The sequence below is a fragment of the Streptomyces galbus genome (assembly GCF_005280195.1).
GTDB classification, from domain to species: domain Bacteria; phylum Actinomycetota; class Actinomycetes; order Streptomycetales; family Streptomycetaceae; genus Streptomyces; species Streptomyces galbus.
On sequence record NZ_SZPR01000039.1, the window covers coordinates 1 to 47,266 of the forward strand.

At 73.3% G+C, this 47,266-nt stretch carries 45 protein-coding genes; 24 read left to right on the forward strand and 21 right to left on the reverse strand.

Annotation, left to right across the window (positions count from 1 at the left end; translation table 11 throughout):
• Window positions 1-111: 111 nt before the first annotated feature.
• From E4U92_RS34085 to E4U92_RS34095, 3 genes are all read right to left on the reverse strand, one after another.
• Entirely contained in the window at window positions 112-399 is a 288-nt protein-coding gene (locus E4U92_RS34085) for a DUF4190 domain-containing protein (protein WP_137304325.1), read from the reverse strand.
• A 173-nt stretch (window positions 400-572) separates the two neighbouring features.
• On the reverse strand, window positions 573-863 hold the full coding sequence (locus E4U92_RS34090) for an STAS domain-containing protein (RefSeq protein WP_137304326.1): 291 nt from the start codon (window positions 861-863) through the stop codon (window positions 573-575).
• Window positions 863-5,059, reverse strand: coding sequence for a SpoIIE family protein phosphatase (locus tag E4U92_RS34095; RefSeq protein ID WP_373311751.1), 4,197 nt, complete (start codon window positions 5,057-5,059; stop codon window positions 863-865). Before E4U92_RS34095 ends, E4U92_RS34090 begins: the two co-directional genes overlap by 1 nt.
• Window positions 5,060-5,377: 318 nt before the next feature.
• On the opposite strand from E4U92_RS34095, the gene E4U92_RS34100 reads away from it, so the two are divergent.
• From E4U92_RS34100 to E4U92_RS34110, 3 genes are all read left to right on the forward strand, one after another.
• Window positions 5,378-5,740, forward strand: coding sequence for an STAS domain-containing protein (locus E4U92_RS34100; protein WP_137304327.1), 363 nt, complete (start codon window positions 5,378-5,380; stop codon window positions 5,738-5,740).
• 108 nt (window positions 5,741-5,848) lie between these two features.
• Window positions 5,849-6,742 carry an MEDS domain-containing protein gene (locus E4U92_RS34105; protein ID WP_137304328.1) on the forward strand — a complete coding sequence of 298 codons (894 nt, stop codon included), beginning with the start codon at window positions 5,849-5,851 and terminating at the stop codon, window positions 6,740-6,742.
• Window positions 6,739-7,701, forward strand: a complete 963-nt coding sequence (locus E4U92_RS34110; protein WP_137304329.1) for a sensor histidine kinase — start codon at window positions 6,739-6,741, stop codon at window positions 7,699-7,701. Before E4U92_RS34105 ends, E4U92_RS34110 begins: the two co-directional genes overlap by 4 nt.
• Before the next feature lie 7 nt (window positions 7,702-7,708).
• Here E4U92_RS34110 and E4U92_RS34115 read toward each other — a convergent pair whose 3' ends face one another.
• The 3 genes from E4U92_RS34115 to E4U92_RS34125 form a co-directional block, all read right to left on the reverse strand.
• Window positions 7,709-9,178: a PP2C family protein-serine/threonine phosphatase gene (locus tag E4U92_RS34115; protein ID WP_137304330.1), complete on the reverse strand. Its 1,470-nt coding sequence runs from the start codon at window positions 9,176-9,178 to the stop codon at window positions 7,709-7,711.
• Between the two features lie 180 nt (window positions 9,179-9,358).
• Complete coding sequence (locus E4U92_RS34120; protein WP_137304331.1) at window positions 9,359-9,955, reverse strand: TetR/AcrR family transcriptional regulator; 597 nt, start codon at window positions 9,953-9,955, stop codon at window positions 9,359-9,361.
• 10 nt (window positions 9,956-9,965) lie between these two features.
• A complete protein-coding gene (locus E4U92_RS34125; protein ID WP_137304332.1) occupies window positions 9,966-10,547 on the reverse strand; it encodes a sugar O-acetyltransferase in 582 nt (193 codons plus the stop codon).
• A gap of 154 nt (window positions 10,548-10,701) precedes the next feature.
• Between E4U92_RS34125 and E4U92_RS34130 the strand changes: the two genes are divergently transcribed.
• Entirely contained in the window at window positions 10,702-10,983 is a 282-nt protein-coding gene (locus tag E4U92_RS34130; protein WP_137304333.1) for a hypothetical protein, read from the forward strand.
• An 89-nt stretch (window positions 10,984-11,072) separates the two neighbouring features.
• Here the strand turns inward: E4U92_RS34130 and E4U92_RS34135 are convergent, their stop codons facing one another.
• The 4 genes from E4U92_RS34135 to E4U92_RS34150 form a co-directional block, all read right to left on the reverse strand.
• Window positions 11,073-12,071, reverse strand: coding sequence for an aldo/keto reductase family protein (locus E4U92_RS34135; RefSeq protein ID WP_137304334.1), 999 nt, complete (start codon window positions 12,069-12,071; stop codon window positions 11,073-11,075).
• Window positions 12,072-12,131: 60 nt separating this feature from the next.
• A complete protein-coding gene (locus tag E4U92_RS34140; protein ID WP_137304335.1) occupies window positions 12,132-13,076 on the reverse strand; it encodes an alpha/beta hydrolase family protein in 945 nt (314 codons plus the stop codon).
• An 87-nt stretch (window positions 13,077-13,163) separates the two neighbouring features.
• Window positions 13,164-15,527: an AbfB domain-containing protein gene (locus E4U92_RS34145; protein WP_137304336.1), complete on the reverse strand. Its 2,364-nt coding sequence runs from the start codon at window positions 15,525-15,527 to the stop codon at window positions 13,164-13,166.
• Between the two features lie 237 nt (window positions 15,528-15,764).
• Window positions 15,765-16,778: a LacI family DNA-binding transcriptional regulator gene (locus tag E4U92_RS34150; protein WP_137304337.1), complete on the reverse strand. Its 1,014-nt coding sequence runs from the start codon at window positions 16,776-16,778 to the stop codon at window positions 15,765-15,767.
• A 153-nt stretch (window positions 16,779-16,931) separates the two neighbouring features.
• On the opposite strand from E4U92_RS34150, the gene E4U92_RS34155 reads away from it, so the two are divergent.
• The 5 genes from E4U92_RS34155 (at window position 16,932) to E4U92_RS34175 (ending at window position 22,557) form a co-directional block, all read left to right on the forward strand.
• The gene (locus tag E4U92_RS34155) at window positions 16,932-18,755 is read left to right on the forward strand and encodes a glycoside hydrolase family 2 protein (RefSeq protein WP_137304338.1); all 1,824 of its coding nucleotides are present in this window, start codon (window positions 16,932-16,934) and stop codon (window positions 18,753-18,755) included.
• A gap of 162 nt (window positions 18,756-18,917) precedes the next feature.
• A complete protein-coding gene (locus E4U92_RS34160; protein WP_137304339.1) occupies window positions 18,918-20,261 on the forward strand; it encodes an ABC transporter substrate-binding protein in 1,344 nt (447 codons plus the stop codon).
• Window positions 20,262-20,295: 34 nt separating this feature from the next.
• Window positions 20,296-21,201: a carbohydrate ABC transporter permease gene (locus E4U92_RS34165; protein ID WP_137304340.1), complete on the forward strand. Its 906-nt coding sequence runs from the start codon at window positions 20,296-20,298 to the stop codon at window positions 21,199-21,201.
• A gap of 1 nt (window position 21,202) precedes the next feature.
• Window positions 21,203-22,138: a carbohydrate ABC transporter permease gene (locus tag E4U92_RS34170; protein WP_137304341.1), complete on the forward strand. Its 936-nt coding sequence runs from the start codon at window positions 21,203-21,205 to the stop codon at window positions 22,136-22,138.
• 41 nt (window positions 22,139-22,179) lie between these two features.
• The gene (locus E4U92_RS34175; protein ID WP_229863613.1) at window positions 22,180-22,557 is read left to right on the forward strand and encodes a hypothetical protein; all 378 of its coding nucleotides are present in this window, start codon (window positions 22,180-22,182) and stop codon (window positions 22,555-22,557) included.
• 29 nt (window positions 22,558-22,586) lie between these two features.
• On the opposite strand, the gene E4U92_RS34180 is transcribed toward E4U92_RS34175, so the two are convergent.
• Window positions 22,587-23,519 carry a LysR family transcriptional regulator gene (locus tag E4U92_RS34180; protein WP_137304343.1) on the reverse strand — a complete coding sequence of 311 codons (933 nt, stop codon included), beginning with the start codon at window positions 23,517-23,519 and terminating at the stop codon, window positions 22,587-22,589.
• A gap of 71 nt (window positions 23,520-23,590) precedes the next feature.
• On the opposite strand from E4U92_RS34180, the gene E4U92_RS34185 reads away from it, so the two are divergent.
• Both E4U92_RS34185 and E4U92_RS34190 read left to right on the forward strand, forming a co-directional pair.
• Window positions 23,591-24,478 carry an SDR family NAD(P)-dependent oxidoreductase gene (locus E4U92_RS34185; protein ID WP_137304344.1) on the forward strand — a complete coding sequence of 296 codons (888 nt, stop codon included), beginning with the start codon at window positions 23,591-23,593 and terminating at the stop codon, window positions 24,476-24,478.
• Between the two features lie 137 nt (window positions 24,479-24,615).
• Window positions 24,616-25,038 (forward strand): PPOX class F420-dependent oxidoreductase, encoded by a 423-nt coding sequence (locus E4U92_RS34190; protein ID WP_137304345.1) that lies wholly within the window; start codon window positions 24,616-24,618, stop codon window positions 25,036-25,038.
• 39 nt (window positions 25,039-25,077) lie between these two features.
• Here E4U92_RS34190 and E4U92_RS34195 read toward each other — a convergent pair whose 3' ends face one another.
• The gene (locus E4U92_RS34195) at window positions 25,078-26,046 is read right to left on the reverse strand and encodes a pyridoxal-phosphate dependent enzyme (RefSeq protein ID WP_137304346.1); all 969 of its coding nucleotides are present in this window, start codon (window positions 26,044-26,046) and stop codon (window positions 25,078-25,080) included.
• Window positions 26,047-26,205: 159 nt separating this feature from the next.
• On the opposite strand from E4U92_RS34195, the gene E4U92_RS34200 reads away from it, so the two are divergent.
• On the forward strand, window positions 26,206-26,760 hold the full coding sequence (locus E4U92_RS34200) for a dihydrofolate reductase family protein (protein WP_137304347.1): 555 nt from the start codon (window positions 26,206-26,208) through the stop codon (window positions 26,758-26,760).
• Between the two features lie 11 nt (window positions 26,761-26,771).
• Here the strand turns inward: E4U92_RS34200 and E4U92_RS34205 are convergent, their stop codons facing one another.
• Together E4U92_RS34205 and E4U92_RS34210 are read right to left on the reverse strand one after the other, a co-directional pair.
• Window positions 26,772-28,178 carry an MFS transporter gene (locus E4U92_RS34205; protein WP_137304348.1) on the reverse strand — a complete coding sequence of 469 codons (1,407 nt, stop codon included), beginning with the start codon at window positions 28,176-28,178 and terminating at the stop codon, window positions 26,772-26,774.
• Window positions 28,171-30,087, reverse strand: coding sequence for a glycoside hydrolase family 15 protein (locus tag E4U92_RS34210; RefSeq protein ID WP_137304349.1), 1,917 nt, complete (start codon window positions 30,085-30,087; stop codon window positions 28,171-28,173). The genes E4U92_RS34205 and E4U92_RS34210 overlap by 8 nt, the downstream gene beginning before the upstream one ends.
• A 305-nt stretch (window positions 30,088-30,392) precedes the next feature.
• Here E4U92_RS34210 and E4U92_RS34215 point away from each other — a divergent pair, with 305 nt between their 5' ends.
• From E4U92_RS34215 to E4U92_RS34245, 7 genes are all read left to right on the forward strand, one after another.
• A complete protein-coding gene (locus tag E4U92_RS34215; protein ID WP_229863618.1) occupies window positions 30,393-32,984 on the forward strand; it encodes a winged helix-turn-helix domain-containing protein in 2,592 nt (863 codons plus the stop codon).
• A 135-nt stretch (window positions 32,985-33,119) separates the two neighbouring features.
• Window positions 33,120-33,638, forward strand: a complete 519-nt coding sequence (locus tag E4U92_RS34220) for a hypothetical protein (RefSeq protein ID WP_137304351.1) — start codon at window positions 33,120-33,122, stop codon at window positions 33,636-33,638.
• Between the two features lie 155 nt (window positions 33,639-33,793).
• Window positions 33,794-33,991, forward strand: a complete 198-nt coding sequence (locus tag E4U92_RS34225; RefSeq protein WP_067238403.1) for a hypothetical protein — start codon at window positions 33,794-33,796, stop codon at window positions 33,989-33,991.
• Window positions 33,992-34,013: 22 nt separating this feature from the next.
• A complete protein-coding gene (locus E4U92_RS34230) occupies window positions 34,014-34,625 on the forward strand; it encodes an HdeD family acid-resistance protein (RefSeq protein ID WP_137304352.1) in 612 nt (203 codons plus the stop codon).
• Between the two features lie 121 nt (window positions 34,626-34,746).
• Window positions 34,747-35,211: an SHOCT domain-containing protein gene (locus E4U92_RS34235; protein WP_137304353.1), complete on the forward strand. Its 465-nt coding sequence runs from the start codon at window positions 34,747-34,749 to the stop codon at window positions 35,209-35,211.
• A gap of 27 nt (window positions 35,212-35,238) precedes the next feature.
• Window positions 35,239-35,691, forward strand: coding sequence for a DUF7144 family membrane protein (locus E4U92_RS34240; protein ID WP_137304354.1), 453 nt, complete (start codon window positions 35,239-35,241; stop codon window positions 35,689-35,691).
• 25 nt (window positions 35,692-35,716) lie between these two features.
• Window positions 35,717-36,679, forward strand: coding sequence for a YhjD/YihY/BrkB family envelope integrity protein (locus E4U92_RS34245; protein WP_137304355.1), 963 nt, complete (start codon window positions 35,717-35,719; stop codon window positions 36,677-36,679).
• Here the strand turns inward: E4U92_RS34245 and E4U92_RS34250 are convergent.
• Window positions 36,645-37,853 (reverse strand): MFS transporter, encoded by a 1,209-nt coding sequence (locus E4U92_RS34250; protein ID WP_229863605.1) that lies wholly within the window; start codon window positions 37,851-37,853, stop codon window positions 36,645-36,647. The genes E4U92_RS34245 and E4U92_RS34250 overlap by 35 nt on opposite strands.
• Before the next feature lie 135 nt (window positions 37,854-37,988).
• On the opposite strand from E4U92_RS34250, the gene E4U92_RS34255 reads away from it, so the two are divergent.
• Window positions 37,989-38,585 carry a CGNR zinc finger domain-containing protein gene (locus E4U92_RS34255; protein ID WP_229863601.1) on the forward strand — a complete coding sequence of 199 codons (597 nt, stop codon included), beginning with the start codon at window positions 37,989-37,991 and terminating at the stop codon, window positions 38,583-38,585.
• 18 nt (window positions 38,586-38,603) lie between these two features.
• Here the strand turns inward: E4U92_RS34255 and E4U92_RS34260 are convergent, their stop codons facing one another.
• Window positions 38,604-40,010, reverse strand: a complete 1,407-nt coding sequence (locus E4U92_RS34260; protein ID WP_229863615.1) for a DHA2 family efflux MFS transporter permease subunit — start codon at window positions 40,008-40,010, stop codon at window positions 38,604-38,606.
• A gap of 153 nt (window positions 40,011-40,163) precedes the next feature.
• Here E4U92_RS34260 and E4U92_RS34265 point away from each other — a divergent pair, with 153 nt between their 5' ends.
• From E4U92_RS34265 to E4U92_RS34275, 3 genes are all read left to right on the forward strand, one after another.
• Window positions 40,164-40,595 (forward strand): MarR family winged helix-turn-helix transcriptional regulator, encoded by a 432-nt coding sequence (locus E4U92_RS34265; RefSeq protein WP_137304356.1) that lies wholly within the window; start codon window positions 40,164-40,166, stop codon window positions 40,593-40,595.
• A gap of 135 nt (window positions 40,596-40,730) precedes the next feature.
• A complete protein-coding gene (locus E4U92_RS34270) occupies window positions 40,731-41,876 on the forward strand; it encodes a molybdopterin-dependent oxidoreductase (protein WP_137304357.1) in 1,146 nt (381 codons plus the stop codon).
• Window positions 41,873-42,259, forward strand: a complete 387-nt coding sequence (locus E4U92_RS34275) for a hypothetical protein (protein ID WP_137304358.1) — start codon at window positions 41,873-41,875, stop codon at window positions 42,257-42,259. The genes E4U92_RS34270 and E4U92_RS34275 overlap by 4 nt, the downstream gene beginning before the upstream one ends.
• Window positions 42,260-42,391: 132 nt before the next feature.
• Here the strand turns inward: E4U92_RS34275 and E4U92_RS34280 are convergent, their stop codons facing one another.
• The 5 genes from E4U92_RS34280 to E4U92_RS34300 are packed head-to-tail and all read right to left on the reverse strand — an operon-like array spanning window position 42,392 to window position 45,479.
• Window positions 42,392-43,027, reverse strand: a complete 636-nt coding sequence (locus E4U92_RS34280; protein ID WP_137304359.1) for a DUF6875 domain-containing protein — start codon at window positions 43,025-43,027, stop codon at window positions 42,392-42,394.
• A complete protein-coding gene (locus tag E4U92_RS34285) occupies window positions 43,024-43,587 on the reverse strand; it encodes a hypothetical protein (RefSeq protein ID WP_137304360.1) in 564 nt (187 codons plus the stop codon). Before E4U92_RS34285 ends, E4U92_RS34280 begins: the two co-directional genes overlap by 4 nt.
• Before the next feature lie 8 nt (window positions 43,588-43,595).
• Complete coding sequence (locus E4U92_RS34290; RefSeq protein WP_137304367.1) at window positions 43,596-43,796, reverse strand: MbtH family protein; 201 nt, start codon at window positions 43,794-43,796, stop codon at window positions 43,596-43,598.
• A 46-nt stretch (window positions 43,797-43,842) separates the two neighbouring features.
• Window positions 43,843-44,079 carry a phosphopantetheine-binding protein gene (locus E4U92_RS34295; protein ID WP_137304361.1) on the reverse strand — a complete coding sequence of 79 codons (237 nt, stop codon included), beginning with the start codon at window positions 44,077-44,079 and terminating at the stop codon, window positions 43,843-43,845.
• Window positions 44,076-45,479, reverse strand: coding sequence for a class I adenylate-forming enzyme family protein (locus E4U92_RS34300; RefSeq protein ID WP_137304362.1), 1,404 nt, complete (start codon window positions 45,477-45,479; stop codon window positions 44,076-44,078). Before E4U92_RS34300 ends, E4U92_RS34295 begins: the two co-directional genes overlap by 4 nt.
• Before the next feature lie 499 nt (window positions 45,480-45,978).
• Here E4U92_RS34300 and E4U92_RS34305 point away from each other — a divergent pair.
• The coding region (locus E4U92_RS34305) for a condensation domain-containing protein (RefSeq protein WP_241681794.1) at window positions 45,979-47,266 on the forward strand (1,288 nt) is incomplete at its 3' end.

Consider the following 47,266-nt stretch of genomic DNA (forward strand, 5'->3'; position numbering starts at 1 on the left):
TGCCCCAGAGCTGACCCCACCGGGAGCCCGACCGGCCCCCGCAACGACACGTGCGGGTGTGCACCCGGTGGTCCGGGGTGCACACCCGCACGTGTCGTGGGGCGGGAGGCGTCAGCCGCCCACGTACCAGCTGATGCCGCCGTTGCTGGCCGCGACAGCCAGGAGGACGAGCCACAGGACGACGTCGATGACACCGAGGACGATGCCGGCCGTCGCCATGCCGGCGCCGTTCTTCACGTTCGCCTGGCGCCGGGCGATCACACCGAAGACGATCGCCAGGGGGCCGAGGACGATGTTCAGGAAGAACAGGCCGATGATGCCGCAGCACAGGCTTGCGATCGCCAGACCGTTCGTGCGCGATCCGGAGGACGCGGCAGGAGAGCTGCCGTAACTCGTCATGTCATACTCCCGGTTGCCGATGGCACGGACCGAACGGGCCGCACGCTCCTTGCTCTTGACTTGACAACCGAATGCCCCTTCGGGGCCGTCTCATGTCAAGCAATCGTCAAGTCCGGTACCCCGCAGGCCCGTACGGGGTGCGCCAGGAGGTCGCCGGAAGAGCGGACGGGCCGTCAGTCGAGACCGTGCACGGTGGCCAGGTCGCTCAGGCCCGACACCTTCAGCACCGGCGCCAGCAGGGGAGTGGCGATCAGCTCCAGCCGGTCGGCGTGGGCGAACAGCACGCTCAGGCCCGCGCTGTCGAGGTACTCCACGTCCGTCAGGTCCAGGACGACCGGACCCGCGGTGGTGGACAGGGCGTCGGCGAGCGCGCCGATGTTGCTCATGTCGATCTCTCCCGAGACGGCCAGGTGGTGCGTGCCGTCCGGTCGCCGGCCGGGGACGAGCGTGAGCGGGGTGGTCATCAGGCGATCCTCGTGTGCAGGTGGACGGTGGTGCCGGCGGCGCCGGGAGTGACGGTGACCTGCTGCATCAGAGAACGCATCAGGGTGAGACCCCGGCCGCGGTGGGCGTTGAGTTCCGGCTGCGGGGCCTTCCAGCGGCCGGAGTCGGTGACGGTCACGCGCAGGTCCTGCACGAAGGCCTCGGCGCGCAGCCGCACCGTCTCCCCGGGGGCGTCCCGGTGGCCGTGCTCGATCGCGTTGGCACAGGCCTCCCCGGCCGCGACCAGCACGTTCTGCACGGTGTGCGGCGGTAGCTGGCACTGGGCCAGCCAGCTTCGCAACGCCTTGCGCACCGGGGCCAGTTGGGCCGACTCGGCGGGGAAGGACATGTCCAGGGGCGCGGGGTGCCGGTACAGCAGCAGGGCCACGTCGTCGTCGTAGCCCCCCGCCGGGGCCAGCCGCGTCATGATCCGGGTCGCCAGGTCGTCCACGGCCGTGTCCCGGCCGTCCTGGACCGCCTCGCTGGCCTGGTCGATGCCCGCGGTCAGCGGACGGCGCCGGCGCTCGACCAGACCGTCCGTGTACAGCAGCAGCGTGCCGCGGGCCGGCATGACGTACTCGGCCTCGGGACGCTCCCTGCCCGGGCGCACCGCCAGGGGCAGCGAACGCCCGTCCTCCAGCAGGTGGGTGGTGCCGTCCGCGTGGGCGAGGATGCCCGGGGGATGCCCGGCGCTGGAGTAGGTCAGCCGGCCGGACTCCGGGTCCAGGACGCCGCAGAACACGGTGGTGCACAGCGCCCCGGGCACCGTGGCCGCGAAGTAGTCGAGCGCCATCAGCGTCTGCGCGGGGCTGGCGTCCTGCAGCAGCAGCGCCCGGCAGGCACTGCGCAACTGCCCCATCACCGTGGCCGCCTGCAGACCGCGTCCGACGCAGTCACCGACGACGATGCCGATCCGGCCGTCGGGCAGCGAGATGGTGTCGTACCAGTCGCCGCCGACCTCCAGCGGCTGGGTGGCCGGCTCGTAGCGGACGGCGAAGCCCTCGGGCAGGCTCGACGGGCCGAGGATGGCCCGCTGCAGCGCGATGGCGGTCTCGCGCTGCTGGTCGATCTGGTGCGCCCGGGTCAGCCCCTGCGCCAGGTGCCCCGCCAGCAGCGTCAGCAGGAGCTGGTCCTCCTCGGTGAACGGCCGGTGCTCGCCCAGGTCGATCCACACCACCATGGGCCCCGTGGGGTGCTCGACGGTGATGCCGGCCCCGGTGGGCTGCGGCACGGAGGTGAGCGCCGGATGCTGCCGCACCTCCGTGATCGCCGTGCGCTGCTCGGCCGGGAGGTCCCGCCAATCCGAACCGTCGGTCGCCGTGAGGGACGGCTCCGCCCCGCCGTCGAACACGGCGGCCAGGACGCACCGGGCCCGCCACAGCGTCTGCAGCTCCTCCAGCGCGCCGGAGAGCGCCTCGGGCAGACTGGTGGCCCGCGACAGCCGGGTGCTCAGCGACGCCAGGGCGCTCTCGCGCTGGATCGCGTAGTGCTCGGCGGTGACGTCACGGAAGGTGCCGACGGTGACCTGGCGCCCCGAGTCGGGGTCCTGGGCGTGCGCGAAGCTGGCGGTCACCCAGACGCGGTGGCCGTCGCGGTGCGTGACGGGGATGGTGTACGAGCCGCTGGGATCGCCCAGAAGCTGGTCGAACGCCTCGCTGACCGCCCGGTGCGCCTCCGGGTCGGTCCGCTCGTCCGGCCACCAGGGGTGGACCGGCGCGTACGGCAGGCCCTGCGGCCCGTACCCGAGGATGTCGGTGAACGCCGCGTTGATCTCGATGACGGCACCCTTGTCGTCGCAGACGAAGAACGCCTCCTGCAGGGAGTCCACGAGGGCGTTGCGCCACCGGGCGTGGTGGGTGCGCAGCCGGGCGAGCTTCACGTTGGCCTCGACGCGGGCCAGCAGCTCGGCGGCGGCGAACGGCTTGACGAGGTAGTCGTCGGCGCCCGCCTGCAACCCCTCGATGGACGCCTCCTGCCCGGCGCGGGCGGACAGCAGCAGCACCGGCAGGGAGGCCGTACGGCTGTCGCCGCGCAGCGCGGCCACGAGCTGCAGGCCGTCCATGCGGGGCATCATGACGTCGCTGACCAGCAGGTCGGGGGCGTTGCGCCGGACGGCCTCCAGGGCCTCCTGGCCGTCGGTGACCGCGTCGACGTGGTAGCCGGCGCCGGCCAGCAGGCGGCCCAGGTACTCGCGCATGTCGGCGTTGTCGTCGGCGATCAGCACCCGGGCCGGCAGACCGACGTCGGCGGGACGGCCGGCCGTGACACCGTCCGGGAGGATCTGCTCCTGCGGTGCGTCGGCCGGCCGGTCCGCCGTGCCCTGGGGCAGCCAGCGCAGGGCCTCCTGGAGGTAGGGGTCCGCGCTGCTCACCCCGGCCGGCACGGTGGCCGCTTGCGCGGGGGCGACGGCGTCCGCCGGCAGGTGGGCGGTGCCGAACGGCAGGTGGATGGTGAAGGAGGTGCCCCGGCCCTCGGCGGACCGGGCGGTGATGGTGCCCCCGTGCAGCGTGACCAGTTCCTGCACCAGCGCCAGGCCGATCCCGCTGCCCTCGTTGGACCGGGACCGGGCGTTCTCGATGCGGTGGAACCGCTCGAACAGCCTCGGCACCTCCGCGGCCGGCACGCCGACGCCGGTGTCCTCGACGGTGACCACCGCCCGGCCGTCCTCCTCGCGCACCGTGACGCTCACGGAGCCGTCGAAGGTGAACTTCAGGGCGTTGCTGAGGAGGTTCAGGATCACCTTCTCCCACATGTCGCGGTCCAGGTGGACCGGACGGCCCAGCGGGCGGCAGTCCACGTGGAACGCGAGGCCCGCCTTGTCCATGGCGGAGCGGAAGACGCTGGCCAGTTCGGCGGTCACGGCGGCCAGGTCGACGGGCTCGTAGCGGGCCTGCATCCGCCCGGCCTCGATGCGGGAGAAGTCCAGCAGCGTGTTCACGAGCTTGCTCAGCCGCAGCCCGTTGCGGTGGATGATGTCCAGCTCGCTGCGGGCCCACGGGTCGTCCGCCAGCCGCCCGCGCAGCTCCGCCAGGGGACCCATGATCAGCGTCAGGGGGGTGCGGAACTCGTGGCTGATGTTGGAGAAGAACGTCGTCTTGGCGCGGTCCAGCTCGGCGAGTTCCTCGGCGCGCTGCTGCTGCGTCTCGTAGCTGCGGGCGGAGCCGACGCCGGACGCGAGGTGCCCGGCCGTCAGCTCGACGAAGCCGCGGTAGCCGTCGTCCAGGGCCCGGTAGCGGTTGAGGCCGGCCACCAGGAAGCCGTAGGGGGCGTTGCCCTGCTGCAGCAGCGGCACGACCAGCGCCTGCCGCGGCGCCTGCGGCCAGTCCCCGCCCGGCAGGTCGGGGAAGCGCCCGTCCTCCAGGTCCACGAGGGCCGTTGCGCCCCGGGAGAGTTCCGCGGCCGGCCACAGGGCGTCCGTGTCCTCGGCGCGCAGCACCGGGACGGCGAGGGGGTGGCCCCCGGGCAGGCCCGTGGAGCCGGCCAGCCGGGACGAGCCGTCCTCGCGGAACAGGTAGGTGAGCGTGAAGGGCAGGTCCCTGCCGTTGCGGGCGAGCTGCCGGCCGGCGAACTCCAGCACCTCCTGCTCGGTGCGGATCACGCTGGGGTCGGAGCCGAGGTCGCGCAGGGTGGCCATGCGCCGCTCGCCGATGACGCGCTCGGTGTCCTCGCTGACCACGCAGAGCATGCCGACCACGGTGTCGTCGTCGTCGCGCAGCGGGCTGTAGGAGAAGGTGTGGTAGCTCTCCTCGGTGTACCCGGAGCGCTCCAGGAACAGCAGCAGGGCCTCGTCCCAGGTCGCCTCGCCGGTGGCCAGCACCCGGTCGATGCGGGGGCCGATGTCGCCCCAGATCTCCGCCCACACCTCACTGGCGGGCCGGCCGAGCGCCCAGGGGTACTTGCGGCCCAGCGTGTCGCGCCGGTAGGCGGCGTTGCAGAAGAAGGTCAGCTCCGGGCCCCAGGCCATCCACATCGGGAACCGCGACGACAGCAGGATGCTCACCGCGGTGCGCAGGCTCTGCGGCCAGTCCGCGGGCGGTCCCAGCGGAGTGGACGACCAGTCCACGGCGGCCAGGCCGCGCCCGATCTCCCGGTCGGCGGCGAACACCTCGGTCCCGTCGGTGGACACCCCGGTCCTGGCTGCCGGCACGCCGTGCTCAGCTTTCCCCGAGTGCGTCACGCCTCGTCCTCCCGTCCACGCGGGTCACTGTGCTCTCCTGCCGCTCGTACTGGTCGGGGTCGGCTGCGACGGTCCCGGCCCGCAGCGCCGGCTGCTCCTGCGAGGCCGTACGACTCCGTAGGATAATCCAGCTCATCCGGGTACCCGACCTGCGTGGGCGTGGGACCGGTGCAGCCCGGCCGCCGTGCAGCGGGCAGCGGCAGGGCAGGGCAGGGCGCGTGGTCCGGCCTCGTCGACGAAGAGCAGCAGCCGCGGCGCAGGGGTACGTACCGTACGGACGTGCCCAGGCCCGCAACCGCCCCCACAGGAGAACGATCGGTGACCGAGATAGAGCGCACTCTGACCATCACGCAGCAGTCCGATCCCCGGGGAGCGCTCGTGGTGCGCGTGGACGGGGAGCTGGACCACCACACCGCGCCGGAGCTCCGTCACGCGCTGGCGGAGATGTCCTTCACCGCGGACACCCCGGTGATCATGGACCTGACGGGGCTGGAGTACTGCGACTCCACCGGCCTGACGGTGCTGATCACGAGCTACCACCTGGCCACGTCGGCGGGCACCACCCTGAGCATCGTGGGCCTGAACCCCGATCTCACCCGGGTCTTCAAGATCGCGGGCATCGACCTGGTCATTCCCCTGCACGCCACCGCCGACGAGGTGCTGGACCGGACGCAGGCGTGAGGGGGCGGCCTGGTGGGGCACGCCGGGCCGCCGGTACGATCGGGTCTCCGGGCGTGGGCGCAGGTCGGCCGTCCCACGTCCACGACGTCGGGGAGCGTTGGGGCTGAGGTGGCCGCGGACACGGGCAGGGACCTGCTGGTGCAGGACGTCGGGCAGGGCGACCACGTCTGCCTGGCCTTCGCCGACGACGCCGAACAGCGGCACGTCCTGTCGCACTACCTGGCCGACGGCCTGCGGCGGGGCGAGCGGGTGCTCTACTTCGCCGACCGCAACACGCCCGACGAGGTGCTGGGCTGGCTCCCGGCGGCCGGGGTCGACCCCGGCCCCCTGGTCTCCCGCGGGCAACTGACCGTCACCACCGCCGACGACAGCTACCTGGCGTCCGGCACCTTCGACCCCGACACCATGGTGGCGGTGCTGCGCCAGGAGGTCGCCGCGTCCCTCGCGGCGGGCTACACCGGCTTCCGGGTGAGCGGGGAGATGGGCTGGGCACTGCGCGAGGTGCCCGGCGCCGACCGGCTCGCCGAGTACGAGACCAAGGTCAACGCCGTGTTCGCGGAGGGACGGGCCTCGGCGGTCTGCCAGTACGACGCCCGCCTCTTCGGCGCCGAACAGCTGCACGGATTCGACCGGTGCCACCCCTCGACGGCGGAACTGCGCCCCCTGTACCAGGACGCCCGGCTGCGCCTGGTGCCCGCCTTCCGCTCCGGCCACCACGCCCTGCGGGTCGTCGGCACGGTCGACCACACCAGCACCGCCACCCTGGCGGCCGCGCTGGAGACACTCCTGGACCGGCCCGGCGACGTGTACGTGGACATGAGGGAGCTGGAGTTCATCGACCTGGCCGGGGTCCGCGCCCTCGCGCACGCCGCCGACCGCATGGCCGCCGGCCGGCGTCTGCACGTCGTCGACCTGGCTCCCCTGATGGCCCAGGTGGTGCGCCTGGTCGGCTTCGACGACATCCCCTCGCTCAGCGTCGACACCGCGGAGGACCCCGCGTGACGGCTCCCGCCCCGCACCGTCCCCCCGAGGGGCTGACGCACCAGGGCCTGGTCTACGGCAGCGACGAGGAGTTCCTCGCCGCCACGGTCCCCTTCTGCCGTGAGGGGCTGGCGCGCGGCGAGGCGGTCCTGGCGGTGACCACCGGCACCAACATCGGGCTGCTGCGCCGGGCGCTGGACGACGTGAGCGGCCAGGTGGAGTACGCCGACGCGCAGGACTGGTACCAGCGCCCCGGAGCCACGCTGGGCGCCTACCACCGCTGGGTCGACCGGCGTACGGCCGGCGGCGCCCACCGGCGGGTCCGGGTGATCGGCGAGCCGGTGTGGCGCGGCCGGGACGCGCTGGAGACCGCCGAGTGGACCCGCTACGAGTCCGCCGTCAACGTCGCCTTCGCCGACTGCGCCGCCTGGATCATCTGCCCCTACGACACCCGGGTGCTGCCGCCCGCCGTGGTCGCGGACGCCCACCGCACCCACCCCGAGCTGGCGACGGACGGAGCCGCCCTCGTCAGTGACCACTACGCGGACCCGGCGGACGCCGACAGCGTCTGGAGCCGGCCGCTCGCGCCCGTACGGGCAGAGGGGGAGGACGCCGTGCTGTCCTTCGGAGCCGACCTCACCGACGTGCGGAGCTTCGTCGCGGACACCGCGACGGCCCTGGGCCTGACGCCCCACAAGACGCCGACGCTGGTCTTCGCGGTGAACGAGGTCGCCACCAACGCCGTCCAGCACGGCGGCGGCGCCGGCCGGCTGGTCCTGCGGCGGTGCGGCCCGCGCATCGTCGCCGACGTCGTCAGCGCCGGCCCGTCGCACGCCGCCTGGTACCTCGGCTACCTCCCTCCCGACCCCCGGCAGCCGCGGGGCCACGGCATGTGGGCCGTCCGCCACCTCTGCGACCTGCTGGAAGTGCACACCGACGACGGGGCGACGACGGTCCGCCTGCACGTGGGCCTGGACTGACCCCCCGTCAGAGGTCCGCCGCAGCACTCCTCGTCGAGGTCGTGGCCCCCGCCCGGAGCGGGGAACCGGCCCGACCCGCCGGCACGGACATCGCCAGCAGCGCGACGTCGTCCTCGGCCCCTTCCAGCGTCTGGGTCCGCAGCAGTTCGACGGTGTCGTCCACCAGGTCCGCCGCTCCGCCGGCCGTCGGACGTCCCGCGAGGAACGCCTCCAGCCCCTCCCAGCCGAGCCACCGGTCGGTGCCCGTACGGACCTCGGGCAGCCCGTCGGTGTACAGCAGCAGGGTGTCGCCGGGATCCAGGCGCAGCGTGGTCGCGGCGAACCGGGCCTGGGGGAACGCGCCGACGAGCATGCCGCCGGCCGGCCGCACGGCCTCGACGACGGTGGGCGTGCCGGTGCCCCCGCCGGTGTCGGCGGGGCGCAGCCGGTAGGCCGGGGGGTGCCCGCCGGTGGCGAGCCGCACGTCGAAGCCGCCGTCGCCGCGCGCGGTCAGCGTGCCGACGACGGCGGTGCAGAAGCGGCTGCCGGCCGTGACGTCCTCCAGGATCGCCTTGTTGAGGACGTCCAGGACCGCGACGGGGTCGGCGGTGTGCTGGGCGGCGGCCCGCAGGGTGTGCCGCACCAGTGAGGTGAGGGCGGCGGCCTCGGGGCCCTTGCCGCACACGTCGCCGAGGAAGAACGCCCACTCTCCGTCCCGCAGCGCGAAGACGTCGTAGAAGTCGCCGCCGACCTCGTGGGCGGACGCGGTGTGGTAGTGGCAGGCCAGCTCCAGTCCGGGCACCGTCGGCAGGGCGGGCGGCAGCAGGGTGCGCTGCAGGGCGGAGGCGAACGCGGCGATGGACGAGGCGTCCTTCTCCGCGCGGATCCGTGCCGCGCGTTCCACCTCGGCCAGCTTCGCCTGGGCGGCGGCGCGTTCGCGCTCGTCCCGCACGGCCTGCAGGGCGGACAGCCGCAGTTCGAGCTCGTCCATGACGATGTCGGCGAGCTCGGTCAGCAGCGCGGTGTCCCGCGGGCTGATCGAACGCGGTGCGGTGTCCAGGATGTTGAGCGTGCCGAGCCGGTGTCCGTCGCGCGTCACCAGGGGAGCCGCCGCGTAGAAGCGGATTCCCAGCGACCCCGTGACGAGGGGGTTCCCCCGCGCCACGTCGTCCAGGAGGGTGTCGGGTATGACCAGGGCGCCGTCCTGCAGCACCGCCGACGAGCACAGCCCCAGGTCGCGGCCGACCTCGCGGACGCCTTCCAGACCGTGCGCGGCCTTGAACCAGATGCGGTCCACGTCCACGATCGTCACCGTCGCGAGCGGCACGTCGAACAGGCGTGCCGCGAGTGCGGCTATGCGGTCGAAGGCCCCGTCGGGCGGGGTGTCGAGGATGTCGTAGCGGCGCACCGCCTCGATCCGTGCCGCCTCCGCGTCGGCCGCCGCCGGCGGTGGTCCGAGGCGCGAGGGCGCCTCGCTCTCCCACGCCCCCTCAGTCATGCGTCACCCGCCTCGTCAGCGAGCGGGCAGCCGTGCTCGTGCGCGCGGGGCGGTGCGCCGGGGCGCCCCGTCTCGCCGCCGAGGGGAACTCGAGCGCGAGCAGCGCCACTTGCCTCTCCCACGTCGTCGCCTGACGGCCGGTCGGACGTCAAATAGTTGTCGCCGGACAAATATATCGCTTCATGACGAGGAGTCACCCGGGGCGGGGCCCGCGCCGCCCCGGATCGCGTGCCGGCCGGCCGTGGTGATGCGGGTGACGGCCTCCAGGGTCAGGGCGTGGTCGTGCGGCTCGGTGTCCAGGGCCCGGTGGAGGGTCAGGCCCTCCACGAGCGCGTCGAGCTGGCGGGCCGTGTCCGGGTCGAAGTGCCGTTCGAGGTGGACGCGGCTGCGGCGCATCCACGCGTGGGTCAGCTCCCGGTAGGCGGGCCGGCGGGCGGCGAGGGTGTACAGCTCCTGGGCGAGGACGAGGTCGCGCCGGCTGCCCTCGGACAGGGCGTGCACGAGGTCGGCCACGGCCCGGCGGGCCTGGTCGGGATCGGCCGGACCCGCGAGGTGGGCGTCGAACACGGCGGCGATGTGGTCGGTGAAGCGGCCGAACGCCTCGCGCAGCAGGTCGTCGATGCCGTCGAAGTGGTACGTCATCGACCCCAGCGGAACGCCGGCCCGCGCGGCGATCCTGCGGTGGGAGACGCGGGCGATGCCCTCGTCGGCGATGAGGTCGAGGGTGGCGTCGAGGATGCGCTCACGGCGCCGTGGGTCGGTGTGTCCGGTGGCCATGGCGGCGGGGCTACAGGTTCCGCACCGGCCGGGCCGGGTTGCCGACGGCGACGACGTTCGGGGGGACGTCCTTGGTGACGACGGAGCCCGCGCCGATGACGGAGTCGTGCCCGATGGTGACCCCGGGCAGCACGATGGCTCCGCCGCCGAGCCACACGTTGTCGCCGATCGTGATCGGCCGGGCGGCCTCCAGCTTGTCGCGCCGCGGTCCGGGCTCCAGCGGGTGCGTGGGGGTGAGTAGTTGGACGTTCGGGCCGATCTGGCAGTCGGCGCCGATGAGGATGTCCGCGACGTCCAGCGCGGTCAGGTTGTAGTTGACGAAGGTACGGGCGCCGATGCGGATGTTGCTGCCGTAGTCGACGTACAGCGGGGGCCGGACGTGCGCCTCCTCGCCGAGGGCGCCGAGCAGTCGGGCCAGGAGGGGCCGGGCGGCGTCCGCGTCCTCGGCGTAGGCCGCCTGGTAGTGCGCGGCCAGCCGGACGGCCCGCTGCTGCCTGCGGGCGATCTCGGGGTCGTCGGCGATGTAGAGGTCGCCCGCCCGCATGCGTTCCAGGTTGCTGCGCGGGTCACCCGCGAAGTGGTCGGTCACCATGCGTACGATCGTACACTCGGAGCGTACGATCGTACGCTCCGAGCGGCGGCGTGGGCGTTCACCGGGGCGGACCGCCGTTACCCGGGCCGGGCCGTGGACGTTCTCCCAGCGGCGCCACCTGCGGCGCCGTCACGAGACGAACGGAGCGATCTTGATGCGTGGGACGAAGCTGGGAGCGGTCACGTTGCTGGCCGGTGCCGCGATGCTCGGCGGCGGTACGACGGCCACGGCGGCCCCGCAGCCGGCGGACGCCGCGACGAGCGGCCTCGCCGGCCTCGCCGCGCCGGTCGTCGGCGAGCCCGTCGCCGAGGCGGTCGGGGCGGTCGGCGAACCGCTGGTCGAGGCACTGGTGCCGTGCCCCGCGCCGTGGGCCGGGCCGGGCCTGAACATCAGTGAGCAGTACCTGACCTGTGTGGGCGGTGCGCTCGCCGACTGACCGCGTCGACCGGCGATCGCGCGGAGCCCGCGCCGGCCTCCCGGCGCGGGCTCCGCGCTGCTCGTGCCCGTGCGCCCCGGCGCGCCGGGTCAGCGGTGCTTGACGCCCGGACGGGCGCCCGAGGCCAGGGTGGGCCCGGTGACGGGGACGTCGCCCAGGGCCCGGTCCACGGCGGCCAGCAGGTCGTCGGACAGCTCCACCCCGGAGGCCGCGGCGTTGGCGTGGACCTGCTCGGGCCGCGAGGCGCCGGTGATGGCGGAGGCGACCTCGCTGCGGCGCAGCACCCAGGCCAGTGCCAGGGTCGGCATGCTCATCCCCGCCTCCTCGGCGAGCGGCACCAGGCGCTGGACGGCTTCCAGGGTGGCGTCGCTGTACACGAGGTCCTGCGACACCGCCATGTCCGCACTGGCGAACCGGCTGCCCTCCGGCACGGGCTGCCCGGGCTTGTACTTGCCGGTGAGCACGCCCTGGGCGAGCGGCGACCAGACGATCTGCGAGATGCCGTGGGACGCGCACAGCCCGAAGACCTCGGCCTCCGGCGCCTGCCACAGCATCGAGTACTGCGGCTGAGAGGAGACGAACAGGTCGGGTCCGGCGACGTCGAGGGCGGCCCGGATCTGCTCGGGCGTCCACTCGCTGAACCCGATGTAGCGGGCCTTGCCCTGGTCGACGACCTTCTGGAACGCCTCGACGACGTCCTCGACCGGAACTCCGGGGTCGAAGCGGTGCGCCTGGTAGAGGTCGACGTGGTCGGTCCTGAGCCGGGTCAGGGAGGCGTCGATCTGTTTGGCTATCTGGTCCGGGGCCAGACCCTGGTCGGCCGGGTCGTCCGACATCGGGAAGTAGACCTTGGTGGCGAGGACGTAGGAGTCGCGGGGGTGGGCCGAGAGGATCTCGCCCCACGCGGTCTCGGCGGCGCCCTGCCCGTAGACGTTGGCGGTGTCGAAGAAGGTGATGCCCGCGTCGAACGCCGCTTCGGTGCAGGCGCGGGTCCGGTCCGCCTCGATGCCGCCGGAGTAGGTGAGCCAGGACCCCAGCGAGATCTCCGAGACCTCGAGGTCCGAGCTGCCCAGTGTGCGGTAACGCATGTGGCTCCCATGGGTCGCGGTCGACTGTGGTCCGGCCCCGGGTTCCCGCCGAGCCGCGCCCTACGTCGACTCGACCCGTCCTACCGCGCCGTCCCCGGTCGTCAGCGCCTCGCACGCGGCCGGCCAGCCGGGGTCGCCGGGCCGGAAGCGGCTGTGCAGCCAGGCCGCGGTGAGGCGGCCGAGGGCGGCGACCCGCCCGGGGTTCTCGTCGGTGGTCTCGGCGGCGTCGTACCCGGAGATCCCGCCGAGCAGGTGCCCGGCGCCGAAGAGGGTGAGCAGCGTCTTGGGGGCGGGGGCGAGCCGGTAGGGGTCGGCGTGCCAGTCCGGGCCGACGTCGGTGAAGTGCCGGGAGTCGTCCTCGTCCCCGGCGACGACCAGGGCGGGCGTGGTCATGGTGGAGAAGTCCGTGGACCGGAAGAACGGCACCCACCCGGCCCTCGGCCCGTTGAGGGCGTCCCCGCCCCTGCCCGGCGCGGCGAGCAGGACGCCCGCGCTGATGCGGGGCTCGGTCAGGTCGACCACCTCGCCGGTGTCCGGGTCGGTGGCCCGGGCGCCCAGCAGCAGGCTCGCGGTGTGGCCGCCCAGCGAGTGCCCGGCGACCGCGATCCGGTCGTGGTCGACCCGCCCGGCGAGCTGCGGCACGGTCTTCTCGATCGCGTCGAGCCGGTCGACGAGGTCGCTCATGTCCCGCGCGCGGGAGCGCCAGAAGAACGGCGCCCCGGGGGCGTCGGCGAGCCGGTGGCTCAGGGTGCGGGAGCTGAGGTGGGTGGGCTGCAGGACGACGAACCCGGCCGCCGCCCAGAGCTGGGCGAGGGGCGCGTACCCGTTCAGCGAGGAGAGGTGGTGCGAGCCGCCGTGTCCGTGCGAGAGCAGGACGACGGGCAGGGCGGTCCCGGTCACCGGAGCGGTGACCCGGACCTCGAGGTCCACGGGCCGCCCGGGCACGGACAGGACCACCGGGCTGTACGACAGCACGGCGGGGGTGTGGTCGGTGGGTGCGTTCACGGCAAGGAGATCCCTTCAAAGCGGAACGTCGTTCCGGAAGTATCCGGAGCGACGTTCCGCTTTGTCAAGGGTTCCCGCTGCCCGGGGTCACGGGGCCCAGGGGTTCTCCACGGCCCAGGTGGTGTCCTCCGTGAAGGACGCCGGGTTGTCCCAGGCGTGGGCGCCGCCCGGGGTGGCCAGCCACAGTTCGGCGTTGATGTGGCGCAGGTACTGGCCGGGGAAGTTCGACGCCATCAGCCGTACGCCGCCGCTGCCGGGCACCGCGCACCAGGTGGCGTCGGCCCGGAACAGGTCCGTGCCGTCGCCCGGGTCCTTGCGGACGCGGAAGTCGCGGTGGCGCAGGTACTCGCCGGGGTAGTTGCGCGACTCGAAGGAGTAGCAGGAGGAGTCGGCGAGGCCGGGCACGATCCGCCAGGTGGCGTCCTGCTTCAGCAGGTCGGTGCTGGAGTCGTTCACCACCTCGGTGTAGCCGAGGCCGTCCCGGTGGCGGGCGTAGCGGTCGGTGAAGCCGGGGGTGGTGACCCGCAGCGACCTGTACGCGCCGGTGGGCAGGGTGACCCGGGGCGCGGGGGAGCGCGAGGCGTCGATCAGGGCCTGGTTGGCCGCCCTGACCCGGGCCCGGTCGACCTTGACCACCTGGCGGTCGTACGTGAGCAGGCCGTTGGCCTCGTTCTCGACGTCCGTGATCTCCGTGTAGACGGACGCCGACAGGCCGGCCGGCATCTGCTGGAGCCGCAGGGCGTCCAGGAGGCCGGTCAGGCGGTCGTTCAGCCGGGCGGTGGTGGCCTGGTCCTCGTAGCTGAAGCCGCCGCCGGGGTACCACTCGTGGCCGGCCACCCGGTAGCCGAGGCCGCCGTACTCGCCGAGGACGGCCGCGCGGGTCGCGGTCGGCGCGGTCACCCCCGGGCCGACGTACACGTGGTGGTCGACGACGTCCCCGTTGCCGCCGTCCACCGCGCCGCAGCAGTTGACGCCGCTCATGTTGTCCACCAGCCGCGAGGGGTCGTACGCCTTGATGTCGGAGGCGATGCGGGCCTGGTCGTACTGGCCCCAGCCCTCGTTCTGGTCCACCCACATCACCAGCGCGGGGGAGCTGCGGTGCTGGTCGACGACCCGGTGGAACTCGCTCTCCCACTGGGTGCGGGCGGCGGCGCCCGGGGTGCGCAGGTCCATGGCGGGCATGTCCTGCCAGACCAGCAGTCCCAGCCGGTCGGCCCAGTAGAACCAGCGCTGCGGTTCGACCTTGATGTGCTTGCGGACCATGTTGAACCCGAGGTCCTTGTGCGCCTGCAGGTCGTACCTCAGGGCGTCGTCGGTGGGCGCGGTGTAGATGCCGTCGGGCCAGTAGCCCTGGTCGAGGGTGCCCGTCTGGAAGACGAACCTGCCGTTCAGGACGGGGCGCAGCACGCCGTCGACCTTCGCGAGGGCGATGGAGCGCATGCCGGTGTAGCTGCCCACGGAGTCCACGGTCGCGGCGCCGGCGAGCAGGTCGGCCCGGACGTCGTAGAGGTAGGGGTCGTCGGGCGTCCACAGGTGCGGGCTCGGCACCGGCACGGTGAAGGTGCTGCCGACCGGTCCGGTGGCGGTGCCCACCGCGGTGCCGCCCGCCGAGACCGTCACCCGTGCGGTGTGCCCGTTCACCCCTGCGCCCAGGACGGTGACCCGGAGCGTGCCGTTCGTCAGGTCGGGCACCAGGTCCAGGCGCGTGATGCGCGCCGCCGGGGTGGGCTCCAGCCACACGGTCTGCCAGATGCCCGAGGCAGCGGTGTAGAAGATGCCGCCACCGGAGTGGGGCGTGACGTCGTTGACGCGCTGCTTGCCGATGGCTTGATCGCCGTTCTGGGTCGGGTCCCAGACGGAGACGACCAGGGTGTTGGTGCCGGAGGTCAAGAGGTCGGTGATGTCGTAGGAGAAGGCGTCGTAGCCGCCGCTGTGGGGCGTGCCGGCCTGCTGTCCGTTCACCCAGACCGTCGTGCGCCAGTCGCTCGCGCCGAAGTTGAGCTGGACGCGGCGGCCGCTCCAGCCGGCCGGGACGGTGACGGTGCGCCGGTACCAGAGCCTGTCGTCCTGGGTGATCTTGCGCTGGATGCCCGAGAGGGCGGACTCGGCGACGAACGGCACCCGGATCTGCTGCGGCCAGGCCGTCGGCGGGCCCGCGTCCACCGGGGTCACCGCGAAGTCCCAGAGGCCGTTGAGGTTCAGCCAGTCGGAGCGGGTGAGCTGGGGACGCGGGTACTCGGGCAGCGGGTGGTCGACGGGGACCTGGGCGGTCCAGGGCGTCGTCATGGGGGAGGGCTTCGGGGTCCAGGCGGCCGCCTGCGCCGCCGCGCCGCCGGCCGAGGTCAGCGCGGCCAGGCACAGCAGGGCCAGGGCGGCGAACAGGGCGGCGGCGGTGGAGCGCCGGGGGCGGGGGCGGGCGGTGTGCGGGTCCGGTTGCGGTGACGAGCCCATGGTCTGCTCCTCGAGGGCGTGGGGGCGGAGCGCTGACGGGAGTACTGGCAGGTGCATGACACGACCGGTGACGGACGGGCGGGCGCGCGGGGGAGAAGGGGCGGTGCGACGACTGGAAGAGTCGGGTCCGACCCTGGTTTTACATCGTTGCAAGGAGGCTGTAAAGGGTCGCCGCGAGAGCTGTGGGAGCGGGACGGGCGGCCCGACCCGCCTGCCGCTGCCGCCCGTCGGCCCCCGTCATCCCCCGCTGCTCTCCCGCACGACGAGCCGGTGCTCCACGACGTGGTCGGTGGCCTCCTCCGCGCCGCGCCGCTCGATGCGGTCCAGCAGGAGGGACACCGCGGAGTCGGCGATGGCCGTCTTGTCGGGGGCGACCGTCGTCAGGCTCGGCACGCTGAAGCGGCCCGCCTCGATGTCGTCGAACCCCACCACGTCCAGGTCGCGCGGGGCGGCGAGCCCCGCCTCGTGCAGGGCGCGCAGGGCGCCCAGGGCCAGGTGGTCGTTGAGGCACAGCAGCGCGTCGGGGCGCGCGTCCCTGCGCAGCACCGCGCCCACCGCCCGGGCGCCGTCCTGCCAGTGGAACGCGTCGACCGGCACCACCAGGTCCGCGTCGAAGGGGACGCGGGCCGCGCGCAGCGCCTCGCGGTAGCCGCGCGTGCGCAGCCGGTCGGTGCCCTGCCGGCCGGTCAGCGCGCCGCCGACGACGGCGATGGAGCGCCGGCCGCGGGCCAGCAGGTGCTCGGTGGCCTCCCGTGCGGCCGCCACGTTGTCGATGCCCACGTGGTCGGCCGAGCCGGGCTGCGAGCGCTCGCCCAGCAGGACGACCGGCAGGCGCGTGTCCCGCGTGGCGAGGTCGCGCGGCAGCAGGGACAGCGGGCTGAGGATCGTCCCGTCGGTGAACTGCGCGTCGAACCCGTGCAGTGCGGCCAGCTCCCGTTCGCGCGCCCCGCCGGTCTGGTGCAGGAGCACGGTCAGGCCGCGCCGGTCCGCCGCCGCCATCACGTGCTTGGCCAGCTCCGCGAAGTACGCCACGTCCAGCTCGGGCACCGCGAGCGTGATCATCCCGGTGCGGCCCTTGCGGAGTTGGCGCCCGGCGATGTTGACGCGGTAGCCGAGGGCCTCGATGGCCTCGCGCACAGCGCTCCTGGTCTTCTCCGAGACGTGCTCGTAGTCGTTGATGACGTTCGAGACGGTCTTCGGTGAGACGCCCGCGTACTCGGCGACGTCCTTGATCCGGGGTCGGGGGGCCACGCTCCTCCTCGTTCTCGCAGCTGGCGTGATCCTATCGACTGTCACGAAAAGGTTGCGGCCGGATCCTCTCCCTCGCCGACATATTTACATCGATGTAATCGGCGTGGTGCCATAGGCCCGCACCGCAACGCACCAGGCAACACGAGGAGCCCCATGCCCGTCCCGCACCCGTCGGACCTGCCGCGCCCCGAGTACCCCCGCCCCCAGTTCGTCCGCGACGCGTGGCTCAATCTGAACGGCACCTGGCAGTTCGAGACCGACCGCTCCGACAGCGGTCTGGAGCGCGGGCTGACCGGGCGCGCGCTCGCGGACACCATCACCGTGCCCTTCTGCCCCGAGTCGGCCCTGTCGGGGGTCGGGGACACGGACTTCCTGGAGGCGGTCTGGTACCGGCGCACCGTGACAGTGCCCGCCGACTGGGCCGGCTCCCGGGTCCTGCTGCACTTCGGGGCCGTGGACCACGACACCACGGTCTGGGTGAACGGCGTCGAGGTGGCCCGGCACCGCGGGGGCTTCACCCCCTTCACCGCCGACCTCGACGGCGTCGCCGAACCCGGCTCCGAGGCGACGGTCGTCGTCCGCGCCCGCGACAGCCGGCACGGCCCGCAGGCACGCGGCAAGCAGGCCACCTGGTACGCCAACTCCCACTGCCACTACACCCGGACCACCGGCATCTGGCAGACGGTGTGGATGGAGCCCGTGCCCCGCTCGGTCGCCCTCAAGCGCCCCCGCATCACCCCCGACCTCGCCTCGGGCAGCTTCTTCCTGGAACTCCCCCTCACCGCCAACCTGCCCGGCCACCGGGTGCGGGCCGTGCTCAGCGACGCGTCGGGGGAGGTCACCGCCGCCGAGACGCGCGCCGACCTCGACCTGGCGCCCCGGCTCGTCCTCACCGTGCCCGAGGACCGCCTGCGCCCCTGGGCGCCCGAGGACCCGCACCTGTACGGGCTGCGCCTGGAGGTCCTGGACGCCGGTGGCGCGGTCGTCGACGCGGCCGACTCCTACGCCGGCCTGCGCTCGGTGGCGGTCCGGGGCAAGCGCGTGCTGATCAACGGGCGCCCGGTCTTCCAGCGCCTCGTGCTCGACCAGGGCTACTGGCCCGAGAGCCTGATGACCGCCCCGAGCGACGAGGCCCTGGTGCGGGACATCGAACTCGGGCTGGCCGCCGGGTTCAACGGCGCCCGCCTGCACCAGAAGGTGTTCGAGGAGCGCTACCTGTACCACGCCGACCGCCTGGGCTACCTGGTCTGGGGCGAGTTCGGGGACTGGGGCTGCGAGACCGGCGAGCGGGACGACAACCAGCGCCCGGACGCCAGTTACGTCGCCGAGTGGCTGGAAGCCGTCGAGCGCGACCACGCGCACCCCTCGATCGTCGGCTGGTGCCCGCTGAACGAGACCTACCAGCACCTGCACGACCGCATCACCCAACTCGACGACGTCACCCGGGCGATGTTCCTGGCCACCAAGCAGGCCGACCCCACCCGGCCCGTCATCGACGCCTCCGGCTACGCGCACCGGGTCCCGGAGACGGACGTCTACGACTCCCACTGCTACGAGCAGGACCCCGTCGCCTTCGCCAAGATCATGTCCGGGCTCGCCGAGGGAAGGCCCTACGTCAACGCGGCCCCCGACGGGCGCCCCTGGTCGGTGCCGTACCGCGGACAGCCCTACTTCTGCAGTGAGTTCGGCGGTATCTGGTGGGACCCGCAGGAGGCCGCCCGGGCGTCCGGCAACGAGGCGGACGCCTCCTGGGGCTACGGCGAACGGCCGCGCACCGAGGAGGAGTTCCTCACCCGCTTCGAAGGTCTCACCGGCGTGCTCCTCGACGACCCGGACATGTTCGGGTACTGCTACACCCAGCTCACCGACGTCTTCCAGGAGCAGAACGGGCTCTACCGCTTCGACCGCTCCGTGAAGCTCGACATCGAGCGGATCCGGCGCGCCCAGACCCGCCCGGCGGCCTACGAGCGGGAGTGACACCCGCGGGCCCCGCCGCACCCGTCCGGCCCCCTCCTCGGGACCGCACGATCCAGACACTTCCAGGCACGCTTTACAACGATGTAGATGAGAGGGTGATCCGGTCACGGGCGGCGCGGGAACGCGCCCGGACCGCACCACCCGGGTCAGGGAAGGAGCCGTATGACCGACCGGCCGGACACCAGGGAGAACCGGGGCCCGACACGCCGCAGGCTGCTCGCCGCCGGACTCGCCTCCGGGGCGGTGGCCCTCGGCGGCGGAGCACTCAGCGGCTGCGGCTCCGCCCAGGCCGCGGACACCTCGACCGTCCGCCTGTGGGACCTCTTCAGCGGCGCCGACGGCGGCCTGCTCAACGACATGGTCGAGGCGGCCCGGCCCGACATGCCGGGCAGCCGCATCGAGCGCACCGTCCTGGAGTGGGGCACCCCCTACTACACCAAGCTCGCCATGGCCTCGGCCGGCGGGCGCGGCCCCGACGTGGCCGTCGCCCACATGTCCCGGCTCGCCGGCTACGCCCCCACCGGGCTGCTGGACGCCTGGGACCTCGACGTGCTCGCCGAGTACGGCATCACCGAGGAATCCTTCACCCGGGCCGTCTGGGACCGCACCCAGTACCGGGGCAAGACCTACGCCGTGCCGCTGGACACCCACCCGTTCATCGTCTTCTACCACCCCGAACCGGCCCGCAAGGCCGGGCTGCTCGCGGCCGACGGCAGCCTCGACACCGAGGCGTTCTCCTCCCCGGACGCCTTCCTCGCCGCCGGCCGCGAACTGGCCAAGGCCTCCGGCAAGCAGGGCATCGCCTTCGGCTACGTCACCGACACCGCGCAGGGCTGGCGGCTGTTCTACGGCCTGTACCGGCAGACCGGCGGCCGCTTCGACCTGCCGGAGGGCGGGCCCGCCGAGGTCGACGTCGACCGCATGGCCGAGGTCATCGGCTTCATGGCGAAGATCGTCGACGGGCGGGTCAACCCCCGGCGCCTCGACTACCCGGCGGCGATCGCGGCCTTCGCCAACCGGCAGACCGCGATGATCCTCTCCGGCGAGTGGGAACTGGGCACCTTCCGCACGGCCGACCCCGAGGTCGGCGCCGCCCCCTTCCCGACCGTGTTCGGCACCCCCGCCGTGTACGCCGACTCGCACTCCTTCGTCCTGCCGCACCACCCCGATCCCGACCCCGGGCGCCGCCGCCGCACCCACCGGGCCGTCGCCGCGCTGCTGAAGGCCGGGCAGATCTGGGCCACCGCCGGGCACATCCCCGCCTACGGCCCGGTCACCCGCACCAAGGCCTACGCCGCGCTCCAGCCCCAGTCGCACTACGCCCAGGCCCAGCAGCACGTCGTCCTCGACCCGGCGGTGTGGTTCGCCGGCGCGGGCTCCGACTTCCAGAACTCCATGTCGCAGGTCCTGCAGCAGGCCCTCCTCGACGGGCTCTCGCCCGACCGCGCGGCGCGCGCGATGGTGCGGCGCCTGAACACCTTCCTGTCCCAGCCCAGCCCGGCCTGACCCGGCCACGACCTTCCGCGCAGGAGGAACGACGATGTCCTCTCCCCACGCCTCGCCCCGCTCCGGGGCCCCGTCGGTGCGCCGGCTGCTCCCGCCGGGTCTGCTGTTCGCGCTCCCCTTCCTCGTCCTGTTCGCCCTGTTCATGGTCTGGCCGCTGGTCCAGGGCCTGTGGATGAGCCTGACCGACACCTCGCTGTCGGCCCACACGCCCGGCTTCGTCGGCCTGGACAACTTCACCGAAGCCTTTCAGGACGCCGAGATGTGGCGTGCCCTCGGGCACACGGTCTGGTTCACCGTGCTGTCCACGGTCCCGCTGGTCGTCGTCGCCCTCGGCATGGCCCTGCTCGTGCACACCGGGCTGCCCGGCCAGTGGGTGTGGCGGCTCGCCTTCTTCGCGCCCTACCTGCTGCCGGTCGGCGTGGTGAGCCTGCTGTGGATCTGGCTCTACCAGCCCGACCTGGGCCTGTTCAACCACCTCCTCGACGTCGTCGGGATCGGGCCCGTCGGCTGGCTCAGCGACGAGTCGGTGGCGATGTGGGCGGTCGCCCTGACCACCCTGTGGTGGACGGTCGGCTTCAACTTTCTGCTCTACCTGGCCGCCCTGCAGGCCGTGCCGGACCACCTGTACGAGGCGGCCGCCATCGACGGGGCCGGCGCCTGGCGGCGGCTGTGGTCGATCACCCTGCCCCAGCTCAGCCGGATCACCGCGGTCGTCACGGTGCTGCAGGTCCTCGCCTCGCTGAAGGTGTTCGACCAGATCTACCTGCTCACCAAGGGCGGCCCCAACGGCTCCACCCGCCCGGTCGTCGAGTACGTCTACGACGTCGGCTTCACCGGCTACCGGCTCGGCTACGCCTCCGCCATCAGCTACATCTTCTTCGCCCTCGTCCTGCTCGCCTCCGCGGCCCAGTACGCCGCCCTCCGCCGCCGGGAGAAGTGACATGACGTCCACCGACCTGCCCGTCCGCACGTCCTCCGCCTCCCGCGCCCCGCGGGCCGCCCGGACGGCGCCGGCGCGCAGCCGGCTGCGGGGCAACCACCACGTCCTCGGCGACAGCCGCCTCGGGCGCGTGCTGGCGCTCGCCGTCCTCGCGGTTCTCGCGCTGGTCTGGCTGGTGCCGATGCTGTGGGCCGTGCTGACCGCGTTCAAGTCCGAGCAGGACGCCAGCGACCCGGACCACTGGCTGTGGCCGCGGCACGGGCTGACGCTGAAGGGGTTCAGCACCGTGTGGGAGCGGGGCGACCTGCCGCTGTGGATGCTGAACAGCTTCCTGATCGCCGCGGCCGTCACCGTGGTCACCGTCCTGGTGTCCGCGATGGCCGGGTACGCCTTCTCCCGCACGCTGTTCGCCGGGCGGCGGGTGCTGTTCGCGCTGACCGTGGCCGCGGTGCTGGTGCCGCCGCAGATCCTCATCGTGCCGTGGTTCCGGCAGATGCTCACCCTGCACCTGGTCGACACCTACGCGGCGGTCATCCTGCCGCAGACCGTGGCGCCGGTGATGGTGTTCATCCTGAAGAAGCACTTCGACTCGCTGCCCCGCGAACTGGAGGAGGCGGCCCGCATCGACGGCGCCGGCCACTGGCGCATCTTCTGGTCGGTCCTCCTCCCGCTGTCCCGCCCGATGCTCGCCGCCGTCGCGATCTTCGTGTTCATCGGCGCCTGGAACAACTTCCTGTGGCCCTTCGTGTCCACGTCCGACCCGGCCCTGATGACCCTCCCGGTCGGCATCACGTCGGTGAAGGACGCGTACGGCATCCAGTACGCCCAGACGATGGCCTCGGCGGTCCTGGCGGCCCTGCCCCTGGTCGTGGTCTTCCTGTTCTTCCAACGCCAGATCGTGAAGTCGGTGGCCACGACGGGGCTCGGGGGCCAGTGAGGAAGGGGCACGCCGGGCCGGCACCTGCTATGAAGGCGTCCATGAGCGTGACATGGGCAGCGACGGACACGGCAACGGGACGGTTCGTCGCGGAGGAACGGCGTACCGGCCTCGGGGAGCTGACGGACCACGTCGACGCACTGCGCCGCTGCCGGGGCGAGGGGTACCTCGAAGTGCGGCTCCCGGACAGGGAGTTCCCCGTGGTGACCCTCGGCTTCCGGGACGAGCGGGCCGTCCTCCACGTGTTCGAGGACGCGGACACGGTGTCCCTGCGCCCGGGTGACGGCACCACCCCCGCGGACGCCGTGGTGGAGGTGCCCGTGATGGACGAACCGGCGGTGTTCAGCGGCGACATGGCCTCGAGCCTCGACGCTGCCTGGTCGCTGCTGCACCGGTTGCTCCGAAGCCCCGCCGTGTGACGGCCGCCGGCAGGTGGCCGCCGTCGCGTTCAGGCGCCCCGGGCCGGCGTGTCCAGGTCGAGGGCCGTCGCGCGCAGGGCCGCCGCCAGGCGGGTGACCGGCTCGGGCGGTTCCTGGGGGAGGCGGGCCAGCAGCAGGCGCCGTTGCTCCTGGGGGCCGCCGCGCACGGGCAGGACGCGGACCCCCTCCGGAGCGGCCGCGGCGAGGGCGGCGGGCACCGTGGTCAGTCCGCAGCCCGCGGCGACCAGGTGGAGCTTGGCGAGCCAGTCGCGGGCCGTGTGGACGATCTCCGGCCGCTCGTCCAGGCCCGGCCACACCCCCATGAGCCGGTCCTCGCCCGAGGAGGAACTGGCGATCCAGCGCTGCCCGCGCAGGTCCGCCACGTCGACGGCCTCCCCCCGCGCCAGCGGGTGGTGCGCGGGCACGGCCAGGCGCAGGGGACGCTCGGTGAGCGTCGTCACGACCAGCGGCGGTGACTCGGTGTCGGGCGGCCGGAACGGCGGGGCCGACGCGAGCAGCGCCAGGTCCACGCTGCCGGCGCGCAGGGCGCGTACCAGGGCCGGCGTGGTGCCCTCCCGGCCGAGGACGTGCAGGGCGGGATCGGTGGCGCGCAGCGCGGCGAGGGCGCGCGGCACCAGGACGGCCCCGGCACTCGGGAACCAGCCCAGGCGGACGGTGCCGCTCTGCCCGGGCAGACCGGACAGCTCCCGCGCGGCCGCGTCGATCTCGTCGAGCACGACCCCGGCCCGCCGCAGCACGAGCCGGCCGGCCGCGGTCAGCCGTACCCCGTCGCGCCGCCGCTCCAGCAGTTCCGCGCCCGCCGCGCGTTCGATAGCGGCGATCTGCCGGGAGACCGCGGACTGCGTGTAGCCCAGGGACGCGGCGGCCGCGGTGAAGGTCCCCCGGTCGGCCACGGCGCGGAAGACGCGCAGCGCGGTGAGCGAGACATCCGTGAAGTCCATGACGTTTCCGCATGCTACCTGTGCCGAACTCTCGTTGGACGCATGGGCGTGCGGTTCCTAGCGTGGCCGGCATGAACGCTTCTCGCACCGCACTCGTCACGGGCGCCAACCAGGGACTCGGCCGCGCCCTCGTCGAAGGGCTGGCCGCACGCATGCACCCGGCCGACCTGGTCCTGCTGACCGGCCGCGACCCCGAGCGGGTCAGGGCCGCCGCCGACGAGGTCGGCCGACTGCCCGGAACCCGTGCCCGGGTCGAGGGCCGGGTCCTGGACGTCACCGACACCGCGGCCATCACCCGTCTCGCCGCCGAGCTGGAGGCACGGCACGGCGGCGTCGACGTCGTCCTCTCCAACGCGGTCGCCCGGGTGCTCCCGCACGAGTCGCAGGCGGAGCGCGCGGACGAGTTCATCGACGTGTCCAACACCGCTACACACGCCGTGCTGCGCGCCTTCGGCCCCGTGCTGCGGCCGGGCGGACGGCTGCTCGTCGTGGCCAGCGGCCTCGGCACCCTCGGCCACCTCGACGCGCGGCTGCACCCCCTGTTCGACGGCGTGGGCCTCGACCAGGTCGAGCGGGCCGTCGAGTCCTGGCGCGCCGCCGTCCACGAGGGCACCGCGGCCGAAGCCGGCTGGCCGGTGTGGCTGAACGTGCCCTCGAAGGTGGCGCAGGTCGCGGCCGTCCGCGCGGTCGCCGCGGAGCGCCGTGCGCGGGACCTGGCCACCGGGACGCTCGTCGCGGCCGTGTGCCCCGGCATGGTGGACACGGCCACCTCGCGCCCCTGGTTCAGCGACCACAGCCGGACGCAGACCCCGGCCCGCGCCGCCGAGGCGGTCCTCGACCTGGTCTTCGCGCAGGGCGCCGACCCGGCCCTGTACGGCGAACTGGTCCGCTTCGGCGAGGTCCTGCCCTGGCACGACGGCACCCCCCTGGTGGAGCAGGACCGCCTGGTCAGGCCGTGAGGGCGGCCGGGGCACCCTGACGGGCGCGGTGACCCCGGCGGGCGCGGGACTCCGACGGGCGCGGCGGCGGGGTGTGCGACACCCTCGACAGGTGTACCCGTCGACCCGGTACGAGCCCCGCCGGAACAGGAGACCCCATGTCCAAGCCGCCCCTCCCCGACGACGCCCAGGACCTGCTGCGCCGCCCCAACCCGGCGGTGATGGCCACGCTGCGCTCGGACGGCACGCCGGTGTCGACGCCCACCTGGTACGTGTGGGAGGACGGCCGGGTGCTGCTGAGCCTCGACGAGGGCCGCGTCCGCCTGAAGCACCTGCGCCGCGACCCGCGGGTGACCCTGACCGTCCTCGACGGGGACGACTGGTACACCCACGTCACCCTCATCGGCCGGGTCGTCGAGACGTACGAGGACGAGGGACTCGCCGACATCGACCGCATCTCCGCCCACTACACCGGCAAGCCGTACCCCGACCGCGTCCGCACCCGGTTCAGCGCCTGGATCGAGGTCGAGCGCTGGCACGGCTGGGGCGCGCACCGCGACAGCGACCAGGCGTCCACGTGACCCCGGGCCGGACGGACCCGGAAGGGCTCCCCGGCCGGGTCAGGGCCGGCTGAGCAGCATGCGGCCGAGGCGGTCCGCCGCCTCGGCGTGGCCGAAGAGGCCCGGCAGGCCGCCGGAGTGCAGCAGCACGGTGCGCTCACCGGGCCGGATCGCGCCGTCGCGCACGGCGGCCGTCAGGCCCGCGGCCGCGCGTCCGGTGTACACCGGGTCCAGGACGAGGCCCTCGGTCCGCGCCACCGTGGTCAGGGCCTCCAGGACGGGTTCGTGGAGCACGCCGTACGCCGTGCCCACCTGCTCGCCCCGGACGCGGAGCTGCTCCGCCGCCACCTCACGGCCGGTGAGCTCGGAGGCGAAGGCGGCGGCGACGGTGGCCGGGTCGGGGAGCGCGCCGACATCGACGCCCAGGACGCGTTCGACGCCCAGCGCGGCGACCAGGCCCGCCATCGTGCCGCCCGAGCCCAGCGCGGTGACGACGTGCCGGACACCGGGCTGCTGGGCGAGGATCTCCGCGCCCGCCTCGCGGTAGCCGCGGGCCCCCAGCGCCGAGGAGCCGCCGAACGGCACCCGGTACGGCACGGCGCCCTCCTCGCGCAGTCCGGCGCACGTCGCCTCCGCGTGCGCGGCCAGCTCGGCGGGCCCGGCGGCGTCGGCCCACACGATCCGGGCGGCGAGCGCGGCGTCCAGGAGCAGGTTGCCGCCGGGCCGCTCCGGACGGCCGGACGCCGGCATCACCAGGACCACGTCCAGGCCCGCCCGGGCACCCGCGGCGGCGGTGAGCCGGGCGTGGTTGCTCTGCGGGCCACCCGTGGTGACCAGGGTGTCGGCGCCGCACCGCAGGGCGTCGGCGACCAGCCACTCCAGCTTGCGGACCTTGTTGCCGCCACCGCCCAGGCCGGTCAGGTCGTCGCGCTTGATCCACAGGTCGTCCGGGGCCAGACCGATCGCCGCGGCCAGCCGGGGCGCGGCCTCCATCGGCGTCGGCCACGCCGACAACGTCACCTTGTCCACCCCGCACGTCCTCTCCCTCGCGGCTCAGCGCATCGAACCCTCTCACACGGGCGCGCGGGAGCCGCGGGAGTCGCCCGCACGCCCGCGCCCCGGGACAATGCCGGGGGACGCGCACGGCGCCCCGTCCGGGCGGGCCCCCGGAGCAGGAGGGTGAGCGGCTTGAGTGGAGCGAGCAGTGGTCACGGCAAGGTCGTCGTGATCCGGGCGATGTCGCTGGACGGCTTCATCGCCGGTCCCGGCGACGCCATGGACTGGATCTTCGAGATCGTGTCGCCGGAGATGTTCGAGGACAACGCGGCGGCCGCCGGCGCCCTGCTGGTCGGCCGGCGCACCTACGACGTGGGCAAGCGGATGGAGGCCGACCGGGCGGGCAGCAGTGACTACCCCGTCTCCGGCCGCACCTTCGTCCTCACGCACCGGCCGCCGGAGCCGCCCGACCCGCACGTCACCTTCCTGACCGGTGACATCGCGGAGGCGGTCGGGACCGCGCGGGCCGCGGCGGGCGGCAAGGACCTGGAGATCCTGGGCGCCGACGTGGCCGGCCAGTGCCTGCGGCGGGGGCTCGTCGACGAGCTGCTGGTCTACGTCCTGCCGGTGCTGCTCGGCGACGGCGTCCGCCTCACCCCGCCGGGCCTGCCCAGGACGGACCTGGAGCTGCTCACCAGCACTACGGCGGGCGGCGTCACGGTGCTCCGCCACCGCGTCCGCACGTAGGGGCCCGGGAGTCAGGGTGCCCCTCGTACGTCGTGGTCGCCGGGACGCGGCTCGCGCGGCAGACGCGCCGCTGCCGCCAGCCCGCCGAGCCCGATGACGGCCAGGGTGATCATCGCCGCGGCGTAGGCGCCCTTGGTCAGCCCGGAGACCAGGATCGTGCCGGCGACGGCCGTGCCGAAGGACGAGCCGAGGTTGGACACGCAGCGGGACAGCCCGGAGATCTCCCCCTGCCGCTCCTCGGGGAAGCTCGACTGCACGACGGTGACCGACGGGGTCAGCATGGCCCCGAGTCCCAGCCCGATCAGGACGAGTCCGGGCACGAAGGCCCAGGCGGTCGAGAAGGCGGCGGCCAGGGCGACGAGGAGGACGATGCCGGCCACGCACACCGCGAACCCGGTCATGACGAGCGCGCGCGAGGAGTGCCGCGTGGCGAGGCGTTTCGCGGACAGCGAGGTCAGGAGCAGACCCAGGGTCGCCGCGGTGAAGACGACGCCGGTCCGGATCGCGTCGTAGTGGCGTACGACCTGCAGGTAGGCGGCCACCGTGAAGGAGGTGCCCATCAGGATCAGCCACTGGATGTTCTGCGTGATCAGCCCGATGTTGGAGGTGCGGTTGCGGAACAGGGTCAAGGACAACAGGGGCTCCCGGCCGGACGCCTCCTTGGCACGGGCGGAGCGGAAGAACAGCGCGAGGACGAGCACGCCGGCGGCCAGCAGTCCGAGGGTGAGCCAGAGGCTGTTGTCGGCGGCCAGGATGCCCATGACGACCAGGACCAGGCCGACGGCGGACAGCACGGTCCCGGCCGTGTCGAGCGAGCGGGTCGGGTCCGGCGGCAGCGGGTCCACGACCTTCCGGCTCAGCACGATGATCACGGCGATGACCAGTGCCTGGAAGACGAAGGCCGCACGCCAGCTGATGCCGGTGGTGATCAGGCCGCCGATCAGCGGTCCGGCGGCGGCGCCGAGCCCGCCGAGCGCCATGATCACCCCGAAGGCGCGGGCCCGGGAGGTCGTGTCCGGGTAGAGGAGCGTGGTGAGGATGTAGACGGGCGGGATGAGCAGCGCGGTGCCGACGCCCTCCAGGATCGAGTTGCCCAGGATGAGCACGCCCAGTCCCGGTGCGGCGGCGCTGAGCAGGGCGCCGACGGCGTAGACGGCGAGTCCCGCGACGAAGCACCGCCTGCGGCCGTAGCGGTCGGTCAGCCGGCCGCCGGGGACCATCAGCGCGGCCATCACCAACAGGAAGACGGTGATGGCCACTTGGACGCCCTGCACGGTGGTGTCGAGGTCCGTGCTGATGTCGTTGATCATCACGTTCATGTTGGAGCCGGCGAAGCTGCAGATGAACTGGGCCAGCGCCAGCGCCGCCAGCGCGTTCCGGTGCTGCGCCGACCGCTGCGGCACGGCGGTCTCAGTCACCGGTGCCGTCCGCCGCGGAGCCCTCGGCCGGGACCGTGAACCCGTACTTGGCCGCCTGTACCTGCTCGTCGGCCTCGGGGCGGGTCCGGGCCTCGGCGAGTTCGTCGTCGAGCGCCATGGCGGCCGTGACGAGGGCGAGGTGCGTGAACGCCTGCGGGAAGTTGCCCAGTTGCTCGCCGGAGGGTCCGATCTCCTCGGCGAACAGGCCCACGTGGTTGGCGTAGGTGAGCATCTTGTCGAAGGCGTACCGGGCCTGACTGAGCCTGCCGCTGCGGGCGAGGGCCTCGACGTAGAAGAAGCTGCAGAGGTTGAACGTGCCCTCCGAGCCCCGCAGTCCGTCGGGGGACGCCGAGGGGTCGTACCGGTACACCAGGCTGTCACTGACCAGTTCCCCGTCCATGGCGTCGAGCGTGCTCAGCCAGTCGGGGTCGTGGGGCGACAGGAAGCCGACCTTCGGCATCAGCAGCAGGGAGGCGTCCAGCACGTCGGAGTCGTAGTGCTGGACGAACGCCTTGCGCTTGTCGTGCCAGCCGCGCTCGACGATCTGCCGGAAGGCCGCGTCGCGGGTGCGGGTCCAGCGCTCGGTCTCGGCCGGGCGGGAGAAGGCCTGCGACGCCCGCAGGGCGCGGTCGAACGCGACCCAGGTCATCAGCCGGCTGTAGGTGAAGTCCTTGCGGCCGCCGCGCGTCTCCCAGATGCCCTCGTCCGGCTGGTCCCAGTGGTCGCTGAGCCAGTCCAGCACCTCGGTGAGCGCCTTCCAGCCCCGGATCGCTCCGATGTCCCCGCCCACGATCAGGGCGTCGGAGGCCTCGCCGTAGATGTCGAGCTGGAGCTGGTCCGCCGCCGCGTTGCCCGCCCGCACCGGGTACGAACCCCGGTAGCCCTCCAGGTGGCCGAGGGTCTCCTCCGTCAGGTGCGGGTCGCCGTCGACCCGGTACATGATCTGCAGGGGATCGCCCGTGGCCGTGTCCCGCGCCTCGATGCGGTCGCGCAGCCACCGGCGGAAGGCGTACGCCTCCTCGTGGAAGCCCAGGTCGATCAGCGCCTTCACCGACAGGGAGGCGTCCCGGACCCAGGTGTAGCGGTAGTCCCAGTTGCGCTCACCGCCGACCTGCTCGGGCAGGCCCATCGTGGCGGCGGCGACGGGGGCGCCGGTCGGCGCGTAGGTGAGCAGCTTCAGCGTGATGGCCGAGCGGCGCACCTGGTCCTGCCAACGGCCCTGGTACGTGCACGACCTGAGCCACGACAGCCAGAAGGACCGGCAGGCCTGCAGGTCGCGCACGACCTCGTCGAGCGAGGGCCGCCGCGGGGCGTCGTCCCCGCCGGCGGTGCTGGTGAGGACCACCGCGGCCGCCTGGCCCGCGGACAGCCGGAACCGGGCGGTGACGTCCTCGCCCTCGGCGCGCAGCGCGATGCCGGTGGTGGACTGCAGGTGCAGGTCCGTGTCCGGTCCGTGGAACAGCGCGTGGTGCTGGTCGGGGACGGTCAGGGTGTGCGAGGCGCGGCCGTAGTCGAAGCGCGGGCGGCAGGCGAGGGCGAAGGACACCGTGCCCCGCACCACCCGGGCGACTCTGATCAGGCGGTGCCGGACCTGCGGCGTGCCGGTGTCGAGGGGCACCATGAAGTCGGCGACCTCGCCGACGCCGTCGGGTGCCATGAAGCGGGTGACCAGGACGGCGGTGTCGGACAGATAGAGCTGACGCGTCGTCATCTCGCTGCCGTCGCCCGGATTTTCCGCGGCCAGGCTGCACTGGCCGCCGCGCTCGGCGTCCAGGAGCGAGGCGAACACGCTGGGGGAGTCGAAGCGCGGCGTGCACCACCAGTCGAGGACCCCTCCGGAGGACACCAGGGCCGCCGTCTGGAGGTCGCCGATCATCCCGTGCTCGGCGATGGGCGGGTAGTTGCTCACGGGTACCTCCCACGCGTGGACGCGCCCGGCGGCGCGGAGCCGGGACGGCCGGCCCACGGTCAGCGTCGGCGCCGGGCGGCGCCGCGGCATCACCCACGGTGGGTGAGATGCGACCCGGGGCCGCACCGGGGCCCGCCGGCCCTGTACCGCGCGCGAACGGCGCCGCGATGTGATGGTGGAGGAGGAAGACCTCGACCTTGCGGGCGGTGAGGGCCTTGGAATCGAAGGACGAACCGAAGGACGAACCAGGCGGCGAACCGAAGGACGACTTCCCCCGTACTCCCTCCGGCACGGACGTCGATCCCCTGGGCGACCCGTTCCTGCGCACCCGTTTCGCCCTGCCGACGAGACCGACCGCCTTCCTGCGGCGTGACCGCCTGCTCGCTCCCCTCGACCGCGAGCCCGGAACGCCGCTGGTCATGGTGAACGGCACCGCGGGCGCGGGCAAGACGCTGCTGGTCGCCGACTGGGCCGCGCGGCTGCGGCAGCCCGTCGCCTGGCTGACCCTGGACGCGGCGATCGGGGGGCCGGGCATGTTCTGGGCCCACGTGCTGCAGGCCCTGCGCGCGAGCGGGGTGCACGTGTCGCCGGACACCGGCACGGTCCTCGACGGCGCCGGCAACGGCCGCTGCCCGCTCGGCAGGCTCGCCGCCCAGCTCGGGGCCGCTCAGCGCACCGTGACCCTGGTGCTGGACGACTACGACCACGCCGCGGCGGAGGTCTCCGAGCAGCTCGCGTTCGTCCTGCACCACGCGGGACCGGGACTGCGCCTGGTCCTCGTCACCCGGACGGAACCCCTGCTGCCGCTCCACCGCTACCGCGCGGCCGGTGAGATCACCGAGATCAGGGACGCCGAGCTGGCCTTCACCGCGCAGGAGACCGCCGCCCTGCTGGACCTGCACGGGGTGCGGGTGACCGTGCAGGCGGCCGACGCGCTGGTGGAGCGCACCCGGGGCTGGGCGGCCGGGGTGCGCCTGAGCGCCCTCGCGGCCCGCGAGAGCCCGGATCCGTCGCTGTACCTCAAGGAGTTCGAGGCCGGTCACAGCGCCGTGGCCGACTTCCTGCTGGCCGAGGTGCTCAGGAGCCGGCCGCCGCGCACCCAGGACCTGCTGCTGCGGGTCAGCGTGCTGGAACGCTTCTGCGCCGACCTGGCCAACACGCTCGTCGGCGGCGACGACGCCGACTCGGTGCTGGCCGCCCTGCACCGGGAGAACGCCTTCGTGGAGGACCTCGGGCACGGCTGGTACCGGCTGCACCCGCTGTTCCGGGAGATCCTCCGCGTCCACCTGCGCGAACGCTGTCCCGGCCTGGAGCCGGACCTGCACCGGCGCGCGGCACGCTGGCTGCGGCGGCACGGGGCGCTTGCCGAGATGGTGGCCCACGGGGCCGCCGCGGGCGACTGGGCGGCCACCACCCGCGCCCTGGTCGACGACCTCGCGATCGGGGAGCTCTTCACCGGCCTGCGCTCCGACGACCTCGCCGGGCTGCTCGCCGACCTCGACCCGGGCACCACCGGCGCCGCCCCGGAGCTCGTCCGCGCGGCCCGCGACCTGGCGCGCCACGACCTCGACCGCGGCCTGACCCACCTGCGCCACGCCCACGAGGAGCTGCCCCCCGGCGCCGACGCCGCGGCGGCCCGGCTGAGCTGGGCCCTGCTGGAGGCGCTGGCCGCCCGCCTGTCCGGGGCCCCGCGCCGCGCCGAGCAGGCGGCGCGGGCCGCCCGGGAGGTCCGGCCGGAGGTGCCCGCCCACCTGCTCGACCGGCACCCGGAGCTGTCCGCGCAACTGCTCACCCACCTCGGTTCCACCCGGCTGTGGGCGGGCCACTTCGACGCGGCCCGGGCGGCCCTGACCGCGGTGCTCGCCGGCCCCGACGGCGCGTCCACCGTGCTCCCGCGCGTGGAGTCACTGGGCCGGCTGGCGCTGATCGAGTACCTGGACGGGTGGCCGGGCCGGGCGGAACAGTACGCGCGGGCCGCACGGGCCGAGTCCGAACGGTTCAGCCTCCACGACCCCGTCGGCCCGGACCTGGCACGGCTGGTCCTGGCCGGCGTCGCCGTGGACCGCGGCGAACTCGGCCGTGCGCAGGGACTGCTCGACCCGACGCCCGACCCGGCGGCGCAGGACCCCGTGGCGGCCGTGGGACGGGCCATCGTCACGGCCCGGCTGCTCCTGGCCCGGGGCCGTTCCCGGGCAGCGGCCGAGGCCGCCGGGGCGCCGGTGCCGGCCGTCGTCACGTCCCCCTGGGCGGAGGGCCGGGCGACCCTCGTCGCCGCGGAGGCCCACCTGGCGGAGGGCCGGCCGGACGCGGCGGCGCGGGTCCTGCGGGAGGTGGCCGACGAGGACCCCGAGTGCGCCGTCGGCGCCGCGCGGGCCCACGTCGCCGCGGGCGACCCCTCGGCCGCCCTGCGCGTCCTGGACGAGGCGACCGCGCACCGACGCCTCGGACCGGCGGTCCGCGTACGGGCCGCCCTCGCGCGGGCGCACGCGGCACAGGTGGCGGGCAACCGGGTCGCCGCGCGGCACCTGCTGGCCGACGCGCTGCTGGACGCCCGCCGGGAACGGCTGCGCCGGCCCTTCGCCGAGGCCCGGCCGTGGGCGGAACCGCTCCTCGCGGCACCCCCGATGCGGCAGCTCGCCGCCGGCTGGCTGCTGCCCGAGGAGGAGGCGCCCGCCCGGCGGACGGAGCCGGCCCCCGTGCTCGTGGACCAGCTCAGCGTGCGCGAGCGGGACGTGCTGGCGCGGCTCGCCGAGCTGATGTCGACCGAGGAGATCGCCGCCGACCTCTACGTGTCGGTGAACACGGTGAAGACCCACGTCAAGAGCGTGTACCGCAAGCTGGCGGTCAACCGGCGGCACGACGCGGTGCGCCGCGCGCGCGAGCTGGGCCTGCTGTGACCGTGCGGTGCCCGGCCCGGCTCGCCCGTGGCGGGTGATGCGCCGGGGCGCCGGGCGCGGTCGGATGGCCCGGTGGGAGGGCCGCCGGTACCCGCGCGGTCCGACGGCGACGGCCACCGACCCGGAGGGGCTGACATGCTCGATGCGCACCCGGAGTCCCGGCGCGAGCGCCGCGCGCAGCGGCGGGCCCACGCCGACTACACCGGTGGCGTCTACGGCTCGCTGCTCGCCGCCAGCGTGGTGGTCGGGGCCGGGACGCTGGGTTCCTTCCCGCGCGTCGAACTGGTCGTGCTGCTGCTGGTGAGCGGCGTGGTCTTCTGGGTGGCGCACGTGCACGCCCAGTTGTTCGGCGCCCGTCTCGCGCAGCACGGCCTGGACCGCGCCACCGTGCTGCACGTGTGCCGTGACGAGTGGCCGATCGTGAAGGCCGCGGTCCCGCCGGCGCTGGCCGTCGCGGTGAGTCCGCTGCTGGGCCTGGACCTGGAGGGCACCTTCTGGCTTGCGGTGTGCGTGGCCGTCGCCGGGCAGGTCGGGTGGTCCATGGCCGCGGCGCGCAGGGCCGGCGCCCCCTGGCGCCTCACGGCCCTCACCGCCGTGGTGAACCTGCTCCTCGGCCTGCTGATCATCGCCTTCAAGGTCGTCCTGAAGCACTGAAGCACCCAAGACCTGAAGCACTGAAGACCTGGAGCACCGCGGCCGGGCGGCCGGTGGGTTCACCTGTGCCGGGTGATGCCCGAAGCCACGGACCGTCGGGAGTCTGGAGGGACAGCGCACCCCACGTTGCCATCGACAGCCGGCGGGAGCAGCTCATGCGCTACGAGATCCGCGTGGAGGGCCAGGTGTCGGAGACCTTGGCCAAGGTCTTCCCCGAACTCGACCACGTGATGGTCTCCGGCCAGACCCTGCTCTACGGCCCGGTGGTCGACGAGGCGCACCTGTACGGCCTGCTCGCCCGCTTCAGGTCGCTGGGCCTGCGCGTGGTGGAGATGCGGCAACTTCCCGACTGACGGCGTCCCGCGAGGAGGACACATGACCGACGCAGGGGTCCCCGCGAACGGCGGCCTGGACGGGCAGCTCGCCGGGCTCGGCCGGTCCTGGACGTGGCTGCTCGGCCCGGCGGTGGCCACGCTGGTCCCGGGCGTGCTCGCCCTGGTCTGGCCGGACGCCACCCTGCACGTGCTGGCGGTGCTGATCGCGCTGTCGCTCATCGTGACCGGCGCCTTCCGGTTCGTCGCCGCCCTCGCCCCGCGGCACGGCGACCGCTTCACCGGGCTGCTGATCGCGGTGCTGTACGTGCTGGCCGGCGTGCTGTGCCTGCGCCACCCGCTGCAGACCGTGGCCGCCCTGGCGCTGATCACCGGCGCGGTGTGGCTGGTGACCGGCCTGCTGACCGCCTTCACCGCCCTGGGCACCCGCGACCTGCCGCACCGCGGCGTCGTCCTCGGCGTCGCCGCGCTCGTGGTGGTCGCGGGGATCGTGGTGCTCGCCTTGCCCACCGAGTCCGCCCGGGCCCTGACCCGGCTGCTGGGCCTGTGGCTGGTCCTGCTCGGCCTGGCCGAACTGTGCCTCGCCCTCGCCCTGCGGGCCGCCCTGCGCGGGCCGGGCGGCGACCCGGCGGCGAGGGACGTGCACCGCGCGTGACCCCGGACGCCCGCCCCGGGCACGTTCACCCGCCCGGGGTGAGGCCGCCGGCCGGCGGGGCCGCGCAGGCTGGCACCACCGGGACCGAGCGGTCGGACCCGCACCCGCAACGGAGGAAGAGATGAGCAGTCACGTGTACCTCGCCTACGACTACCCGCTGCTGAGCATGTTCTGGACGATGCTCTGGTTCTTCCTGTGGATCATGTGGTTCGTCCTGCTCTTCCGGATCATCGGGGACATCTTCCGCGACGACACCCTCGGCGGGTGGGGCAAGACCGGCTGGCTGGTCTTCGTGGTCGTGCTGCCGTTCCTCGGCGTGTTCGTCTACCTCATCGCCCGCGGCCGGGACATGGGCGGCCGGGAGATCAAGCACGCGCAGGCCCAGCAGACGGCCTTCGACAGCTACATCCGGGAGCGGGCCGGCGAGGCCCGGCCGAGCAGCATCGCCGAACTCGACAAGCTGTCGCAGCTGCGCACCCGCGGCGACATCACCGACGAGGAGTTCCGCCGCGCCAAGGAGCTCGTGCTCAGCGGCAGCGGGACAGCGGCGTCCGCGACCACCGCGGGCGTGTCCTCCCCCCACTGAGCACCGACCAGGAACCGAGGTACAGAGATGACCGCCACCCACGCGTCCAGGGCGCACTCCGCGAAGTACCAGTGGGCCGCGGGGCTGATGGCCTTCGCCGCCGTCATGCTCAGCATCGTGGGCATCCTCGACATCTTCCGCGGCATCGCGGCCATCGCCGAGGACGACATCTTCGTCTCGACCCGCAACTACGTCTTCCAGTTCGACCTGACCGGCTGGGGCTGGATCCACCTGATCCTCGGGGTGGTCGCGGTGCTTGTCAGCATCGGGCTGTTCCAGGCCGCGACGTGGGCCCGGGTCGCCGGAGTGGCCATCGCCGGGCTCGTCATCATCGCCAACTTCCTCTCCCTGCCGTACTACCCGGTGTGGTCCGTGATCGCCATCGCGATCTCGGGGTTCGTCATCTGGGCGCTGTGTGTGGCCCGGAAGGAGACGTTCGACGACGCCTTCGGCAGCAGCGGGCCGCGTGGCGACATGTGACGACCCGCCGGGCCTGCCACCGGTCATGCCTCCCGTGACCGGTGGCGGACCGTCGGGAGCGCGGCGGCGCCTGGCCGCCGCGCTGACCTTCTGGCTCCGTCCGGCCTTCGCCCTGCGCGTCGTCAACCGGTTCCAGAAGATCGCCGGGTTCGACCGCGCGATGGCCCTGGCGTCCAGCGCCCTGACGGCCCTCGTGCCGCTGGTCCTCCTCGTCGGCACGCTGCTGGGCAGCCTGGTCGACCAGGACGTGGCCGAACGGCTCATCGAGCGCTACGGGCTGACCGGCGCGGGCGCCGACGCGGTGGACCGCCTCTTCTCGCCGACCGGGGAGACGAGCACGGGCGTCGGCGTGTTCGGCGTGGTGTTCCTGCTCATCTCCCTGCTCAGCTTCGCGCGAGCCGCTCAGCGGCTGTTCGAGCAGGCATGGGACCTCAAGCCGCTCGGTGTCCGCAACTCACGCAACGGCCTGTGGTGGATCCTCGGGCTCGGGGCCTACGGCCTGGTCGACGGCTGGCTGGCCGGCCTGCTGGCCGGCGGACCCCGGTCCGGCCTGCTGACCGGGGTGCTCCAGGCACCGGTGACCGCCGTGTTCCTCGTCTGGAGCGGCTGGATCCTGACCGCGAAGCGCATCCCGTGGCGGGAGCTGATCCCCTTCGGTGTCACCGCGACCGTCATGACCACCCTCTACTCCTGGGGCGCCGCCCTGTACCTGCCGCGCCTCTTCAACACCTCCGTGTCGCGCTACGGCGTGGTCGGCGCGGTGTTCGCCCTGCTGTCCGCGCTCTTCACGGCGATGCTCGCGCTGGTCGGATCGGCCGCGTGGGGACGGGAGGTGACACGGGAGCTGGACCGGATCCGCAGCGGGCTCCGTCCCTCCGAGCACGAGGTGCGCCGGCAGTGGGACACGGTGGTCGAGCAGACGCGTTCCCGCTGGCGGTCGGCCCGCTCCCACGTCAGCCGTCGGGGGAGCGGGAGGCCGGACCGCTGAGCGGTACGGCGCGGGAGCGGGCGGCCGGACCGCGGAGCAGCACCGTGCCGAGCGCGGCCGCGAGTGCCTGGCAGGCGGCCACCGCGAGGACGAGGCGCACCGGGCCGGCCGTCTGGCAGACGCCCGCGAGGGCGGCCCCGCCCGCGGCGAAGGTGCTCTTCAGGCTCGCTCCCAGCGTGAACACCTGGGTGCGGGCCGCCTCGGGCGCGTAACGGTCGCGCCCGGCGAGGAGCGCGGCGAAGAGCGGGCCGGTGCAGCACCCGGCCAGGGCGAAGCAGCCGAACGCCAGGGCGACGCCGGGCGCCGCGGGGACGGCGGCCAGCGGCACCCCGGTCGCCAGCAGCATGACGGCCACGGTCCGTTCGGGCCGCCGTACGCCCCACGGGCGCCAGGCGTACACCAGGGAACCGGCCAGGGAGCCGAGCGCCATCGCGGTCATCAGACCGCCCGCCGCCCAGGGCGTGGCGTAGCGGTCGGCGAGCAGGACGCAGACCACGGGCAGGGCACCGGTCCCCGCCTGGCCCGCCGCGCTGGCCCAGGTGAGCGACCGCAGGGGCGGGTCGCGCAGCAGCAGCGCGGCGGCGGCGCCCAGGTCGGCCGGTCGCAGGGCACGGCCGCCGCCGGAGCGCGGTCGCAGCGGCAGGGCGAGCACGAGGAGGCCGCCCAGGACGGCCGCGGCACCCAGCGCGGCCAGCGCGAGACCGGAGTCGGTCGTCGCCGCCAGGGCGGAGGCGAGGGCCGGTCCGGCGATCCCGGCGAGGTTGTAGGAGACGGCGTCCAGGCTGAAGGCGCGGCCCCGTGCCGCGGCCGGCACCAAGTCGCCCAGCAGACTGGTCAGTCCACCCGTCAGCAAGGGAGTGCAGCAGCCCGCCGCGCCCGCCACCGCCAGGACGACCCCCGCGGGCGCCCGCCCCGCCGCCCCGGCGACGACGACCAGCCCCGCGCCGTAGCAGACCAGGCAACCGGCGTGGAACAGCCGGCGCCGCCGGACCCGGTCGGCGAGCGCCCCGGCCGGCGGGGCGGCGACCACACCCGGCACCAGCAGGGCCGCGACCAGGGCGCCGCCGAAGCCGGCGCTCCCGGTGCGGTCCACGGCCAGCACCACCAGGGCGACCCGCGCCCCTTCACAGGCGAGGCGGACCAGCAGGGCGACCTGCAGGTACCGGAGGAGCAACCACCGGCCCGCCCCCGGACGCGTCACCGGAGGGACGGACGTCTGCGTGTGCACTGTGTGCCTCCAGGCGGGATCGAGGTCGGGCGTTCTCGGCGACCGGTAGCGGCTCACCCTCCTTCGTCATACCCTGAAGGTATGACGTCATGGGTGTCCGAGGATCCCGCCGCCCATACTCGACGGGTGAGCTTCCTCTTCGTCAGCGACCACCTGGCCCTCGACTTCGCCGCCACGGTGGCCTGGCGCGCCACGGACCCCAAGGAACTCCTCGCCGGGCCCGGGGACTTCGCCCGCTGGGCCGTGGCGGCGGGCGTCGTCGACCGCCTGGACACGGTGACCCAGGACGACCTGACCCGGGCACGCGCCCTGCGCGAGGCGGTCTACCGCCTGGCCCTGGCCGCCACCGCGGACGAACCGGCCGACCCGCGGGACGTCACCCTGGTCCGGCGGGCCGCCGCCCACCCGCCCGTCCGTCCCGCCCTGCACGACCTGGGCCGGGTCGAACGCCGGGGCGGGGTGACGGAGGTCCTGGCCACGCTCGCCACGACCGCCAGCGACCTGTTCGGCGGCCCCGACCGCCTCCTGGTCCGCCGCTGCGCCGGCACCCCGTGCACCCGCCTCTTCGTCGACCGCTCCCGCGCGGGCACGCGCCGCTGGTGCGACAAGCGGAGCTGCGGCAGCAGGGTCAACGCGGCCGCGTACCGCCGCCGCGGCGGCCGCCCCGAACAGGTCTGACCCGCGCCCGCCCGGGGTTCACGAGCCGACCCGGTTCCGACGGCGTCCCGGCAGGGGGACGCGCCCCGCGGTGCCGGAGCCGGGGCCGTTGCGCGCCGCGATCCGTGCCGGGCGGTCGGGCATCGTGAAGGCGAACACCGCTGTCGCCGCCGCGATCGCCGCGAGGGCGACGTAGGCGTGCTGGTACGCGGGCAGGGGAGGTGACGCGGCGGCGGCCTGCGGGGTGCCGAGGACGAGGACCGTGGTGACCGCGGCGGGGGCGAGCGCCCCGCCGGTCTGGCGTACGACCGTGTTCAGCATCGTGGCCTGGGGCAGGTCCGTCCGGTCGACGGTGGCCAGCGAGGCGACCGTCGTGGGGACGAAGAAGCACCCGATCGCGGCGCCGAACAGGAACATGTAGGCGCGCACGGTCCACAGGCCGGTGCCGGCCGTGCAGGTGGCGAGGAGCAGCAGGACGGCGGTGACGCCGACCAGGCCGCAGCCGACGATGAGGCGCGGGCCGACCCGGACGTACAGCGCGCCGGTGACCTGGACGGTCAGCAGGACGCCGAACGCCTCCGGGAAGGTGGTCAGGCCCGACTCCAGCGCGGTGCGGCCCTGAGCCTGCTGGAGGAAGAGCGGGGTGAGGTACAAGGTGCCCATGATGGGGACCAGGCCGACCAGGTTGATCAGGTTGGTGTCCCGGAACAGCCGGTCGGAGAACAGGCGCAGCCGCAACAGCGGGTGGGACCTGTGCAGTTCGACGACGACCGTGGCGACCAGCAGCACCGCGCCCAGCACCAGGGAGGAGACCACGGCGGGGGAGGACCAGCCCCGGTTGGGCCCCTCGCAGATCCCGAACATCCCGCTGCCCAGGGCGCCGGCGCTGAGCAGCAGGCCGGGACGGTCGAACGGGCCGGGCCGCCGCCCCCGGTCGCCGGCCAGGAAGAGCGCGCCGAACAGCACGGCCGGCAGCCCCACGGGCAGGTTCACGTAGAAGACCCAGCGCCAGGACAGGTGGTCCACCAGGAGCCCGCCCAGCACGGGGGCCGCGGCGGGGGCGATCTGCTGCGGGATGATCATGTAGCGGGATATCCGGATCTGCTCCGCCGAGCTGAACGTGCCGAACAGCAACGCGGTGGAGGCCGGGAAGAGGACGCCGGCCGACACTCCCTGCACGGCCCGGTAGGCGACGAGCTGGCCGAGCCCGGTCGCCGCCCCGCACAGCAGCGACGAGCCGAGGAACCCGGCCAGCGCGGTCAGCAACACCCGTTTCCCGCCGAAGCGTTCGACCAGCCAGGCCGAGGCCGGGATGGTCATGGCCAGACAGACCGGGTAGACGACCACCACCCCGTCCAGCGCGGCCGTGGTCAGCCGGAACTGACGGGCGATCGAGGGCAGGGCCACGGTCGTGATCGCCCCGTCGACGATCGCGATGAACGTCACGCTGACGCAGACGACGGGAACCACCAGACGCTGGCTGAGACGAGTGGGCAGGGCGGACAGCACGGAGGGGCGACGCGGCATAAGCTGAGCATACTCACTATGTGCTTGCTCACCAGATGGCTTTCGGGCCCTGAACCGGGAGAGACTGGCCCCATGGCCGTACAGGGAAGCAGCGACGTCCTGATCGACGAGCTGTACGAGACGACGAACCGGCTGCGGCAGTTCGTGGAGGGGCGCCTGCGGGAGAAGGGCGCGTCGGTGGCCCGGCTGCGGGCCCTGCGCATGCTGGCCCGGGCCCGGCAGCCGCTGCGCATGCGCGACCTGAGCGACATGGCGGGCATCGCGGCGCGCACCGCCACCGCCATCGTGGACAGCCTCGAACGCGACGGCCTGGTCGAGCGGGTACGTCACCCACAGGACCGGCGCGCGTTCCTGCTGCGGCTCACGGACGAGGGGGTGCGCTGCCACCGCGAGGCGGAGGAGGTCGACCGCCTCGCCCTCGCCGAGGCCACCGCAGCCCTGGACGCGGCCGACCGCGAACAGCTCCGCACCCTGCTCGCCCGCATCCGCGACCACACCGTGTGACCCGCGGAGGGACGCGGCGGCACCCTCCGTGCCCCGGGGCGCCCGCCCGGGCCGCCGTCCGCCCGGGCCCGCCGTCGTGACGTCCCTGTTCCGTAAGGGCTCCTTCCGTTCCGTCGGCGCTCCGGGCCGAGTGGGATGGAGGGCATGAAACCCCGTGTCTTTCCCCCGGTGTTCCGGGGCAGGCTGCACGACGCCCGGACGGCGACCGCGCTCGGACGGTGGCTCGGGCCGGCGTTCGTCGTGTGCTTCCTCACCGGCCTCGTCAGCCACGTGCTGCAGCACCCGCCGGGCGGGCTGGCCGACCACCTGCCGAGCCGCCCGGTGTGGGGCTACCGGCTCACCCAGGGCCTGCACGTCGCGTCCGGCACCGCGGCGGTCCCGCTGCTGCTGGCCAAGCTGTGGACGGTGTACCCGCGGCTGTTCGCGTGGCCTGCGCTGCGGTCGGTCCGGCACGCGCTGGAGCGGCTGTCGGTCGCCGTACTGGTGGCCGGTGCCGTGTTCGAACTCGCGACCGGCCTGCTGAACACGGCCCAGTGGTATCCCTGGCCGTTCTCCTTCGTGCCCGTGCACTACGCCGTGGGCTGGCTGGTCGTCGGCGCGCTCCTGCTGCACGTCGCCGTCAAGCTGCCCGACATCCGGGCCCACTGGACACGGCGTTCGCCCGGGACCCTCGCCCTGCCCGCGCGGGACGCCCCCGACCGGCGTTCGCTGCTCGCGGCGGTGGGCGCGGCCGTCGGCGCCGTCACCCTCACGACCGTCGGGCAGTCGTTCACCCCGCTGAAGGACCTCGTGCTGCTCGCGCCCCGCCGCCCCGGCGAGGGGCCCCAGTCCCTGCCGGTGAACCGCACCGCCGCCGCGGCGGGCGTCGGCCGGATCGACGCCGAGGAATACCGCCTCGTCGTCACCGGCCCGCGCCCGTACACCCTCACCCTGGCCGACCTGCGCGCCCTGCCCCAGCACGACGTGGACCTGCCGATCGCCTGCGTCGAGGGATGGAGCCAGTCGGCGCGCTGGACGGGCGTGCGCGTCAGGGACCTGGCGGAGCGCGCGGGAGCCCCGGCGGACGCGCGCGTGCGGGTGGTGTCGTTGCAGCTCAGGGGCGGCTACCGGGTCTCGGAGATGGGCCACGGGCACGTCCGCGACCCGCTGACCCTGCTCGCCCTGCGGCTGAACGGACAGGAACTCGTCCCCGACCACGGCTACCCGGCGCGGCTCATCGCCCCCGACCGGCCCGGCGTGCTGCAGACCAAGTGGGTCGGCCGGCTGGAGGTGCTGGCATGAACGCCCTCCGTGTGACGACCGCCGCGGCCGGTCTGGCGCTGATGGGCGTCGGGGTGTCCCTGCTGGGTGACGTACGCGACCCCATGGGCGTGCTGCTGTGGCTCGGCGGGGCGGTCGTCCTGCACGACGCGCTGATCGCCCCGCTGGTGCTCCTGGTCGGACTGGTCGTGGTGCGCGGCGGGGCGCGCGGACCGGTCCGCGGCGCCCTGCTGGTCGCGGGCGCGCTGACGGCGGTCGCGCTGCCGGTCCTGCTGCGCCCGGGCAGGACGGCCAACCCGTCGGTGCTGCCGCTGGACTATCCGCGCAACTGGCTGATCGCGCTGGCGGCCGTGGCGGTGCTGACGGGGGTGTGGTTCGGCGGCCGCAGATATCGGAGCGACTAACAGGTGGAGGTCGAGCACGCCATCTGGCGACGGCCGGCACTCTCCTTCGAGTGAGTGCCGGCCGTCCGCGAGCGTGCAAGCCGGCGGCCAGTTCCTCGCTGTGATGGCGGACCGCTTCACCCGGCGCACCGCCTACGGGGGCGGACCACCGTAAGCCCGTTCGGCCTCCTCGTAGCGTGCGATCAGGAGCGAGTCCATCACGGTGGAACCCGGCCCGAAGAACTTGCCGAACCGCTCCCGGTAGTGCTGGAACCAGTGCGGTCGTTCCGACAGGAAGAAGACGTCGTGCAGGGCGATGGCGCGAATGGCGAACAGGGGCAGAGGTGCCTTGCTCACCGCGAAGCGCGGGTTACGGGCAGCCGTCACCTCGCAGTTCTCGTGGAACTGACCGATCATCAGCCCACGTGCCACGAAGGCGTCCTTCACCCGGGCATGAACCTGATCGAGCAATCCGGTGTCCTCACTGCGCAGATCAGGAAGGGCGACCACCATGGCCCGCAACATGGGATTGCGGCCCTGCCAGGTTGTCAGCTCGTACTCCCGCAGACTGCTGTGGGCGATCTCCTCGAGCAGCTCCAGGGTCGGCGCATGACCGACCAGCCGCATGCGGATTTCCATGGTCCGGTTCTTGCGCGAGGGTGCCACGAAGGGACAGATGGGACCCGTGCGGCCGATCTCCGGATGGCTCGCCGAGATGTACTCGGTCAGCCATTCCTCGACCGCCTCCAGCGCTGAAGCGAAGTCCACCAGGGCTGCAGTGGACGTCATGACGCACCGGTCGGTTCGGTGACGCGGTCAACGGCGATGCGGGCGAGCCGAAGGATCTCCGACTCGTCCGGGATGCGGGTGTTGACGAAGGTGAGGACGTCGTCCTTCGCGGCGATCACCCAGGCGGTGTCGATGACGAAGTGGTCGACGGTGGACACCCAGCGTACCAGGAAGCCGCCGTCTCCCAGGTTCACGGGCCTCAGGTCCACCCTCGAGATGTCGAGCCGGACGCCGTCGTTGAGTTCCATCCGGTAGTGCGTGCAGGCGTGCACCGCGTCGTGGAGCTCCTGGTAGACCTGCCGGCAGGTCCCGTCCCGGAACTCGGCGACATGGTGGAACACCACCGAGCCCACGACGTTCGTGAAGAGCGCGGAGGCGTGGTGCACCGTATCGGGATGCCCGCCGTGCGTGAGCATGTTGGTCAGGTCGACGATGGCCCGCCCCGACTCGTCGCCGGAGACGAAGACAGGATCGTAGGCAGCGCTCGGCTCCTCGCCGTAGAACGACTCCTCGAGGTCCTCCTCCCGTAACAGCAGTTGCTGGAATGCGGCGTCGTCCATCGGGTCTCCTATCGGCGCACGAGGCTCAAGGGGCGCATGTCGGTCCAGTGCTCCTCGACGTAGGCGAGGCAGGTCTGGCGGTCGCTCTGGCCGAGCACCACCGTCCAGCCCGCGGGCACCTCGGCGAACGAGGGCCACAGCGAGTGCTGGCCCTCCTCGTTGACCAGCACGAGGAAGGTGCCGTCGGCGTTCTCGAAGGGGTTGCTCATCATCGCTCCCTGCGCAGTGCGATCGGATGGGGGCCGGTCGGGTCGGTCAGTGCTCCTGCATGGCCCTGGTCACGTAGGTGTGGATGCCGTCGATCGAGGTGAACTGGGCCATCTCGTCGAACTGCGGGTCGATGACCACGCCGTACCGCTCCTCCAGGACGTGCTGGAGGATCACCAGGGTGAAGGAGTCGATCACCAGCTCGGCGCCGTCGGTCAGTTCCTCCGCCGGCCCGAGTCCTGCGTTCTCGATCAATATCGTCCTGAGGTCGTCCTTTGAGATCACCGTTCCTCCTGTGCCCGTGAGGGCGATTCCGCCAGGACGCGTCCGTGCATCAGCGCACGGTCGCGGACCAGCTTCCCCATCGAGTTCCGCGGCAGCAGTCGTGAGACGTGGAACCTCTTCGGGACCTTGACGGGACTCAGCCGCTCGCGGCACCAGGCCGTCAACTCGTCCGCGCCGACGCCGGGATCGGCGCCCACGAACGCTTCGATGACCTCTCCGTGTGTCACGACGGCTTCCGTCACTCGCGTGTGGGTCAGCAGGACGTTCTCCACTTCCGCGAGGTCGACCTTCAGACCGCCGATCACGGCCAGCGAATCGGCCCGGCCGAGCATGCTGAGCACCCCGGTCACCGGGTCCTGCCTGACCCGGTCGTAGGTCCGCAGCCAGCCGTGCGTGTAGCGGTCCGCGTGTTCGCCGTACAGGTACGGCGAACGATCCATCCGCACGTACAGCTCCTCGTCGACGATCTTGATCTCGGCCCCCGGCACCGGGAGCCCGAGCTGCGGAGGGACGGACGTGCCGGACAGGTCGCCTGCGATCAGTCCTGTCTCGGTCAGTCCGTAGACCGGGCTGACCGGCAGGCCGAAACGGGCGCGGAAGTTCTCGTACGTCTCCTGCGGCACCCGCTCGCCGCCCGATACCGCCAGGCGCAGTGCGGGCAGTCGGGGCCGGTCGGCGACGCGGGACAGCAGGTCATAGTGCACGGGTGTTCCGTAGACCGCGGTCGCCCCGGTCGCCGCCATGAGCCGAACGACTTCGGCCGGGCGCAGGGTCGGTGGAACGATCAGCCCCGCCCCGGACGCGAGGGCGTGCAGCACGCCGCTGACCAGGCCCATGTTGTGCATGACCGAGTTCAGCAGCATCACACGGTCGTCCTCACCGGGGACTCCGGGGAGGCCGGCATGCCGGTCGATCTCGGCCAGCACGGAGTCGGCGGGGCGGCCGATCACCTTGGGCCGGCCGGACGAACCCGAGCTGAATTGCACCAGTTGGATGCCGTCGACGGCGGGGCGGCCGTCCGGCAGCCGTCGGACCGTGAAGTCCGACTCCTGGCGGAATCCGGCCACCGGCCCTCCGGCGCCGGCCGCGGCGACGAGGTATTGCGGACGCACGAGCTGCGCCAGCGGTTCGTACTCCGCGGGTTTCAGCCGGAAGTCGACCAGAACCACCTGGGCCCCACAGTTCCACAGGGCCAACAGAACCTGAATGTAAGTGAAAGACGGTGTCATCCTCAGAAGAACCGAGTTGCCTGCGCCGATTCCCTGCTGCCGGAAGCCCTCCTCGAAGTCGGCCACCGCACCGCGTAGCTGTCCCCGGGTGACCGGAGCGCTCGAAATGGCCCACAGGTCGTCGTCCGCGCCACGGTCCAGAAGATGACTCATCCACTGCGTCGTTGCCATACGGGTTTCCTTTTATGCATCGGGAAACGTGCGGTCGGCATTTATGGCAAGTGAAGCTAACACCGGCGAGAAACAGCAGGCAAGAGCCGGTCGATCAAGGCGAACGGTCCCGCGATCGATGGGCGGGTCCCCGCGTCGGCAGGGCGCGGCCCACGGTGAAAGCCTCCCTCCCGTGTGTGGCGGGCATCGCCCACACTCCACGGTGTGTCAGGCGCGTTCCGTTGCGTGTCCCGCCGGCGGGACACGCAACGGACATGCACCTGGCATAGCCGGTTGATTTTCTTGACCCTCCGGATCTCCCAGGGTTAGGTTCCCCCTGTCGCGTTCCAGGCGGATCTGTCCGGCTCCTGTGTATACACGGTGATGCACGTCGCTCCCGCAGAGCGGTGGTCGACTTTTTCTGCGCGATCGAATCAACGACGCGTTCTCCAGGACAGTGCGAGATTTTCATTCCTGCCTCTCCGGCCGTCCGCGCGGGGGAATTATCGGAGGTGGAGACTTGTCCGACAGTGCCGGCACCACGCTGCCCCTCACGGCCGCGCAACGCGAAATATGGATCGCCGAGCAACGGCTTGGGAGAGGAAATCGCGTTTTCCGGGTGGGGGAGTACCTGGAGATCCACGGAAGCGTGGACCCGCAGCTGTTCGCGCGGGCCTTGACAACCGTCGTCGCCGAGGCGCAGGCGCTGCACGTCCGCTTCGTCGAGGAACCCGGCGGGGTTCGGCAGGTTCTACGGGAGCCTGCCGACCAGCCGCTCACCGTCACCGACCTGAGTCTTGAGCAGGACCCCGAACAGGCCGCCCGCGCGTGGATGGACAGCGCGGTCGCCAGGCCCATGGACCTCACCGATGACCCACTGTTCGAGTACGCGCTCCTGAAGCTGAGCGGCGACCGCTTCTGGTGGTACCAGGGCTACCACCACGCCGTGATGGACGCCTTCGGGTCCTTGCTGATCACCCGCCGGGTCGCCGACGTCTACACCGCACTGGCCGAAGGCGGCACGGCGGGAGGAAGCCCCTTCGGCACACTGTCCGACCTGATCACCGCCGAACAGGCTTACCGAACGTCCGAGCGTTTCCGTCAGGACAGGACCTACTGGACGGAACGCTTCGCCGACCGTCCGCAGCCGGCCGCGCTCGTCGGCACGCCGTCGACGACACCGGAGCGCTATCTCCGGCACACCGGCACGCTGGACCAGACGGAACACACGGCTCTGCGCGACGCGGCCCGCCAGGCCCGCGTCCCCTGGTCGCACTTGGTCATCGCCGCCGCGGCCCTCCACGTCCACCGGATGACCGGCGCGGACACCGTCGTGCTGGGCCTGCCGGTGACAGCCCGCCTCACCCAGGTGGAGCGCCACACGCCCGGCACGGCCGCCAACGTCCTGCCGCTCCGGCTCACGCTCCGACCGGAGCTGACGCTCGGCGACCTCCTCGCCCAGATAAGCGAGAACGTGCGCGAACTGGGCGGCCACCAGCGGTACCGGGCCGAGGACATCCAGCGCGACCTGGCACTGCCCAGCCGCCCGGGCACGTGGTACGCGCCGGTCGTCAACGTCATGTCCTTCGACTATGCGATCACCTTCGCAGGACTGCCGACCACCGCGCACAACCTCTCCTCCGGCCTGGTGGGCGACTTCACCCTCGCGGTGTGGGACCGGCGCGACGGCAGCGGGCCGGCCATCGACGTCAACTCCCACCCGGACCTGTGCACGCACGACGAACTGGCCGTCCATCACCGACGCCTGCGCACCGCCCTGCGAGCCGTCGTGGAGTCGGATGTCTCCC

Bases quoted from the DNA above. Each gene is read 5' to 3' on its own strand.
- E4U92_RS34085 (WP_137304325.1), bottom strand. From the start codon at position 399: ATGACGAGTTACGGCAGCTCTCCTGCCGCGTCCTCCGGATCGCGCACG.
- E4U92_RS34090 (WP_137304326.1), bottom strand. From the start codon at position 863: ATGACCACCCCGCTCACGCTCGTCCCCGGCCGGCGACCGGACGGCACG.
- E4U92_RS34115 (WP_137304330.1), bottom strand. From the start codon at position 9,178: ATGACTGAGGGGGCGTGGGAGAGCGAGGCGCCCTCGCGCCTCGGACCA.
- E4U92_RS34120 (WP_137304331.1), bottom strand. From the start codon at position 9,955: ATGGCCACCGGACACACCGACCCACGGCGCCGTGAGCGCATCCTCGAC.
- E4U92_RS34125 (WP_137304332.1), bottom strand. From the start codon at position 10,547: ATGGTGACCGACCACTTCGCGGGTGACCCGCGCAGCAACCTGGAACGC.
- E4U92_RS34130 (WP_137304333.1), top strand. From the start codon at position 10,702: ATGCGTGGGACGAAGCTGGGAGCGGTCACGTTGCTGGCCGGTGCCGCG.
- E4U92_RS34135 (WP_137304334.1), bottom strand. From the start codon at position 12,071: ATGCGTTACCGCACACTGGGCAGCTCGGACCTCGAGGTCTCGGAGATC.
- E4U92_RS34145 (WP_137304336.1), bottom strand. From the start codon at position 15,527: ATGGGCTCGTCACCGCAACCGGACCCGCACACCGCCCGCCCCCGCCCC.
- E4U92_RS34155 (WP_137304338.1), top strand. From the start codon at position 16,932: ATGCCCGTCCCGCACCCGTCGGACCTGCCGCGCCCCGAGTACCCCCGC.
- E4U92_RS34160 (WP_137304339.1), top strand. From the start codon at position 18,918: ATGACCGACCGGCCGGACACCAGGGAGAACCGGGGCCCGACACGCCGC.
- E4U92_RS34165 (WP_137304340.1), top strand. From the start codon at position 20,296: ATGTCCTCTCCCCACGCCTCGCCCCGCTCCGGGGCCCCGTCGGTGCGC.
- E4U92_RS34170 (WP_137304341.1), top strand. From the start codon at position 21,203: ATGACGTCCACCGACCTGCCCGTCCGCACGTCCTCCGCCTCCCGCGCC.
- E4U92_RS34175 (WP_229863613.1), top strand. From the start codon at position 22,180: ATGAGCGTGACATGGGCAGCGACGGACACGGCAACGGGACGGTTCGTC.
- E4U92_RS34180 (WP_137304343.1), bottom strand. From the start codon at position 23,519: ATGGACTTCACGGATGTCTCGCTCACCGCGCTGCGCGTCTTCCGCGCC.
- E4U92_RS34185 (WP_137304344.1), top strand. From the start codon at position 23,591: ATGAACGCTTCTCGCACCGCACTCGTCACGGGCGCCAACCAGGGACTC.
- E4U92_RS34190 (WP_137304345.1), top strand. From the start codon at position 24,616: ATGTCCAAGCCGCCCCTCCCCGACGACGCCCAGGACCTGCTGCGCCGC.
- E4U92_RS34220 (WP_137304351.1), top strand. From the start codon at position 33,120: ATGCTCGATGCGCACCCGGAGTCCCGGCGCGAGCGCCGCGCGCAGCGG.
- E4U92_RS34225 (WP_067238403.1), top strand. From the start codon at position 33,794: ATGCGCTACGAGATCCGCGTGGAGGGCCAGGTGTCGGAGACCTTGGCC.
- E4U92_RS34230 (WP_137304352.1), top strand. From the start codon at position 34,014: ATGACCGACGCAGGGGTCCCCGCGAACGGCGGCCTGGACGGGCAGCTC.
- E4U92_RS34235 (WP_137304353.1), top strand. From the start codon at position 34,747: ATGAGCAGTCACGTGTACCTCGCCTACGACTACCCGCTGCTGAGCATG.
- E4U92_RS34240 (WP_137304354.1), top strand. From the start codon at position 35,239: ATGACCGCCACCCACGCGTCCAGGGCGCACTCCGCGAAGTACCAGTGG.
- E4U92_RS34245 (WP_137304355.1), top strand. From the start codon at position 35,717: ATGCCTCCCGTGACCGGTGGCGGACCGTCGGGAGCGCGGCGGCGCCTG.
- E4U92_RS34255 (WP_229863601.1), top strand. From the start codon at position 37,989: ATGACGTCATGGGTGTCCGAGGATCCCGCCGCCCATACTCGACGGGTG.
- E4U92_RS34265 (WP_137304356.1), top strand. From the start codon at position 40,164: ATGGCCGTACAGGGAAGCAGCGACGTCCTGATCGACGAGCTGTACGAG.
- E4U92_RS34270 (WP_137304357.1), top strand. From the start codon at position 40,731: ATGGAGGGCATGAAACCCCGTGTCTTTCCCCCGGTGTTCCGGGGCAGG.
- E4U92_RS34275 (WP_137304358.1), top strand. From the start codon at position 41,873: ATGAACGCCCTCCGTGTGACGACCGCCGCGGCCGGTCTGGCGCTGATG.
- E4U92_RS34280 (WP_137304359.1), bottom strand. From the start codon at position 43,027: ATGACGTCCACTGCAGCCCTGGTGGACTTCGCTTCAGCGCTGGAGGCG.
- E4U92_RS34285 (WP_137304360.1), bottom strand. From the start codon at position 43,587: ATGGACGACGCCGCATTCCAGCAACTGCTGTTACGGGAGGAGGACCTC.
- E4U92_RS34290 (WP_137304367.1), bottom strand. From the start codon at position 43,796: ATGAGCAACCCCTTCGAGAACGCCGACGGCACCTTCCTCGTGCTGGTC.
- E4U92_RS34300 (WP_137304362.1), bottom strand. From the start codon at position 45,479: ATGGCAACGACGCAGTGGATGAGTCATCTTCTGGACCGTGGCGCGGAC.